Source organism: Pseudomonas sp. RL_5y_Pfl2_73, assembly GCF_963970515.1.
GTDB lineage: Bacteria > Pseudomonadota > Gammaproteobacteria > Pseudomonadales > Pseudomonadaceae > Aquipseudomonas.
In genome coordinates this window covers 1-57,671 of sequence record NZ_CAXAPD010000013.1, presented here as the reverse complement: position 1 = coordinate 57,671, position 57,671 = coordinate 1, and the positions used below count along the sequence as shown (strand labels likewise).

The 57,671-nt window shown below is 57.3% G+C and carries 50 protein-coding genes and 2 pseudogenes (1 of these 52 running past the window's edge); 43 read left to right on the top strand and 9 right to left on the bottom strand.

Annotated features, from left to right (window positions below; all coding sequences use genetic code 11):
• On the top strand, nucleotides 1-185 hold the final stretch of the coding sequence (locus AACY42_RS14590; RefSeq protein WP_339480272.1) for a thiolase family protein. It extends 1,000 nt beyond the left edge of the window; 185 of the gene's 1,185 nt are visible here — the last part of the coding sequence; the start codon falls outside the window, past its left edge; it ends in the stop codon at nucleotides 183-185.
• A 117-nt stretch (nucleotides 186-302) separates the two neighbouring features.
• Here AACY42_RS14590 and AACY42_RS14585 read toward each other — a convergent pair whose 3' ends face one another.
• The gene (locus AACY42_RS14585) at nucleotides 303-500 is read right to left on the bottom strand and encodes a DUF6316 family protein (RefSeq protein WP_339480271.1); all 198 of its coding nucleotides are present in this window, start codon (nucleotides 498-500) and stop codon (nucleotides 303-305) included.
• A gap of 189 nt (nucleotides 501-689) precedes the next feature.
• Between AACY42_RS14585 and AACY42_RS14580 the strand changes: the two genes are divergently transcribed.
• Complete coding sequence (locus AACY42_RS14580; protein ID WP_339480269.1) at nucleotides 690-1,640, top strand: DMT family transporter; 951 nt, start codon at nucleotides 690-692, stop codon at nucleotides 1,638-1,640.
• A gap of 108 nt (nucleotides 1,641-1,748) precedes the next feature.
• Here AACY42_RS14580 and AACY42_RS14575 read toward each other — a convergent pair whose 3' ends face one another.
• Nucleotides 1,749-3,143: a class II fumarate hydratase gene (locus AACY42_RS14575; RefSeq protein ID WP_339480266.1), complete on the bottom strand. Its 1,395-nt coding sequence runs from the start codon at nucleotides 3,141-3,143 to the stop codon at nucleotides 1,749-1,751.
• Between the two features lie 191 nt (nucleotides 3,144-3,334).
• Here AACY42_RS14575 and AACY42_RS14570 point away from each other — a divergent pair, with 191 nt between their 5' ends.
• The 7 genes from AACY42_RS14570 to AACY42_RS14540 all read left to right on the top strand — a co-directional run bounded on the left by AACY42_RS14570 (nucleotide 3,335) and on the right by AACY42_RS14540 (nucleotide 11,361).
• Nucleotides 3,335-3,853: a DUF2059 domain-containing protein gene (locus tag AACY42_RS14570; RefSeq protein ID WP_339480263.1), complete on the top strand. Its 519-nt coding sequence runs from the start codon at nucleotides 3,335-3,337 to the stop codon at nucleotides 3,851-3,853.
• A gap of 12 nt (nucleotides 3,854-3,865) precedes the next feature.
• Nucleotides 3,866-4,165, top strand: coding sequence for a BolA family protein (locus AACY42_RS14565; RefSeq protein ID WP_060738604.1), 300 nt, complete (start codon nucleotides 3,866-3,868; stop codon nucleotides 4,163-4,165).
• A gap of 298 nt (nucleotides 4,166-4,463) precedes the next feature.
• Nucleotides 4,464-5,405 (top strand): oxygen-dependent tRNA uridine(34) hydroxylase TrhO, encoded by a 942-nt coding sequence (gene trhO / locus AACY42_RS14560; protein WP_339480261.1) that lies wholly within the window; start codon nucleotides 4,464-4,466, stop codon nucleotides 5,403-5,405.
• Between the two features lie 36 nt (nucleotides 5,406-5,441).
• Entirely contained in the window at nucleotides 5,442-6,044 is a 603-nt protein-coding gene (locus AACY42_RS14555; protein WP_174553541.1) for a DsbA family protein, read from the top strand.
• Nucleotides 6,037-7,863, top strand: a complete 1,827-nt coding sequence (locus tag AACY42_RS14550) for an ABC transporter ATP-binding protein (protein ID WP_339480258.1) — start codon at nucleotides 6,037-6,039, stop codon at nucleotides 7,861-7,863. The genes AACY42_RS14555 and AACY42_RS14550 overlap by 8 nt, the downstream gene beginning before the upstream one ends.
• Before the next feature lie 190 nt (nucleotides 7,864-8,053).
• On the top strand, nucleotides 8,054-10,513 hold the full coding sequence (locus AACY42_RS14545; RefSeq protein WP_339480256.1) for an EAL domain-containing protein: 2,460 nt from the start codon (nucleotides 8,054-8,056) through the stop codon (nucleotides 10,511-10,513).
• 77 nt (nucleotides 10,514-10,590) lie between these two features.
• On the top strand, nucleotides 10,591-11,361 hold the full coding sequence (locus tag AACY42_RS14540; protein WP_445261544.1) for a TenA family transcriptional regulator: 771 nt from the start codon (nucleotides 10,591-10,593) through the stop codon (nucleotides 11,359-11,361).
• Between the two features lie 279 nt (nucleotides 11,362-11,640).
• Here AACY42_RS14540 and AACY42_RS14535 read toward each other — a convergent pair whose 3' ends face one another.
• The 5 genes from AACY42_RS14535 to AACY42_RS14515 form a co-directional block, all read right to left on the bottom strand.
• Nucleotides 11,641-12,567, bottom strand: a complete 927-nt coding sequence (locus tag AACY42_RS14535; RefSeq protein ID WP_339480251.1) for a GGDEF domain-containing protein — start codon at nucleotides 12,565-12,567, stop codon at nucleotides 11,641-11,643.
• A gap of 355 nt (nucleotides 12,568-12,922) precedes the next feature.
• Nucleotides 12,923-13,663, bottom strand: a complete 741-nt coding sequence (locus tag AACY42_RS14530; RefSeq protein WP_014337217.1) for a YciK family oxidoreductase — start codon at nucleotides 13,661-13,663, stop codon at nucleotides 12,923-12,925.
• A gap of 137 nt (nucleotides 13,664-13,800) precedes the next feature.
• The gene (gene mupP, locus AACY42_RS14525) at nucleotides 13,801-14,478 is read right to left on the bottom strand and encodes an N-acetylmuramic acid 6-phosphate phosphatase MupP (RefSeq protein WP_339480247.1); all 678 of its coding nucleotides are present in this window, start codon (nucleotides 14,476-14,478) and stop codon (nucleotides 13,801-13,803) included.
• 4 nt (nucleotides 14,479-14,482) lie between these two features.
• Nucleotides 14,483-15,181 (bottom strand): bifunctional 2-polyprenyl-6-hydroxyphenol methylase/3-demethylubiquinol 3-O-methyltransferase UbiG, encoded by a 699-nt coding sequence (gene ubiG / locus AACY42_RS14520; RefSeq protein WP_339480245.1) that lies wholly within the window; start codon nucleotides 15,179-15,181, stop codon nucleotides 14,483-14,485.
• 61 nt (nucleotides 15,182-15,242) lie between these two features.
• A complete protein-coding gene (locus AACY42_RS14515; RefSeq protein WP_339480242.1) occupies nucleotides 15,243-16,574 on the bottom strand; it encodes a TRZ/ATZ family hydrolase in 1,332 nt (443 codons plus the stop codon).
• Between the two features lie 106 nt (nucleotides 16,575-16,680).
• Here AACY42_RS14515 and mtnA point away from each other — a divergent pair, with 106 nt between their 5' ends.
• From mtnA to AACY42_RS14345, 34 genes and pseudogenes are all read left to right on the top strand, one after another.
• Nucleotides 16,681-17,757: an S-methyl-5-thioribose-1-phosphate isomerase gene (mtnA, locus tag AACY42_RS14510; RefSeq protein WP_339480240.1), complete on the top strand. Its 1,077-nt coding sequence runs from the start codon at nucleotides 16,681-16,683 to the stop codon at nucleotides 17,755-17,757.
• Between the two features lie 446 nt (nucleotides 17,758-18,203).
• Nucleotides 18,204-20,876 carry a DNA gyrase subunit A gene (gene gyrA, locus AACY42_RS14505; protein ID WP_339480238.1) on the top strand — a complete coding sequence of 891 codons (2,673 nt, stop codon included), beginning with the start codon at nucleotides 18,204-18,206 and terminating at the stop codon, nucleotides 20,874-20,876.
• A gap of 280 nt (nucleotides 20,877-21,156) precedes the next feature.
• Entirely contained in the window at nucleotides 21,157-22,242 is a 1,086-nt protein-coding gene (gene serC, locus AACY42_RS14500) for a 3-phosphoserine/phosphohydroxythreonine transaminase (protein WP_339480237.1), read from the top strand.
• Nucleotides 22,242-23,336, top strand: a complete 1,095-nt coding sequence (gene pheA / locus AACY42_RS14495; RefSeq protein WP_003199233.1) for a prephenate dehydratase — start codon at nucleotides 22,242-22,244, stop codon at nucleotides 23,334-23,336. Before serC ends, pheA begins: the two co-directional genes overlap by 1 nt.
• Nucleotides 23,337-23,349: 13 nt before the next feature.
• Entirely contained in the window at nucleotides 23,350-24,462 is a 1,113-nt protein-coding gene (hisC, locus tag AACY42_RS14490; RefSeq protein WP_339480236.1) for a histidinol-phosphate transaminase, read from the top strand.
• 28 nt (nucleotides 24,463-24,490) lie between these two features.
• A complete protein-coding gene (locus AACY42_RS14485; RefSeq protein WP_339480482.1) occupies nucleotides 24,491-26,698 on the top strand; it encodes a bifunctional prephenate dehydrogenase/3-phosphoshikimate 1-carboxyvinyltransferase in 2,208 nt (735 codons plus the stop codon).
• Entirely contained in the window at nucleotides 26,695-27,384 is a 690-nt protein-coding gene (gene cmk, locus AACY42_RS14480) for a (d)CMP kinase (protein ID WP_014337227.1), read from the top strand. Before AACY42_RS14485 ends, cmk begins: the two co-directional genes overlap by 4 nt.
• Before the next feature lie 120 nt (nucleotides 27,385-27,504).
• Complete coding sequence (rpsA, locus tag AACY42_RS14475; protein ID WP_058543229.1) at nucleotides 27,505-29,196, top strand: 30S ribosomal protein S1; 1,692 nt, start codon at nucleotides 27,505-27,507, stop codon at nucleotides 29,194-29,196.
• Nucleotides 29,197-29,411: 215 nt separating this feature from the next.
• Entirely contained in the window at nucleotides 29,412-29,690 is a 279-nt protein-coding gene (locus tag AACY42_RS14470; RefSeq protein WP_339480235.1) for a hypothetical protein, read from the top strand.
• A 136-nt stretch (nucleotides 29,691-29,826) separates the two neighbouring features.
• Nucleotides 29,827-30,123: an integration host factor subunit beta gene (ihfB, locus tag AACY42_RS14465; protein WP_003199243.1), complete on the top strand. Its 297-nt coding sequence runs from the start codon at nucleotides 29,827-29,829 to the stop codon at nucleotides 30,121-30,123.
• Between the two features lie 26 nt (nucleotides 30,124-30,149).
• Nucleotides 30,150-30,374, top strand: a complete 225-nt coding sequence (locus AACY42_RS14460) for a lipopolysaccharide assembly protein LapA domain-containing protein (protein ID WP_339480232.1) — start codon at nucleotides 30,150-30,152, stop codon at nucleotides 30,372-30,374.
• Nucleotides 30,375-30,566: 192 nt separating this feature from the next.
• Nucleotides 30,567-31,610 (top strand): LPS O-antigen chain length determinant protein WzzB, encoded by a 1,044-nt coding sequence (locus AACY42_RS14455; protein ID WP_339480231.1) that lies wholly within the window; start codon nucleotides 30,567-30,569, stop codon nucleotides 31,608-31,610.
• A gap of 552 nt (nucleotides 31,611-32,162) precedes the next feature.
• Complete coding sequence (gene wbpA / locus AACY42_RS14450) at nucleotides 32,163-33,473, top strand: UDP-N-acetyl-D-glucosamine 6-dehydrogenase (protein WP_339480228.1); 1,311 nt, start codon at nucleotides 32,163-32,165, stop codon at nucleotides 33,471-33,473.
• Between the two features lie 72 nt (nucleotides 33,474-33,545).
• The gene (gene wbpB, locus AACY42_RS14445; protein ID WP_339480227.1) at nucleotides 33,546-34,496 is read left to right on the top strand and encodes a UDP-N-acetyl-2-amino-2-deoxy-D-glucuronate oxidase; all 951 of its coding nucleotides are present in this window, start codon (nucleotides 33,546-33,548) and stop codon (nucleotides 34,494-34,496) included.
• A gap of 111 nt (nucleotides 34,497-34,607) precedes the next feature.
• Complete coding sequence (locus tag AACY42_RS14440) at nucleotides 34,608-36,452, top strand: acyltransferase family protein (protein ID WP_339480481.1); 1,845 nt, start codon at nucleotides 34,608-34,610, stop codon at nucleotides 36,450-36,452.
• A complete protein-coding gene (gene wbpD / locus AACY42_RS14435; RefSeq protein WP_339480224.1) occupies nucleotides 36,449-37,024 on the top strand; it encodes a UDP-2-acetamido-3-amino-2,3-dideoxy-D-glucuronate N-acetyltransferase in 576 nt (191 codons plus the stop codon). The genes AACY42_RS14440 and wbpD overlap by 4 nt, the downstream gene beginning before the upstream one ends.
• A gap of 2 nt (nucleotides 37,025-37,026) precedes the next feature.
• Nucleotides 37,027-38,109 (top strand): DegT/DnrJ/EryC1/StrS family aminotransferase, encoded by a 1,083-nt coding sequence (locus AACY42_RS14430; protein ID WP_339480222.1) that lies wholly within the window; start codon nucleotides 37,027-37,029, stop codon nucleotides 38,107-38,109.
• Nucleotides 38,110-38,380: 271 nt separating this feature from the next.
• Nucleotides 38,381-39,616, top strand: coding sequence for a lipopolysaccharide biosynthesis protein (locus AACY42_RS14425; protein WP_339480220.1), 1,236 nt, complete (start codon nucleotides 38,381-38,383; stop codon nucleotides 39,614-39,616).
• Entirely contained in the window at nucleotides 39,613-40,221 is a 609-nt protein-coding gene (gene hisH / locus AACY42_RS14420) for an imidazole glycerol phosphate synthase subunit HisH (protein WP_339480217.1), read from the top strand. Before AACY42_RS14425 ends, hisH begins: the two co-directional genes overlap by 4 nt.
• A complete protein-coding gene (locus tag AACY42_RS14415; RefSeq protein ID WP_305489168.1) occupies nucleotides 40,221-40,976 on the top strand; it encodes an AglZ/HisF2 family acetamidino modification protein in 756 nt (251 codons plus the stop codon). The genes hisH and AACY42_RS14415 overlap by 1 nt, the downstream gene beginning before the upstream one ends.
• A gap of 144 nt (nucleotides 40,977-41,120) precedes the next feature.
• Nucleotides 41,121-42,254, top strand: coding sequence for an N-acetyl sugar amidotransferase (locus tag AACY42_RS14410; protein ID WP_339480208.1), 1,134 nt, complete (start codon nucleotides 41,121-41,123; stop codon nucleotides 42,252-42,254).
• 17 nt (nucleotides 42,255-42,271) lie between these two features.
• Nucleotides 42,272-43,390, top strand: a complete 1,119-nt coding sequence (locus AACY42_RS14405) for a glycosyltransferase family 4 protein (RefSeq protein WP_339480207.1) — start codon at nucleotides 42,272-42,274, stop codon at nucleotides 43,388-43,390.
• Nucleotides 43,391-44,482 carry a non-hydrolyzing UDP-N-acetylglucosamine 2-epimerase gene (wecB, locus tag AACY42_RS14400; RefSeq protein WP_339480206.1) on the top strand — a complete coding sequence of 364 codons (1,092 nt, stop codon included), beginning with the start codon at nucleotides 43,391-43,393 and terminating at the stop codon, nucleotides 44,480-44,482.
• On the top strand, nucleotides 44,479-45,705 hold the full coding sequence (locus tag AACY42_RS14395) for a glycosyltransferase family 4 protein (RefSeq protein ID WP_339480205.1): 1,227 nt from the start codon (nucleotides 44,479-44,481) through the stop codon (nucleotides 45,703-45,705). Before wecB ends, AACY42_RS14395 begins: the two co-directional genes overlap by 4 nt.
• Nucleotides 45,702-46,295, top strand: coding sequence for a sugar transferase (locus tag AACY42_RS14390; protein ID WP_339480203.1), 594 nt, complete (start codon nucleotides 45,702-45,704; stop codon nucleotides 46,293-46,295). Before AACY42_RS14395 ends, AACY42_RS14390 begins: the two co-directional genes overlap by 4 nt.
• Nucleotides 46,292-46,909 (top strand): acetyltransferase, encoded by a 618-nt coding sequence (locus AACY42_RS14385; RefSeq protein WP_339480201.1) that lies wholly within the window; start codon nucleotides 46,292-46,294, stop codon nucleotides 46,907-46,909. Before AACY42_RS14390 ends, AACY42_RS14385 begins: the two co-directional genes overlap by 4 nt.
• An 86-nt stretch (nucleotides 46,910-46,995) precedes the next feature.
• Nucleotides 46,996-48,174, top strand: a complete 1,179-nt coding sequence (locus tag AACY42_RS14380; protein ID WP_339480199.1) for a DegT/DnrJ/EryC1/StrS family aminotransferase — start codon at nucleotides 46,996-46,998, stop codon at nucleotides 48,172-48,174.
• Between the two features lie 146 nt (nucleotides 48,175-48,320).
• Nucleotides 48,321-48,813, top strand: a pseudogene (locus tag AACY42_RS14375) (polysaccharide biosynthesis protein); the annotation flags it as partial.
• A 136-nt stretch (nucleotides 48,814-48,949) separates the two neighbouring features.
• Nucleotides 48,950-50,128 carry an O-antigen ligase domain-containing protein gene (locus AACY42_RS14370; RefSeq protein WP_339480198.1) on the top strand — a complete coding sequence of 393 codons (1,179 nt, stop codon included), beginning with the start codon at nucleotides 48,950-48,952 and terminating at the stop codon, nucleotides 50,126-50,128.
• Nucleotides 50,129-50,325: 197 nt separating this feature from the next.
• Complete coding sequence (locus AACY42_RS14365; RefSeq protein ID WP_339480196.1) at nucleotides 50,326-51,513, top strand: BNR-4 repeat-containing protein; 1,188 nt, start codon at nucleotides 50,326-50,328, stop codon at nucleotides 51,511-51,513.
• A gap of 140 nt (nucleotides 51,514-51,653) precedes the next feature.
• Nucleotides 51,654-51,972, top strand: a pseudogene (locus AACY42_RS14360) (glycosyl transferase); the annotation flags it as partial.
• 114 nt (nucleotides 51,973-52,086) lie between these two features.
• On the top strand, nucleotides 52,087-54,081 hold the full coding sequence (locus tag AACY42_RS14355; protein WP_339480195.1) for a polysaccharide biosynthesis protein: 1,995 nt from the start codon (nucleotides 52,087-52,089) through the stop codon (nucleotides 54,079-54,081).
• A 114-nt stretch (nucleotides 54,082-54,195) separates the two neighbouring features.
• Entirely contained in the window at nucleotides 54,196-54,531 is a 336-nt protein-coding gene (locus AACY42_RS14350; protein WP_339480193.1) for a ComEA family DNA-binding protein, read from the top strand.
• A gap of 159 nt (nucleotides 54,532-54,690) precedes the next feature.
• A complete protein-coding gene (locus AACY42_RS14345) occupies nucleotides 54,691-55,542 on the top strand; it encodes an urea carboxylase-associated family protein (RefSeq protein ID WP_339480191.1) in 852 nt (283 codons plus the stop codon).
• Between the two features lie 153 nt (nucleotides 55,543-55,695).
• Here AACY42_RS14345 and AACY42_RS14340 read toward each other — a convergent pair whose 3' ends face one another.
• Together AACY42_RS14340 and eat are read right to left on the bottom strand one after the other, a co-directional pair.
• The gene (locus tag AACY42_RS14340; protein WP_014337248.1) at nucleotides 55,696-55,863 is read right to left on the bottom strand and encodes a DUF2897 family protein; all 168 of its coding nucleotides are present in this window, start codon (nucleotides 55,861-55,863) and stop codon (nucleotides 55,696-55,698) included.
• Nucleotides 55,864-55,987: 124 nt separating this feature from the next.
• Nucleotides 55,988-57,352, bottom strand: coding sequence for an ethanolamine permease (gene eat, locus AACY42_RS14335; RefSeq protein WP_339480189.1), 1,365 nt, complete (start codon nucleotides 57,350-57,352; stop codon nucleotides 55,988-55,990).
• Nucleotides 57,353-57,671 lie beyond the last annotated feature (319 nt).

The following is a 57,671-nucleotide window of genomic DNA, read 5'->3' as shown; positions in this document are numbered from 1 at the left end:
ATCCCGAGAAATACAACGTCAACGGCGGCTCGATCTCCATCGGCCATCCGTTCGGCATGACCGGCTCGCGGCAAGTGGGGCATCTGGTGCGTGAGCTGCAACGACGCAACCTGCGCTACGGCATCGTGACCATGTGCGTGGGCGGCGGGATGGGGGCTACGGGGTTGTTTGAAGCGGTGAGATAACCGCTGTGTAGGAGCTGCCGAGTGCAACGAGGCTGCGATCTTTCCCAAGACACTTGAATCTCAAGCGAAAGATCAAAAGATCGCAGGCTTCGCCAGCGCCTACAGAGCCCAGCTGCGCTAGCTGGCTTCCTGAGTCAGTTGCAGCACTTGCTGGATATACGCCTCCACCTCCCGCAACGCCTCCTCGCGACTGGCGAACGGCCCTTCCTCGGTGTCTTCCCGGGTGTTGAAGTAGAACTCGCCGTTTATCCGGCAAATCCGGTCACTGGGGAAGACCATCACAGGGGTGACGTCCTGGGCGCGTTTGCCAAGCATGGGAGGCTCCAAAGAAAGCAGGTATCAAGTTGAGTGAAGTTTAGGGGCTGGCGTTGAAGGCTGCTCGGCGAGCCGATAGGCGGCCATGTGCCATGTCCGTGCCTGGATTATTAATCGCCAACTGTTCCTGTGTCGTTCGACGAGAGACGCCTAGAATGGACGTCTTTTGTCTTGGGCTTCGAGGGTTGCATGCACATATCGTCCGGTCGTTGGGTCTACGGTCTGTTCCTCGCCCTGCTGACTGCCCTGCTATGGGGAATCCTGCCGATCAAGCTCAAGCAAGTGCTGCAAGTGATGGACCCGGTCACCGTGACCTGGTTTCGCTTGCTGGTGTCCGGCGGTTTGCTGTTCATCTATTTGGCGGCCTCCCGGCGCCTGCCCAGTCGCAAGGTCCTTGGCCCACGCGGCGGCTGGCTGGTGGCGATGGCGGTGCTTGGGCTGGTGGGCAACTACGTGTTGTACCTGATGGGTCTGAGCCGCTTGAGCCCTGGCACCGCGCAACTGGTGGTGCAGATGGGGCCGATCATGTTGCTGGTCGCCAGCCTGTTCGTGTTCAAGGAGCGCTTCAGCGTGGGGCAGGGCATCGGCCTGCTGGTGTTGCTGATCGGTTTTACGCTGTTTTTCAACCAGCGCCTGGGCGAGTTGCTGACGTCCCTGAGCGACTACACCGCCGGGGTGTTGATGGTGTTGCTGGCGTCGACGGTCTGGACGTTTTATGCCCTGGGCCAAAAGCAATTGTTGACGGTGTGGAATTCGTTGCAGGTGATGATGGTGATCTACCTGTTCTGCGCGTTGCTGCTCACGCCCTGGGTGCATCCGCTGGAGGCGCTGCAGTTGAGCCCGTTGCAAGGCTGGCTGTTGCTCGCGTGCTGTCTCAACACGCTGATTGCCTATGGCGCGTTTGCCGAAGCCTTGGCCCATTGGGAGGCGTCGCGGGTCAGCGCGACCCTGGCGATCACACCACTGGTGACGTTCGCCGCGGTGGCGATGGCGGCCTGGTGGTGGCCCGCCTATGTCCATGCCGAACAGATCAATTTGCTGGGGTATGGCGGGGCGGTGCTGGTGGTGCTGGGGTCGGCGCTGGTTGCCCTGGGCCCGTCGCTGATCGCCGGGCTCAGGGCCCGGCGCGTGGGGCGTTAGCCCCCTGTGGGAGCGAGCCTGCTCGCGATGGCGGCCTGACAGGCAATAGAGATGTCGAGCCTGCCGGCCCCATCGCGAGCAGGCTGCTCGCTCCCACAGGGTAGGGCGTTAACCCTGGCTACCCGCCTCCAGCATATTTTCCGGTCGTACCCAGGCATCGAACTCTTGATCGGTCAGATACCCCAGTTGCAGCGCCGCCTCACGCAGGGTCAGCCCTTCGCCGTAGGCTTTCTTGGCGATTTCGGCTGACTTGTCGTAGCCGATGTGCGGGTTCAGCGCGGTCACCAGCATCAACCCACGCTCCAGGTGTGCGGCCATCTGCTCGGCATCCGGTTCGAGCCCGGCGATGCAGTGCTGCTGGAAGTTGCCGCAGCCATCGGCCAACAGGCGAATCGATTGCAGCAGGTTATGGATGATTACCGGTTTGAACACGTTCAACTGCAAATGCCCCTGGCTGGCGGCAAAACCGATGGTCACGTCGTTGCCCATGACCTGGCAGGCCAGCATCGACAAGGCTTCGCATTGGGTCGGGTTGACCTTGCCGGGCATGATGGAGCTGCCCGGTTCATTGGCCGGCAATTTCACCTCGGCGAAGCCGGCCCGTGGCCCGGAGCCGAGCAGGCGCAGGTCGTTGGCGATCTTCATCAAGGTCACGGCCAGGGTTTTCAGCGCGCCGGACAGGGCGGTCAGGGGCTCATGGCCGGCCAGCGCGGCAAACTTGTTCGGCGCAGTGACGAACGGCAGGCCCGACAGCGCCGCCAGTTCAGCGGCCATCGCCTCGCCGAAACCGTGGGGTGAATTGAGTCCGGTGCCCACCGCCGTGCCGCCCTGGGCCAGTTCGCAGACCGCCGGTAGCGCGGCGCGGATCGTCCGTTCGGCGTAATCGAGCTGGGCAATGAACGCCGACAGTTCCTGGCCAAAGGTGATGGGCGTGGCATCCATCAGGTGAGTGCGACCGGTCTTGACCAGTTTCATGTGGCGCGCGGCCAGTTCCGCCAGGCCGCCGGACAGCTCACTGATGGCCGGGAGCAATTGTTGGTGGACGGCCTGGGCGGCCGCAATATGCATCGCGGTGGGGAAACAGTCATTGGAGCTCTGGGAGCGATTGACGTGGTCGTTGGGGTGCACCGGGCTCTTGCCGCCGCGGGGGTTGCCGGCCAGTTCGTTGGCGCGCCCGGCGATCACCTCGTTTGCGTTCATATTGCTCTGGGTTCCGCTGCCGGTCTGCCAGACCACCAATGGGAACTGGTCGTCATGCTGGCCGGCCAGCACTTCGTCGGCGGCCTGTTCGATCAGGCGAGCGATATCGGCCGGGAGGTCGCCATTGCGATCATTGACCCGCGCGGCGGCTTTCTTGATCAGTGCCAAGGCGTGCAACACCGACAGCGGCATGCGTTCGTTGCCAATGGCAAAGTTGATCATGGAACGCTGCGTCTGGGCGCCCCAGTAGGCGTCGTCCGGGACTTCAACCTGGCCAAGGCTGTCGGTTTCGATACGGCTCATCGGGTCAAACTCCTTAAAGGGCTGAATGCGCAGTTTAGGCCCAGATGGGCGGCTCTGGTTCCCTCAATCTAGGAGCGGCGGGTTCGCCCCGCCAATCGGAGCTGCCAAGCGTCGGGGTTGAGGCCCGGCGTTTTTTAGGCGCAGAATGGTCGCCCTTGGGGTTTAACCTCGCCTGTAATAAAGGAAACTCGATGACCCGTCTTCGTGCCATCTGTACCGCCGTTGCTCTGGTGTGTGCCAGCGGCCCTGTTTTCGCCGATACCGCCAGCCACAGCGCCAGCGCCGAAGCGTTCCTGACCCTGGCACACGCTGACAAATTGGGCACGCCGGTCTACATGCAAGTGCAGCAGATGTTTGCCCAGCGCTTTGAACAGACCAAGGCACCTGAGTCGAAAAAAGCCACCCTGGAAACCTACCAGGCCAAGGCCAATGCCGCGCTGGACCGGGCTATCGGCTGGAACAAGCTCAAGCCGGACATGGTCAAGCTCTACACCAGCAACTTCAGCGAGTCGGAGCTCAAGGATCTGGTCGCTTTCTACCAATCGCCATTAGGCAAGAAAGTCCTCGAGAAAATGCCGCAGTTGACCCAGCAATCGGCTCAACTGACCCAGGCCAAGCTTGAAAGCGCGGTGCCGGTGGTCAACAAGCTGCTGGCGGACATGACGGCCGAGCTCGAGCCAAAAGCTGCCCCAGCCAAGAAAAAGCCGTAAGCGGAGCCCAGTATGAGCATGCAACAACGCATCGAATCAACACTCGGGCTCTTGCAGCCCGAGCACTTGCAAGTGCTGGATGAAAGCCACATGCACAGCCGTGGCCTGCAGACCCACTTCAAGGCCGTGGTGGTCAGCCAGCAGTTCGAAGGGCTCAATCGCGTCAAGCGTCACCAGAAGGTCTACGGCACGCTGGGCGAGCTGATGGGGGAGTTCCATGCGTTGGCGCTGCACACCTACACCCCCGAAGAATGGGCCCGGATCGACGCGGCCCCGGCTTCGCCGACGTGTGCCGGTGGCAGCAAGCACTGATCGATAGGGTGTGAGGCTTTTGTGGCGGGGGCTGTAGGAGCTGTCGAGTGCAACGAGGCTGCGATCTTTTTCCTCACACTTGAATCTCAAGCGAAAGATTAAAAGATCGCCGGCTTCGCCAGCTCCTACAGAGCAGCCGGGAGCAAGCTCCCTCGCCACGATAAGCGCTTCGCTCCAGGGCACTTCGCTCCTAAAGCCACATTGTTTTTGTTAGAATCCGCAACGCGCCGCTTACCCGGCGCGTTTTTTTTCGTATCCGGTTCACCCTTTACGAGGGTAGCCACCTGGAGAAACACCCATGACACAACCCATTGTCGTGGCGGCACTGTATAAGTTCGTCACCCTTGAAGATTACGTCGAGCTGCGTGAGCCCTTGCTCAAGGCCATGCTCGACAACGGCATCAAAGGCACGTTGCTGGTCGCCGAAGAAGGCATCAACGGCACGGTCTCCGGCACTCGCGAAGGCATCGACGGCCTGCTGGCCTGGCTCAAGAACGATCCGCGCATGATCGACATCGATCATAAAGAGTCCTACTGCGATGAGCAGCCGTTCTACCGCACCAAGGTCAAGCTCAAGAAAGAAATCGTCACCCTCGGCGTCGAAGGCGTGGACCCGAACAAGCAGGTCGGTACCTATGTCGAGCCGCAGGACTGGAACGCGCTGATCAGCGATCCGGAAGTGTTGTTGATCGACACCCGTAACGATTACGAAGTGTCCATCGGCACCTTCGAAGGCGCCATCGACCCCAGGACCACCAGCTTTCGTGAGTTCCCTGAGTACATCAAGGCCAACTTCGACCCGGCCAGGCACAAGAAAGTCGCGATGTTCTGCACGGGCGGCATTCGTTGTGAAAAAGCCTCCAGCTACATGCTCGGCCAGGGTTTCGACGAGGTCTATCATCTCAAGGGCGGCATCCTGAAATACCTCGAAGAGGTCCCTCAGGAAGAAACCAAGTGGCGCGGCGACTGCTTCGTGTTCGACAACCGCGTGACCGTTCGCCACGACCTCAGCGAAGGGGACTACGATCAATGTCACGCTTGTCGTACCCCGGTGAGCGTAGAAGACCGAGCCTCGGAGCACTATGTGCCTGGCATCAGTTGCCCGCACTGCTGGGATAAACTGAGCGAGAAGACCCGTCGCAGCGCCATCGACCGGCAAAAGCAGATTGAGTTGGCCAAGGCTCGTAACATGCCGCACCCGATCGGCTACAACTACAAGCAATCATTTTCCGAGGCTTGAACCATGGCGTCACGCCTGCTCTATGTGATGGACCCGATGTGTTCCTGGTGCTGGGGCTTTGCGCCGGTGGCCGAGGCGTTGGTAGAGCAGGCGCAGGCCGCGGGGGTGGAGTTGCACCTGGTGGTGGGCGGTTTGCGCACTGGCAGCGGTTCTGCGCTGGAGCCGACCACCCGGCGCTACATTCTTGAACACTGGCAGGCGGTCACCCAGGCCACCGGCCAGCCCTTCAAGCTCGAAGGCGCGTTGCCGGACGGTTTCGTCTACGACACCGAGCCTGCCTGCCGGGCACTGGTGACGGCTCGCAGCCTGGCCCCGGACCTGGCCTGGAAGTTGGTGAAGCTGATCCAGCAGGCTTTTTATGTGCAAGGCCGCGACGTGACCCACGCCAGTGTGCTGGTGGAGCTGGCCGAACAGGCCGGGCTGCCACGCATCGAATTCGCCGCGGCCTTCGACCGCGCCGACCAGCATGCGGCCACCGCTGCGGATTTCACCTGGGTGCAGGACTTAGGCATTGCCGGGTTCCCCACACTGTTGGCCGAGCGTGATGGCCAGTTGGCCTTGCTGACCAACGGCTACCAACCCCTGAGCCAGCTGTCGCCTTTGCTTGGTCGCTGGCTGGAGCGCGCGGCCTGTGCCTGACCGGCCGCCAGATACATCGGCCTCGCAGCGCATCGACCGGTTGAGTTGGACGGAAATCCGTCGCCTGGCCCTCAAGCATAAAAAAGCCCTGTGGATCGCCAACGGCGTGGCCGTGCTGGCGACGCTGTGCAGCGTACCGATCCCATTGCTGTTGCCATTGCTGGTGGATGAAGTTCTGCTGGGGCATGGCGATGCGGCCCTGAAAGTCATGAACCAGGCGTTGCCCATGGGTTGGCAGCGCGCTGCCGGCTACATCGGGCTGATGTTAATGGTGACCCTGGCCCTGCGCTGTGGCGCATTGCTGTTCAACGTGGTGCAGGCGCGCTTGTTCGCCCGCTTGGCCAAAGACATCGTCTATCGCATTCGCATCCGCTTGATCGAGCGTCTCAAGCGCATTTCCCTGGGCGAATACGAAAGCCTGGGCAGTGGCACGGTGGCGGCTCACCTGGTCACCGACCTGGACACCCTCGACAAATTCATCGGCGAAACCCTCAGCCGTTTCCTGGTGGCGATGCTGACCCTGGTGGGCACCGCTGGGATCCTGGTGTGGATGCACTGGGAACTGGCGCTGCTGATCCTGCTGTTCAACCCGCTGGTGATCTACGCCACGGTGCAGTTGGGCAAGCGGGTCAAGCACCTCAAGAAACTGGAGAACGACAGCACCTCGCGGTTCACCCAGGCCCTGACCGAAACCCTGGATGCCATCCAGGAAGTGCGCGCCGGTAACCGCCAGGGTTACTTCCTTGGCCGCTTGGGAATGCGTGCCAAGGAGGTCCGTGATTACGCCGTGAGTTCGCAGTGGAAAACCGACGCCTCGAACCGCGCCAGTGGTTTGCTCTTCCAGTTCGGCATCGATATTTTTCGCGCAGCGGCCATGCTCACCGTGGTGTTTTCCGACCTGTCCATCGGCCAGATGCTGGCGGTGTTCAGCTACCTCTGGTTCATGATCGGCCCGGTCGAGCAACTGTTGAACTTGCAGTACGCTTTTTACGCCGCCGGCGGCGCCTTGAGCCGGATCAATGAACTGCTGGCCCGCGCCGATGAGCCTCAGTACACGGGCAGCGTCGATCCGTTCAAGGGCCGTGACACCGTGGGTATCGAGATTCAGGGGTTGAGTTTCGGTTACGGTGAAGAGCTGGTGCTCAACCAGTTGAACCTGTGCATCTCGCCGGGCGAGAAAGTCGCCATCGTCGGCGCCAGCGGCGGCGGCAAGAGCACCCTGGTGCAGTTGTTACTGGGGCTGTACACGCCGCAGTCGGGCAGCATCCGTTTCGGTGGCGCCACGCAACAGGAGATCGGCCTGGAAACCATCCGGGAAAATGTTGCAGTGGTGTTGCAACATCCGGCGTTGTTCAACGATACGGTGCGGGCCAACCTCGCCATGGGCCGTGAGTGCAGTGACGACGACTGCTGGCGGGCGCTGGAAATCGCCCAGCTCGATGCTACCGTACGGGCGCTGCCCCAGGGCCTGGATAGCGTAGTGGGGCGTTCCGGGGTGCGGTTGTCAGGCGGGCAGCGTCAACGGTTGGCCATTGCCCGCATGGTATTGGCCGACCCACGGGTAGTGATTCTCGACGAGGCCACCTCGGCACTGGACGCTGCCACTGAGTACAACCTTCACCAGGCACTGGCGCGCTTTTTGAGCGCACGCACCACGCTGATCATCGCCCACCGGCTCTCGGCGGTGAAGCAGGCCGATCGGGTATTGGTGTTCGACGGTGGGCAAATCGCCGAAGACGGCGACCATTTGCAACTGATTGCCGAAGGTGGCCTGTACGCTCGACTCTATGGTCATTTGCAACAGATTCAACAGCCTTGAGTTTCTAGCGCTTTTCTGCGCTTAGTATCGGAAAAAAAGCAGGCAAACACGCCGATTTTTCCGAATTCCACGCAAAGCCTGTCGATCTGTTCAACCATTCATTCGAAGGGTTGAAAACTAGCCTAGGCTATTGAGTCAGGAGTGGAATTCTGGCGGGTGTTCGTTCGGCAATACCTGTGCAAGGGACCTCATGAAGCAAAAGCAGACTCTCGGAACACCACGGCTGCTGGGCATCGTCTGGCCCTTTATCGCCGTCGTGCTATTTCAGGCATTGCTTGGCGGCGTCAGCCTTTACGTGCTGTCCGCTGTTCGCGGCTACGTGGCAGGGGAGAGTCTCTGGTCCAAGGGGCAGAAAGACGCCATCTATTACCTCAACCTCTACGCCGACAGCCGCGACGAAGCGATTTTCCGCAAATACCAGCAAGCCATCGCCGTCCCCGAGGGTGGCCATAAATTGCGGGTGGCGCTGGACCGCGAACCGCCGGATCTCGAAGCCGCGCGGGCCGGGATTCTCCAAGGTGGCAACCATCCTGATGACGTGTCCAGCGTGATCTGGTTGTACCTCAATTTTCGCCATTTCAGTTACCTGGAAGAAGCCATCGATCTTTGGACGGTGGGCGACGGCTACCTGATCGAGCTGGATAACGTCGCCCGGCAGATGCACAGCCGCATTACCGCAGGCCAGGCGTTGGAGGTGGATATCCGCGGCTGGAAGGCCCAGATCTTTGCGATCAACGATTCCGTCACCCCGGCTGCCAAGGCATTCAGCGACGCACTGGGCGAGGGCTCGCGTTTCATTCTGCGACTCTTGCTGGTGACCAACTTCGCCACGGCCCTGGGGCTGATCGTCCTGGCGTTGTTGCGGACCCATAAATTGCTGGCCCAGCGGCAGGTGTTCGCCAATGCGCTGCAGATGGAGAAAGAGCGGGCGCAGATCACCCTGCAATCCATCGGCGACGGGGTCATCACCACCGACGTTGAGGGTGCCATCGCCTACATGAACCCTGCTGCTGAAGCGATGACCCATTGGAAGTCTGAGCACGCCGCGGGCTTGCCCCTGGCCGCGCTTTTCAATTTGCTCGATGACAATGCCCAGACCGAGGGGCTGACCCTGATCGAGCACATCCTCAGCGGCCGGCTCAGCGGCGCCAGCGAACATTCCAAGCTGATCCAGCGCTTGGATGGCAGCACCGTGTCGGTCACCCTGGTGGGCGCGCCAATCCGTCATGCGGGCAAGGTCAGCGGCGCCGTGCTGGTGTTGCATGACATGACCCAGGAACGCCAATACATCGCCAACCTGTCGTGGCAGGCCACCCATGATGCCCTGACTGGCCTGGCGAACCGCCGGGAATTCGAGTATCGCCTCGAGCAGGCCTTGCACAGCCTCACTCGCCAGGTTGGGCGCCATGCCTTGATGTTTCTCGACCTGGACCAGTTCAAGCTGGTCAACGACACCTGCGGCCATGCAGCGGGTGACGAATTGTTGCGTCATATCTGCGCCTTGTTGCAATCAGGGCTGCGGGAAAACGACACCCTGGCGCGGCTGGGCGGGGATGAGTTCGGGATCTTGCTGGAAAACTGTTCACCGGAAGCGGCGGAAAAGATCGCCGAAGGGCTGCGTCAGACCGTGCAGAACCTGCACTTTGTCTGGAAGGGCCGGCCGTTCGTGACCACGGTGAGCATCGGCCTGGTGCATATCGCCCAGACGCCGACGACCCTGGAGGCGTCCTTGCGGGCTGCCGACATGGCCTGCTACATGGCCAAGGAAAAGGGGCGCAACCGGGTCCAGGTCTATCATGCCGACGACTCGGAATTGTCCCTGCGCTTTGGCGAGATGGCCTGGGTCCAGCGCCTGCACATGGCCTTGGAGGAAAACCGCTTTTGCCTCTACGCCCAGGAAATCGCCGCGCTGGGCCCGGGCGACCATGGCGGCGGGCACATTGAAGTCCTGCTGCGCCTGCATGACGAAGCCGGACGGATGATCCTGCCGGACAGCTTCATTCCCGCAGCGGAACGCTACGGGCTCATGACCTCCCTGGACCGTTGGGTGGTGGAGAATGTCTTCAAGATCATCCGCCAGTGCCTGAATGACTCGCGACAGGGGCCCATGGCCATGTGTGCGATCAATCTGTCAGGCACGACTATAGGAGATCAGGCGTTCCTCGACTTCCTGCGTAAACAGTTCGCGGCCTACTCGATTCCGCCAGAAATGATTTGTTTTGAAATTACAGAAACCAGCGCTATTTCGAATTTGGGCAGTGCGATCCGCTTTATCAATGAACTCAAAGGTTTGGGATGCTATTTCTCGCTGGATGATTTTTGCGCCGGAATGTCTTCATTCGCTTACCTGAAACATTTACCTGTAGACTTCCTGAAGATCGACGGGAGTTTCGTAAAGGATATGCTGGACGACCCGATTAACCGTGCAATGGTCGAAGTGATCAATCACATCGGCCACGTCATGGGTAAGCGCACGATTGCCGAGTTTGTTGAAACCGCCCAGATCGAGCAGGCATTGCTGGAAATAGGGGTGGATTATGCTCAGGGGTATGTGATCGAACGCCCGCAATTGTTTACCTGCGACACATTGCAATGTCGGCCGGCCCGGCCCCAGCCGTTGTTATTCAAGGCCCCCGGCACGTTCCGCTGAACCTCTTGTTGATCCGGAAAATCACAATCAAAAGGAGCCCGACAGTGATCGACACATTCAACCGAACAGGCCCGCTCATGGACGCCACGAGCTATCCGAAATGGGCACAGCAGCTCATTACCGATTGCGGCGAGAGCAAGCGCCGGGTTGTCGAACACGAGCTGTACCAGCGCATGCGTGACAACAAGCTCAGCGCCAGGACCATGCGTCACTACCTCATTGGTGGTTGGCCGGTCGTCGAACAGTTCGCTTTATACATGGCACAGAACCTCACCAAGACCCGTTTTGCCCGCCGCCCCGGCGAGGACATGGCGCGTCGCTGGCTGATGCGTAACATTCGTGTCGAACTCAACCATGCCGACTACTGGGTCAACTGGAGCGCCGCCCATGGCGTGACCCTGGAAGACCTGCAAGCGCAGCAGGTGCCGCCTGAGCTGCATGCCTTGAGCCACTGGTGCTGGCATACCAGTTCCTCGGATTCGCTGATCGTGGCCATCGCCGCGACCAACTATGCGATTGAGGGGGCCACGGGGGAGTGGTCGGCGCTGGTGTGTTCCAGTGGTGTCTACGCGGCCGCTTTCGCCGAGGAAGACCGCAAACGGGCCATGAAATGGCTGAAGATGCATGCCCAGTACGACGATGCCCATCCTTGGGAAGCTCTGGAAATCATCTGTACGCTGGCGGGGATGAACCCAAGTAAAGCCCTGCAAACGGAGCTGCGTCAGGCCGTGTGCAAGAGCTATGACTACATGTACCTGTTCCTGGAGCGTTGCATGCAACTGGAACAGTCGGAGACGGTGAGCAAGTCCTCATCCACCCGCGAGCGCCTGGCACTGGCGCAAAGCTGATTTCTACCCCAATAGCCACAACCCATGTGGGAGCGAGCCTGCTCGCGAAGCGTTCTGACAGTCGACGGGGAGGTTGACTGCCAGATCACTATCGCGAGCAGACTCGCTCCCACAGTTGTTTTGGGTGACTGCTGGCTTGTGATCGCCGCAAGGTTTTCTGGGAGCGGGCTTGCTCGCGAAGACTTCGGCGCATTCAGCCTATTAATAGGCTGAGCCACCGCTTTCGCGAGCAAGCCCGCTCCCACAAAAATGCCGGTGTTCTTACTTACTTTCGTCGTTTCAGCCTGCCATTGCCAGTCGATTACGTCCTTCGCGCTTGGCCACGTACAGTGCGCTGTCAGCCCTGCGCAGCAGGCTTTCCGATGATTCCCCCGGTAGCAGGGTGGCGCAACCCAGGCTGACGGTCAGCTCGATCCTTGTGCTTGCGGCGAAATAATCCTGGGCCTGGGCGGCGTAACGCAGCCGTTCACCGACCATGGCCGCAGCATCCCGGCTGGTATTGGCCAGCAGGATCAGAAACTCTTCACCGCCGAACCTGAACACCATGTCCACGTTGCGCAGTTGGTTCTTGATCGATTCGGCCACGGCCTTGAGCACTTCGTCGCCAACGCCGTGACCATGGCTATCGTTGATGCGCTTGAAATGGTCGATGTCGAGCATCAGCACCGACAAGGGCTGCGAATGGCGCTTGGCCATGTCGATCTCACGCATCAGTGTCTGGTCCATGGCGATGCGGTTGCCGGTACCGGTCAACGGATCGCGCAGGGCGCTTTGGGTGGCGGCGCGGTAGAGCAGCGCATTGCGCAGTGGATAGAGCAGCGTCGACATGATGGATTCAAGGTCGCTCTGTTCCGTCTCGGTGAAGCGCTGGTTGCGACGGAATACCAGTTCACCCAGGTGTTCGCCTTCATGGCTGAGGTTATAGCTGAGGGTGTGATGCCCGCGTTGCCCGAACTCCAGGCGCAGGTCACTGGCTTTGTGCTGGTAGGCCAGCGCATCCAGGGGCACCAGTCGTTGGACTTCCCGGAAAAACAGACCAAGGATTCGCTGTGGCTCCAGGCTGGTCTGCAACTGCTGGCTCAGTTGCTGGCGCAATTGCGAAAGATTGACGGCGCGGGTCGCGAGCGGCGATGGCTGGTCAAGGCCCAGACGCTGCAATTTGGCGCTGTCGAAATCAATCGCGTTGATCTGGGTGGGCGTTTTCATATGGCGTTAGCCCCTAAGCTAAAGCTGTCCTGGCAGGTTGGGTGTGGTGGCTTTGGGCTGCGCGTCGTACTGGTCCTTCAGTCCCGTAGGACAATTGAGCTAAGTTTAGTCCGCTTTCCCTGTCAGGCATAAATCTCGTCTCGATCTCCGTTACCCGCCGAACAATGGCGTGTTTGAGGATATTTAGAGCGAAAGTCGTGCCATTCGGTTCACTTAAATAAAAACCCTTTAGGAATCAATGTATTGACGGCAAGTCGCGACATTTGCCGCGACGTGGGTTTGGCGGTTCGCCTGGTTGGGCATCGAATAGAGCCTGCATCGTGACGGTAAGTCGTCGCGACGCAGGCCGAGGCCATTATTGCGCGTTGAACGCCTGGCCATTGACGCCGGTGCTGTCCGGGCCCATGAGGTACAGGTAGACCGGCATGATTTCTTCGGGCGTCGGATTGTTGAGCGGGTTTTCCCCCGGGTAGGCCTGGGCGCGCATGCTGGTGCGGGTGGCGCCGGGGTTGATGCTGTTGGCGCGCACGGCGGCGACGGTGTCGACTTCGTCGGCCAAGGTTTGCATCAGCCCCTCGGTGGCGAATTTGGACACGCCGTAGGCGCCCCAATACGCTCGGCCCTTGCGCCCGACGCTGCTGGAGGTGAACACCACGGAGGCATCCTTGGACAGCTTGAGCAGCGGCAGCAAGGTGCTGGTGAGCATGAACATCGCGTTGACGTTGACGTGCATCACCCGCATGAAGTTCTCACCGGACAACTGTTCCAGCGGGGTACGCGGGCCGATGATCGAGGCGTTGTGCAGCAGGCCGTCGAGATGACCGAACTCGGTTTCGATCATGGCCGCCAGTTCATCGTACTGATGAGGCAGCGCGGTTTCGAGGTTGAACGGGATCACCGCTGGCTGCGGATGACCGGCCGCTTCGATTTCATCATAGACCTGGGTCAGGTTGGCTTCGGTCTTGCCCAGCAGCAGCACGGTGGCACCATGGGCAGCGTAGGCTTTCGCGGCAGCGGCGCCGATCCCACGACCGGCGCCGGTGACCAGAATCACCCGGCCATTGAGCAGGTCGGGGCGGGCGGAATAATCAAACATTAAAAAACCTCAACAAATCAATCTGTTGGCAGAAACTGTAGTGGCGAGGGGATTGATCCCCGCTATGTGGGAGCAGGCTGTGGGAGCAAAGCTTGCTCGCGAAGCAGGCGACTCGATTCTGAAAGACCGCATCGCCTTCAGCGCGGGCAAGCCTTGCTCCCACAATTGAGCACCTCGCGCAGCGCCGATGGGTGATCGATCACCACATCCGCGCCCCAGTGTCTGGGGTTGTCGTCCGGGTGGATGTAGCCATAGGTCACCGCGCAGGTCTTGGTGCCGGCGCTGCGACCGGACTCGATGTCCCGCAGGTCATCACCCACGAACAGCACGCTGGCCGGGTCCAGGTCGAGCAGTTTGCACGCCAGGGTCAGCGGTTCCGGGTCTGGTTTGCTGTTTTTCACGTGGTCAGGGCAGATCAGCACTTTCGAGCGTTCGGCCAGGCCCAGTTGCTGCATGATCGGTTCGGCGAAACGCAGCGGCTTGTTGGTGACCACACCCCAGATCAGGTTGGCCGCTTCGATATCGGCCAGCACCTCGGCCATGCCGTCGAACAAATGGCTGTGCACCGCGCAATCCTTGAGGTAGCGGTCGAGAAACTCCTGGCGCAGCTCCTCGAACCCCGGTGACTCCGGGTCCATGGAAAAGGTCACCGCGACCATCGCCCGGGCACCGCCGGAAATCTCGTCGCGAATGTGCTGCGTGTTCATCGGTGGCAAGCCACGGTCGGCGCGCATGGCCTGGCAGATGGCGATGAAGTCCGGCGCGGTGTCGAGCAGCGTGCCATCCATGTCAAAGAGAACCGCTTTGAGACGCATCGACTTACTCCTCGCGCAGGGTCTGGATCATGTAGTTGACGTCAACGTCGGCGGCCAGCTTGTAATGCTTGGTCAGCGGGTTGTAGGTCAGGCCAATGATGTCCTTGACGGTCAGCCCGGCCACACGGCTCCAGGCGCCCAGTTCGGACGGGCGGATGAATTTCTTGAAATCGTGAGTGCCGCGCGGCAGCAGCTTCATGATGTATTCGGCGCCGATGATGGCGAACAGGTAGGCCTTCGGATTACGGTTGATGGTGGAAAAAAACACCTGGCCGCCCGGCTTGACCATGCGAAAACAGGCGCGGATGACCGACGACGGGTCCGGCACGTGTTCGAGCATTTCGAGGCAGGTGACCACGTCGAATTGGCCGGGCATTTCTTCGGCCAGGCCTTCGGCGGTGATCTGCCGGTATTCCACGCTGACGCCCGACTCCAGTTGATGCAGTTGTGCGACCGCCAGCGGCGCTTCGCCCATGTCGATGCCCATCACCGTCGCGCCGCGCTGGGCCATGGCTTCGCTGAGGATGCCGCCGCCACAACCGACGTCGAGCACCTTCTTGCCAGCCAGGTTGACCCGTTCGTCAATCCAGTTGACCCGCAGCGGGTTGATGTCGTGCAGCGGTTTGAATTCGCTTTCACGGTCCCACCAGCGATGGGCCAGGGCTTCGAATTTGGCGATTTCGGCGTGGTCGACGTTGCTCATGTGCAGATCCTCGAAAAGCTTGAAAAATCAGGTGCCCCGAGCCGTGGCTCAAGGGGCGTGGTTATTCGTCGTGGCCGCTGATGCGGCGACCCCAGGCCTGGGCCGTGGCGATCAGTCTTGATTCGTCCATACGGGTCAGTCGGCCATCTTCCAAGAGGGGCTTGCCGCCCACCCACAGGTGTTTAACGCAATCGCGACCGGTGGCATAGATCAACTGCGACACCGGGTCGTAGATCGGCTGCTGGGCCAGGCCCGACAGATCGAAGGCCACCAGGTCGGCGGCCTTGCCCACTTCCAGCGAGCCGACAGTCGCTTCGATGCCCAGCGCCCGGGCACCATTGAGCGTGGCCATGCGCAGAGCCCGATGGGCATCCAGAGCCGTGGCCGAACCGGCGACGGCCTTGGCCAGCAGGGCAGCGGTGCGGGTTTCGCCGAGCAGATCCAGATCGTTGTTGCTCGCCGCACCGTCGGTGCCGAGGGCAACGTTGACGCCGGCCTGCCACAGGCGTTCCACCGGGCAGAAACCGCTGGCCAGCTTCAGGTTCGATTCCGGGCAGTGGATCACGCTGCAATTGCTTTCTACCAGCAAGGCCTGGTCTTCGTCGCTGATTTGCGTCATGTGTACGGCTTGAAAGCGTGGCCCCAGCAGGCCAAGTCGTCCCAGGCGCGCCAGCGGTCGCTCCGCGGTGTTATCCACTGCCTGCTGCACTTCGAAGGCGGTTTCGTGAACGTGCATATGAATGGCAGCGTCCAGTTCCTCGGCGATCACGCGGATTTTCTCCAGGTTCTCGTCGCCCACGGTGTAGGGCGCGTGCGGGCCGAATGCGACTTTGATCCGTGGATGGTGCTTGAGGTCGCCAAACAACGCGATGCCCTGACGAATGGCTTCGTCGGCGCTGGCGGCACCGGGGATCGGGAAGTCGAGGATCGGAATCGCGATTTGCGCACGAATTCCGCTGTCGTGAACACACTCGCTGGCGATCTTGGGGTAGAAATACATGTCGGAGAAGCAGGTGATGCCGCCCTTGATCTGCTCGGCGATTGCCAGGTCGGTGCCATCGCGCACGAAATCTTCATCGACCCATTTGGCTTCCGCCGGCCAGATGTGCTGTTCGAGCCAGGTCATCAAGGGCAGGTCGTCGGCCAGGCCGCGGAACAGGGTCATGGCGGCGTGGCCATGGGCATTGATCAGGCCGGGGCTGAGCAGCAGGCCGGGCAGTTCACGGACCTGGGTGGCGTCACACTTGAGGGCTTCTGCCCGTGGACCGATGAACACGATAGAGCCATCGCGAATGCCCAGGCCATGGTCCTTGAGCACTACACCGGCGGGTTCGACAGGCACCAACCAGGTCGGCAGCAATAATAAGTCGAGCGCAACGGCAGGCTTGGGCATCGTGGAACGGTTCCATGGGGTATAAAGGATGGCGAAGTATACCCGAGCGTCTTCGCGGAGGGATCGCTATAATCGGCGGCTTTTGTACATGAGTACGGGGTGAGGGATGCGCGATCGACTATTGGCTGCGGAGAAGGTGAAGGCCATCGATTGGCGTGATGGCGTCCTGTACCTGCTGGACTTGCGTGTCTTGCCGTTCGAGGAAAACTGGATCGCCTGCACCCGTGCCGCGGATGTGGCCGAGGCCATTGCCTCGAGGGTGGTGCGCGGCGCGCCGGCCATCGGCATCAGCGCGGCTTATGGTGTCGTGCTGGCGGCGCGGGCCAGGGTGGCCGAGGGCGGTGACTGGCAAGCGGCGCTGGCGGCTGATTTTACCTTGCTGGCCGAGGCTCGGCCGACGGCGGCGAACCTCTTCTGGGCGCTGGATCGGATGCGCGACCGGTTGGGGCGCTTGAAAGAGCACGCCGAGCCGCTGGTGGTCCTTGAGGCCGAAGCCATCGCGATCCACGAGAGTGATCGCGAAGCGAACCTGACCATGGCCCAGCTCGGTGTCGACCTGATCCGCAAGCACCAGGGCAACGCCCAGGCCATCCTTACCCACGGCAACACCGGCGCCCTGGCGACCGGTGGCTTCGGCACGGCCTTGGGCGTTATCCGTGGCGCGTATATCGAAGGCATGGTGGAGCGCGTCTATGCCGACGAAACCCGTCCATCGCTGCAAGGCTCGCGCCTGACCGCGTGGGAGTTGGCCTGTGAGGGCGTCCCGGTGACCCTCAACGCTGATTCCGCCGCGGCTCACATCATGAAGACGAAAGGTGTGACCTGGGTGATCGTCGGCGCCGACTGCATCACCGCCAATGGCGACGTGGCGAACACGATCGGCACCTATCAACTGGCGGTCTGTGCCATGCACCATGGCGTGCGCTTCATGGTCGTGGCACCGAGTTCGACCATCGACATGAGCTTGGCCTGCGGTGATGACATTGCGGTCGAGGAGCGCGACGGGCGCGAACTGCTGGAAGTCGGTGGCAAGAGGCTTGGCGCGGAGGTGGACCCCTTCAGCCCGACGTTTGACGTCACCCCGGCGGACTTGATCGACGTTATCGTCACCGAGAAGGGCATCATCGAGCGCCCGGACACCGCCAAGCTGGCGCAGTTGATGTGCCGCAAGCGGCTGCATTGAAGGCTTTTTGGTGTCTGATCCAGCGCCATCGCGAGCAAGCTCGCTCCCACAGTGGATGGGAGGTGTGTCTGAAATTTCAGGCACAAAAGATCCTTGTGGGAGCGAGCCTGCTCGCGATGAGGCTCTTAAAGGCAACAAATCCCTTGCATTTGGCCCCTGAATCTCCATCCGCAGCGCTTCTAAGCCTCTCTGGTCCCATATCAGCCTGTCACCGGTCAACTAACTATGCACCATGCGCATCTGGGGGATAGGTGCGTGGCGGCTCTTGTGATAACATCCGGCGGTTTCCAAGGCTGCCTCGCGAGGTGGCCTTTACTGCGCAGATCCATGGCATAACTCGTTGATTTGTCGTAAGTCGCTGCACGGCACTTGTTCTGCAGCGGCGAGCTTCGTTCGTCCCATCTGGATGTGACGAGGTTTCACCAGAAAAAGGAATCAGGCTTCTCATGGGCGAACTGGCCAAAGAAATCCTCCCGGTCAATATCGAAGACGAGCTGAAACAGTCCTACCTCGACTACGCAATGAGCGTAATCGTCGGGCGGGCGCTGCCGGATGCGCGCGATGGCTTGAAGCCCGTGCACCGGCGTGTGCTGTTCGCGATGAGCGAGCTGGGCAACGACTTCAACAAGCCGTACAAGAAATCTGCCCGTGTCGTCGGCGACGTGATCGGTAAGTATCACCCCCACGGCGACACTGCCGTGTACGACACCATCGTCCGGATGGCCCAGCCATTCTCCCTGCGCTACCTGCTGGTAGATGGTCAGGGCAACTTCGGCTCCGTGGACGGCGACAACGCCGCGGCCATGCGATACACCGAAGTGCGCATGACCAAGTTGGCCCACGAGCTGCTGGCCGACCTGCACAAGGAAACCGTGGACTGGGTGCCGAACTACGACGGCACCGAAATGATCCCGGCGGTGATGCCGACCCGTATCCCGAACCTGCTCGTCAACGGCTCCAGCGGTATCGCCGTGGGCATGGCGACCAACATCCCGCCGCACAACCTCGGTGAAGTCATCGACGGTTGCCTGGCCCTCATCGACAACCCCGAGCTGACCGTCGATGAGCTGATGCAATACATCCCCGGTCCAGACTTCCCGACCGCCGCGATCATCAACGGTCGTGCCGGCATCATCGAAGCCTACCGCACCGGCCGTGGCCGCATTTACATGCGCGCCCGCTCCACCGTCGAAGACATCGACAAGGTGGGTGGTCGCCAGCAGATCGTCATCACCGAACTGCCGTACCAGTTGAACAAGGCTCGCCTGATCGAGAAGATCGCCGAGCTGGTGAAAGAGAAGAAGCTCGAAGGCATTACCGAGCTGCGTGACGAGTCCGACAAGGACGGCATGCGTGTCGTGATCGAGCTGCGTCGTGGCGAAGTGCCTGAGGTGATCCTCAACAATCTCTACGCCCAGACCCAACTGCAAAGCGTGTTCGGCATCAACATCGTTGCGCTGATCGACGGCCGCCCGCGGATCCTGAACCTCAAGGACCTGCTGGAAGCCTTCGTGCGTCACCGTCGCGAAGTGGTCACCCGCCGTACCGTGTTCGAGCTGCGCAAGGCTCGCGAGCGTGGCCACATTCTCGAAGGCCAGGCCGTTGCCCTGTCGAACATCGACCCGGTCATCGCCCTGATCAAAGCCTCGCCAACGCCGTCGGAAGCCAAGGAAGCGCTGATCAGCACCCCTTGGGAGTCCTCCGCGGTGGTGGCCATGGTCGAGCGCGCTGGCGCCGACTCGTGCCGCCCGGAGAACCTGGACCCGCAATACGGCCTGCGCGAAGGCAAGTACTTCCTGTCCCCGGAACAGGCGCAAGCCATCCTGGAACTGCGCCTGCACCGCCTGACCGGGCTGGAGCACGAGAAGCTGCTGGCCGAATACCAGGAAATCCTCAACCAGATCGGCGAGCTGATCCGCATCCTCAACAGCGCCACGCGCCTGATGGAAGTGATCCGAGAAGAACTGGAAGTGATCCGCGCCGAATACGGCGACGTGCGCCGCACCGAGATTCTCGATGCGCGCCTGGACCTGACCCTGGGTGACATGATCCCGGAAGAAGAGCGCGTGGTGACCATTTCCCACGGTGGCTACGCCAAGACCCAGCCGCTGGCCGCCTATCAGGCCCAGCGTCGCGGCGGCAAAGGCAAGTCGGCAACAGGCGTCAAGGACGAGGACTACATCGCTCACCTGCTGGTCGCCAACAGCCACACCACGCTGCTGCTGTTCTCCAGCAAAGGCAAGGTGTACTGGCTCAAGACCTACGAAATCCCCGAAGCATCCCGTGCCGCCCGTGGCCGTCCGTTGGTCAACCTGTTGCCGCTGGACGAGGGTGAGTACATCACCACCATGCTGCCGGTGGAGGAATACACCGAAGGTCACTACATCTTCATGGCTACCGCCAACGGTACCGTGAAGAAGACCCCGCTGGAATCTTTCAGCCGCCAGCGCAGTGTCGGCCTGATCGCCCTGGAGCTGGACGAAGGTGACGTGCTGATTTCCGCCGCCATCACCGACGGCGAGCGTGAGGTCATGCTGTTCTCCGACGGTGGCAAGGTCACTCGCTTCAAGGAATCCGACGTGCGCGCCATGGGCCGTACCGCCCGCGGTGTGCGCGGCATGCGCCTGCCGGAAGGCCAGAAGCTGATTTCCATGCTGATTCCCGAAGAAGGCAGCCAGATCCTCACTGCCTCGGCGCGTGGTTATGGCAAGCGCACGGCCATCAGCGAGTTCCCTGAGTACAAGCGTGGCGGCCAGGGTGTGATCGCCATGGTCAGCAACGACCGTAACGGTCGTCTGGTCGGCGCTGTCCAGGTGCTCGATGGCGAGGAGATCATGTTGATCTCCGACCAGGGCACCCTGGTGCGCACGCGAGTCGCCGAAGTGTCGAGCCTGGGCCGTAACACCCAGGGCGTGACGCTGATCAAGCTGGCCAGTGATGAAACGCTGGTAGGGCTTGAGCGAGTCCAGGAGCCATCGGAAGTCGAAGACGAGGAGCTGGAAGGCGAGGAAGGTGAGAACGGCGTAGCGTTCGACGGCACCCTGGGTGCCGATGTCGACGACGTGACCGGCGACCAACCACTCGACGCTGCCGCAGACGAAGAAGAACCGCAGGACTAAGCGAACACGCAGGGGGCGAATGAAGATTCGCCCCCTTGTTGTTTGTTCCGTTTGAAAATTTGCGACACTGCACATTCCCCTATGGGGTGATGCTGCTCCCCTGAGGTTTCATGCCTTGAGTGAACGGCCCCCTGTGGGAGCGAGCTTGCTCGCGATGACGGACTGGCATTCAACATCAATGTTGACTGTTGCGCCGCTATCGCGAGCAAGTTCGCTCCCACCGTTAGTGCGGTGCAGACCCAAAGATTTATGTGACCACCAGATCAGAGCGAGATTGGATGTGAGCAAGAGAGCCTATAACTTCTGTGCCGGCCCGGCGGCGCTTCCTGAGGCGGTCCTGAAGCGTGCTCAGGGTGAACTTCTCGACTGGCACGGCAAGGGCCTGTCGGTCATGGAAATGAGCCATCGCAGCGATGAGTTCGTGTCCATTGCCACCAAGGCCGAGCAGGACCTGCGTGATCTGCTGAACATTCCGTCCAATTACAAGGTGCTGTTCCTGCAGGGCGGCGCCAGCCAGCAGTTCGCCCAGATCCCGTTGAACCTGCTGCCGGAAAGTGGCAAGGCCGACTACATCGACACCGGTATCTGGTCGCAGAAAGCCATCGAAGAAGCTTCGCGCTACGGTCACGTCAACGTGGCTGCCACCGCCAAGCCCTACGACTATTTCGCGATCCCAGGCCAGAACGAATGGAGCCTGTCCAAGGACGCGGCCTACGTTCACTACGCGCCGAACGAAACCATCGGTGGCCTGGAATTCAACTGGATCCCGGAAACCGGCGACGTGCCATTGGTGGCCGACATGTCTTCGGACATCCTCTCGCGCCCTGTGGATGTCTCCCGTTTCGGCATGATCTACGCCGGTGCCCAGAAAAACATCGGCCCTAGCGGCATCCTGGTCAGCATCATCCGGGAAGACCTGCTAGGGCGTGCCCGTTCCCTGTGCCCGACCATGCTCAACTACAAGGTCGCGGCCGACAACGGCTCGATGTACAACACCCCGCCGACCCTGGCCTGGTACCTCTCCGGCCTGGTGTTCGAATGGCTGAAGGAGCAGGGCGGTGTCGAGGCGATCGGCAAGCTCAACGAAGTGAAGCAGCGCACGCTGTATGACTTCATCGACGCCAGCGGTCTCTACAGCAACCCGATCAACAAGACCGATCGTTCGTGGATGAACGTGCCGTTCCGCCTGGCCGACGACCGCCTGGACAAGCCGTTCCTGGTCGGTGCCGACGAGCGTGGGCTGTTGAACCTCAAGGGCCACCGTTCGGTCGGTGGCATGCGTGCCTCCATCTACAACGCCGTCGACATCAACGCCGTCAATGCGTTGATCGCCTACATGGCAGAGTTCGAGAAGGAACATGGCTGATGTCTGAGCAAGAACTCAAGGCGCTGCGCCTGCGCATCGATGCCCTGGACGAAAAAGTCCTGGAGCTGATCAGCGAGCGTGCGCGCTGCGCCCAGGAAGTCGCCCGGGTGAAGATGGCCTCCCTGGCTGAAGGCGAAGTGCCGGTGTTCTATCGTCCTGAGCGTGAAGCTCAGGTGCTCAAGCGTGTCATGGAGCGCAACAAGGGGCCGCTGGGCAACGAAGAGATGGCGCGGTTGTTTCGCGAAATCATGTCGTCGTGCCTGGCACTCGAGCAGCCGCTGAAAGTCGCCTACCTGGGCCCGGAAGGCACCTTCACCCAGGCTGCAGCCATGAAGCACTTCGGTCATGCGGTGATCAGCAAGCCAATGGCGGCCATCGACGAAGTCTTCCGTGAAGTCGCCGCTGGCGCGGTGAATTTCGGCGTTGTGCCGGTGGAGAACTCCACCGAAGGCGCGGTCAACCACACGCTGGACAGCTTCCTCGAACATGACATGGTGATCTGCGGCGAAGTCGAGCTGCGTATCCACCATCACCTGCTGGTCGGCGAGAACACCAAGACCGACAGCATCAGCCGGATCTACTCCCACGCCCAGTCGTTGGCCCAGTGCCGCAAGTGGCTGGACGCCCATTACCCGAACGTCGAGCGCGTAGCGGTATCGAGCAACGCCGAAGCGGCCAAGCGGGTCAAGGGTGAGTGGAACTCGGCGGCGATTGCTGGCGATATGGCGGCCGGCCTCTACGGGCTGACTCGCCTGGCCGAGAAAATCGAGGATCGCCCGGACAACTCCACGCGGTTCCTGATGATCGGCAGCCAGGAAGTACCGCCGACCGGCGACGACAAGACCTCGATCATCGTTTCCATGAGCAACAAGCCCGGCGCGCTCCATGAGCTGCTGGTGCCGTTCCACGACAACGGTATCGACCTGACGCGGATCGAGACCCGTCCGTCGCGCAGCGGTAAATGGACCTACGTGTTCTTCATCGATTTCGTCGGCCACCACCGCGATCCGCTGGTAAAAGGTGTGCTGGAGAAAATCAGTCAGGAAGCAGTGGCACTCAAGGTGCTGGGTTCCTACCCCAAGGCAGTTCTTTAAGGGCGGATAGCAAATGAGTGGCAACTTTCTCGCTCTGGCTCAGCCAGGCGTGCAACAACTCTCGCCTTACGTTCCGGGCAAGCCCGTGGACGAACTGGCCCGCGAGCTGGACCTGGATCCGGCCAGCATCGTCAAGTTGGCGAGCAACGAAAACCCGTTGGGCGCGAGCCCCAAGGCACTGGCGGCGATCCGCGACGAACTGGTCGAGCTGACCCGTTACCCCGATGGCAATGGGTTTGCATTGAAAAGCCTGCTGGCCGAGCGCTGTGGTGTCGAGCTGGACCAAGTGACGCTGGGTAACGGCTCCAACGACATTCTTGAGTTGGTGGCGCGCGCGTACCTGGCGCCAGGTCTCAACGCCGTGTTCAGCGAGCACGCGTTTGCGGTCTACCCGATCGCGACCCAGGCCGTCGGGGCCGATGCCCACGTGGTTCCGGCCAAAAACTGGGGGCACGATCTGCCGGCCATGCTGGCCGCCATCGACGCCAACACCCGCGTGGTTTTCATCGCCAACCCAAACAACCCGACCGGCACCTGGTTCGACGCTCAGGCCCTGGACGACTTCCTGCAAGACGTGCCCGCGCACGTGCTCGTGGTGTTGGACGAGGCCTACATCGAATACGCCGAAGGCAGCGATTTGCCCGATGGCCTGGATTTCCTCGCGGCCTACCCGAACCTGCTGGTTTCGCGCACGTTCTCGAAAGCCTACGGCCTGGCCTCGCTGCGGGTTGGCTACGGCTTGTCCACCGCCGTGGTGGCCGATGTGCTGAACCGCGTGCGCCAGCCGTTCAACGTCAACAGCTTCGCCCTGGCCGCCGCCTGCGCCGCCTTGCAGGATGAGGCCTACCTGGCTGAAAGCCGTCGCCTCAACGCGGCCGGCATGCAGCAGTTGGAAGCGGGGTTCCGGGAGCTGGGTCTGGGCTGGATTCCATCCAAAGGCAACTTCATCTGCGTCGACCTGGGGCGTGTCGCCGCGCCGGTGTACCAGGGGTTGTTGTGCGAAGGGGTGATCGTGCGTCCGGTGGCCAATTACGGCATGCCGAACCACCTGCGCATCACCATCGGCCTGCCAGCGGAAAACGGCCGTTTCCTTGAGGCGTTGAGCAAGGTTCTGGCTCGTGGTTGATGTCACCTCGCTGCAACCTGTTGGCCCTATGATCGGTCGCCTGGTGGTGGTCGGTCTGGGGTTGATTGGCGGTTCGTTTGCCAAGGGCTTGCGTGAAAGCGGCCTGTGCCGCGAGGTGGTCGGTGTCGACCTGGATCCGCAGTCGCGCCAGCTGGCCGTGGCGCTGGGGGTGGTCGATCGCTGCGAGGATGACCTGGCGATCGCTTGCCAGGGTGCGGACGTGATCCAATTGGCGGTGCCGATCCTGGCCATGGAAAAACTGCTGGCGCGTCTGGCCACCATGAACCTGGGGCAAGCGATCCTGACCGACGTCGGCAGCGCCAAGGGCAACGTCGTGCGTGCGGCCGCTGAGGCCTTCGGCGGGATGCCGGCGCGCTTCGTGCCTGGTCATCCAATTGCCGGTTCCGAGCAGAGCGGGGTGGAAGCCTCCAACGCCGAGCTGTTTCGTCGCCACAAAGTGATCCTCACGCCGCTGGACCAGACGGATCCAGCCGCGCTGGCGGTGGTGGACCGTTTGTGGCGCGAGCTGGGCGCCGATGTCGAGCACATGCAGGTCGAGCGTCACGATGAAGTGTTGGCGGCCACCAGCCACTTGCCGCACCTGTTGGCGTTCGGCCTGGTGGATTCGTTGGCCAAACGCAATGAAAATCTTGAGATCTTCCGTTACGCTGCCGGCGGTTTCCGCGATTTCACGAGAATCGCTGGAAGCGACCCGGTCATGTGGCACGACATCTTCCTCGCCAACCGCGAAGCTGTCCTGCGCACACTCGATACATTTCGCAGCGACCTCGACGCCTTGCGCGACGCGGTCGATGCAGGGGACGGGCACCAATTGCTGGGCGTTTTCACACGCGCCAGGGTGGCCCGCGAGCATTTCAGTAAAATCCTGGCCCGTCGGGCCTATGTGGACGCTATGAACTCCAACGATCTGATTTTCCTGGCACAACCTGGTGGCTCCCTGAGTGGGCGTATTCGTGTACCAGGCGATAAATCAATTTCCCACCGTTCGATCATGCTCGGCTCCCTGGCCGAAGGCGTGACCGAAGTGGAAGGCTTTCTTGAAGGTGAAGACGCCCTGGCGACGCTGCAAGCGTTCCGCGACATGGGCGTGGTCATCGAAGGCCCGCACCACGGTCGCGTGACCATCCACGGTGTTGGCCTGCACGGTCTCAAGCCGGCCCCGGGCCCGATCTACCTGGGTAACTCCGGGACCTCGATGCGCCTGTTGTCCGGCCTGCTGGCCGCTCAGAGCTTCGACAGCACCCTGACCGGTGACGCTTCGCTGTCCAAGCGGCCGATGAATCGCGTCGCCAACCCCCTGCGGGAAATGGGGGCGGTGATCGAAACGGCGACCGAAGGTCGTCCACCCATGACCATTCGCGGTGGCAACAAGCTCAAGGGCCTGACCTACACCATGCCGATGGCCAGCGCCCAGGTGAAATCCTGTCTGCTGCTGGCGGGTCTCTATGCCGAGGGCAAGACCACCGTCACTGAACCGGCCCCGACCCGCGACCACACCGAGCGCATGCTGCGCGGCTTCGGCTACCCGGTCACGGTCGATGGTGCCACGGCGTCCGTCGAGTCTGGCAACAAGCTGACCGCTACCCATATCGAAGTGCCGGGCGACATCTCGTCATCGGCATTCTTCCTGGTGGCAGCCTCGATCGCCGAAGGCTCTGACCTGGTGCTTGAGCACGTCGGCATTAACCCGACCCGTACCGGCGTGATCGACATCCTGCGCCTGATGGGCGCCGACATCACCTTGGAAAACCAGCGTGAAGTGGGCGGCGAACCCGTGGCAGACCTGCGCGTACGAGCAGCTAAACTCAAGGGTATCGAGATTCCGGAAGCGCTGGTTCCGCTGGCCATCGACGAGTTCCCGGTGTTGTTCGTGGCGGCCGCCTGTGCAGAAGGGCGCACCGTATTGACGGGCGCCGAAGAGCTGCGGGTCAAGGAATCGGATCGCATCCAGGTGATGGCTGATGGCTTGCTTGCCCTGGGCGTCAAGTGCCAGCCAACGCCGGACGGCATCATCATCGACGGCGGCCAGATCGGCGGCGGCGAAGTTCATGGTCACGGTGACCACCGTATCGCCATGGCCTTCAGTGTGGCGTCTTTGCGCGCCAGCGCGCCGATTCGCATCCATGATTGCGCCAACGTCGCGACGTCGTTCCCGAACTTCCTGGCGCTGTGCGCACAGGTCGGCATTCGAGTAGCGCAAGAGGCACAGTCGTGAACATCAAGGCACCGGTCATCACCATCGATGGTCCGAGCGGTTCGGGCAAGGGCACTGTCGCCGGAATCCTGGCCAGGCAGTTGGGTTGGAACCTGCTCGATTCGGGTGCCTTGTACCGTCTGCTGGCCTTCGCCGCCGCCAACCACGGCGTCGACCTGACCAACGAAGAACTGCTCAAGGCGCTGGCCGCTCATCTGGACGTGCAATTCATTGCGGCGACCGACGGTCAGCTCCAGCGCATCATTCTGGAAGGCGATGAGGTCAGCGACGTCATCCGTACCGAAAGCGTGGGTGCCGGGGCGTCCCAGGTCGCCGCGCTGCCAGCGGTGCGCGAAGCCTTGCTGCAACGCCAGCGTGCCTTCCAGGAGCCGCCGGGGCTGGTGGCGGACGGTCGCGACATGGGCACGGTGGTTTTTCCCGATGCGCCGTTGAAGATCTTCCTCACCGCCAGTGCCGAGGAGAGGGCGCGTCGCCGATATTTGCAGTTGAAGGGCAAAGGCGAGGATGTTAGTCTGTCGAGTCTGCTAGATGAGATCCGTGCACGCGATGAGCGTGACACCCAGCGCGCAGTAGCCCCGCTCAAGCCGGCGGCCGACGCGATACAGCTGGATTCCACGGAGTTGTCCATCGATCAGGTGCTGCAACGCATCATGAGCGAGATCGCCATTCGCGATATCGCCGGGTGACCAGGAAGCTTCGCAGGGGACCAGTCATAGTCCTGCGATGCTTCTTTTATATGAAACTAACCCACATCGTCTGGGATGTGGAGGCGGGCGTATTCTTCGCCCTAATCAACAGGAATTAAAATGAGCGAAAGCTTTGCGGAACTCTTTGAAGAAAGCCTGAAAACCCTGAACCTTCAGGCAGGCTCCATCATCACCGGTGTTATCGTTGATATCGATTACCAAGCTCGCTGGGTAACCGTTCACGCTGGTCTGAAGTCTGAAGCACTCATCCCGCTTGAGCAGTTCTACAATGACGCTGGCGAACTGAACATCAACGTCGGTGACGAAGTTCACGTGGCGCTGGACTCGGTTGAAGATGGCTTTGGTGAAACCAAGCTGTCCCGTGAAAAAGCCAAGCGCGCTGAATGCTGGATCGTTCTGGAAGCGGCTTTCGCAGCTGAGGAAGTGGTCAAGGGCGTTATCAACGGTAAGGTTAAAGGCGGCTTCACTGTCGACGTTAACGGCATCCGTGCGTTCCTGCCAGGTTCCCTGGTTGACGTCCGTCCAGTGCGCGATACCACGCACCTGGAAGGCAAAGAGCTGGAATTCAAGGTCATCAAGCTGGACCAGAAGCGCAACAACGTTGTCGTTTCCCGTCGCAGTGTCCTGGAAGCCGAGAACTCCGCCGAGCGTGAAGCTCTGCTGGAATCGCTGCAGGAAGGCCAGCAGGTCAAAGGTATTGTCAAAAACCTCACCGATTACGGCGCATTCGTCGATCTGGGTGGCGTCGATGGCCTGCTGCACATCACCGACATGGCCTGGAAGCGTATCAAGCATCCTTCGGAAATCGTCAACGTTGGCGACGAGATCGATGTCAAGGTTCTGAAGTACGATCGCGAGCGCAATCGTGTTTCCCTGGGCCTCAAGCAACTGGGTGAAGATCCATGGGTCGCTATCAAAGCCCGTTACCCAGAAAGCACCCGCGTCACCGCTCGTGTTACCAACCTCACCGACTACGGCTGCTTCGCTGAGCTGGAAGAAGGCGTTGAAGGCCTGGTACACGTTTCCGAAATGGACTGGACCAACAAGAACATCCACCCTTCGAAAGTCGTGCAAGTCGGCGACGAAGTGGAAGTCATGGTTCTGGACATCGACGAAGAGCGTCGTCGTATCTCCCTCGGCATCAAGCAGTGCAAGTCCAACCCATGGGAAGACTTCTCTGGCCAGTTCAACAAGGGCGATAAAATCTCCGGCACCATCAAGTCGATCACCGATTTCGGTATCTTCATTGGTCTGGATGGCGGCATCGACGGCCTGGTTCACCTGTCCGACATCTCCTGGAACGAAGTGGGCGAAGAAGCCGTACGTCGTTTCAAGAAGGGCGACGAGCTGGACACCGTTATCCTGTCGGTTGACCCAGAGCGCGAACGCATCTCCCTGGGCATCAAGCAACTGGAAAGCGATCCGTTCTCCGAGTACGTTCAAGAGAACGACAAAGGCGCAATCGTTAAGGGCATCGTGAAAGAAGTTGACGCCAAAGGCGCCATCATCACCCTGGCCGACGATATCGAAGCGACTCTGAAAGCCTCCGAAATCAGCCGTGACCGCGTTGAAGACGCGCGCAACGTTCTGAAAGAAGGCGAAGAAGTAGAAGCCAAGATCATCAGCGTTGACCGCAAGAGCCGCGTAATCCAGCTCTCCATCAAGTCGAAAGACGATGCTGAAGAGAAAGAAGCAATCCAGAGCCTGCGCGACAAGCCAGCCGCTGACATTGCTGCTGGTCCTACCACTCTGGGCGACCTGCTGCGTGCACAAATGGAAAAACAGAACTGAGTTCTGTCAGACCATAAAAAAGGGCGACTTCGGTCGCCCTTTTTTGTGGCTGCGATTCCTTGTAGGTGCTGCCGAAGGCTGCGATCTTTTCGGCTTTGCCACGAAACCAACCTTCAAGCCTGGCTGTCTCTTTTGTTAAGCAAATCATCGCTCGTCCAATTCCTGCCCCATACTTGAAGCGCAAACGCCGCAAAGTCCTCAATCAAAGGATGCGAATGAACAAACTCTTCCTGATGCTGGCCCTACTAGCATTAGCCGGCTGCACCACAAGCGCCAAGACCCACGCAGTGCGTGGTGTCAGTGGTATCGAGGTCGACTGCTCGGGGTTGGGTTCCGGCTGGGAGAAGTGCCATAAGAGAGCGGCAAGAGAGTGCAAAGGGGCGGGTTACAAGGTGATTACCCGATCCGACGACGCGAAGGACGAAGATTGGTACCCCTTTGGCTTCAATCCGGCTGGCTATCTGACTCGCACGATGCTGGTCATCTGTCGATAGTATCTCCCTGCTTGCGCGGAAAGAGGCAGTAGGGGAGTCAAGAAGAATGTCAATACTTGGGCTGTTCAAATCCCTCCGGTCATGCTAAAACCTTTTCAAGCGATTTTCCTAGCTGCTTGAAAAAGAAGGGAAAAATATGACGAAGTCGGAGTTGATCGAACGAATTGTCACCCATCAAGGGCTACTCTCATCCAAGGATGTGGAGCTGGCCATCAAGACCATGCTTGAACAAATGTCCCAGTGCCTGGCTACGGGAGATCGTATCGAAATCCGTGGTTTCGGCAGCTTTTCCCTGCATTACCGCGCTCCGCGGGTTGGGCGCAACCCCAAAACGGGTCAGTCCGTCAGCCTTGACGGAAAGTTCGTCCCTCATTTCAAACCAGGCAAAGAGCTTAGGGATCGTGTGAATGAGGAGGAGGGGGATGAGCTCTGACGGAGCCCCAAAACAAAGGAGTTCTCATGCGGAACTTTAAACGCTTGGTCCTTGTCGTACTTGCGCTGCTCGTGGCTTCAGCTATCGTACTGTTCGTGCTTGAAAACAACCAGCCGGTGGCACTCCTGTTTCTAGGTTGGTCGGCTCCGCAGCTTCCTGTCTCGGTTTTCGTGATCCTGGCGCTTCTCGCTGGTATGATGCTGGGGCCGTTGCTCGCCTGGTTCATGGCCGCGCGTCGACGGTTGAAATAAGGATGCGTAAGCCCAGTAGTCTTGGAGTATGGAGCGCTGCCTGAAAATTTTTCTGACTATGGGTGCTTTTTGTTCGAATTAAATTTAGCTCAGTCTATTGTTAGACCCGCTGGTGCCTCTCCCGCCTTACCTTCTAATGCGTCCAGTTTTTCTGCAGGCGCGATGTCAAAAAAAAGGAGGCGAGGCATTTAAATGCAAAATAATCGTGTTGATGCGCGTGCCGCTGATGAAATCGATTTGGTCGAGTTGGCGCGTGGGCTTTGGGCTCAGAAGTGGTTGATCGTCGGCGTTACTTTGTTGGTGGCTATTGGTGCGACTGCCTACGCATTTCTAAGTAAGCCGGTTTATGAGGCCAAGCTTTTTCTCATGCCACCTACTCAGAATGATATTGCTGAGTTGAACTACGGCCGTGGAAAAAGTACTGAGTTGGGTATTTATTCCATTAATTATGTTTACGACGTATTTGCTCGGAATCTTCAGGGTGAATCTCTTCGTCAGAAATTCTTTAATGAAGTTTACCTTCCTTCGCTCGATGAGTTTGAGCGCAAGGGCGCGCTGGATCGTTTATATGATGGTTTTTCTCGAAAACTGGTGATAGATGGGGCCGGCAAAGGCACGCCTAATCGATATTCGATTACCGTTCAAGGTGTAGATCCTCGGCGGGCTACGGAATGGGCGAAGTATTACGTCCAGCTTGCAAGTGAAGCTGCTGAATCTGAATTAACCAAGAACGTCAGCGCCGAAGCCTCGGTTAGGGCGCGTAACCTGGAGCAGCGAATCATAAGCTTGCGCGAAAATGCGCAGCGCGTCCGGGAGGACCGCATCCAACAGTTGCGCGAAGCGTTGAAGGTGGCTGAGGCTATTGGTCTGAAATCACCTGCTATTAACTCTACCGCTGCAGTAGATATCACCGTGGAAACGGGCAATAAGATGGATTACCAGCGGGGTAGTAAGGCACTCGCGGCGGAAATTAATGCGCTGGAGTCCAGGTCTTCCGACGATGCTTTTATTAACGATTTACGCTCGCTTCAAATGAGATACAGTTTTTATCGTAAGTTGAAGATCGATCCTGAAAGTATTGCAGTTTATCGGCAGGATGGCAGTGTTGAGGTGCCGGAGAGTCCGATTAAACCAAGAAAAATGTTGATCTTGTTGTTGGGTGCTATTGCGGGTGGCTTGTTAGGGGTGGGCGCGGCCTTGGTTCGAATTGTTATAAGTCGAAATAAAGAGCAGTGAGTCATAGATGTAAAAAGTGGTTGGTGATAATTATGTATTTCTATTGTGGCGATTGTCGTCGACCAGCTATGTTTTTTGGTTCTTAGTGGAAGCCCGGGAAGCATAGAGATGCCGATTTGAGTGGTGATGTTCGTGTGAGCAAATACATCTAACAAACCGGCTTTCTTATGCGCGATGTTGAACTTTCCTTCCTTTTTGGGAAGGCTGCAGCATCGGAGCTGGCACAGGTAAACGGTGCTTGGCTGGCGGAAGTTCAGCCTTGGGGCTTCAGGATCGAATGATATTGTTTTGATGGCCTTTCGAGCGCATTGTCGCTCTGGAAAACTCTGATGGATCGTCGAAGCCGAACCCCCTATGATTGTGGCCCCTTTCAGTTTTGGCAGCCGCCAGGCAGCCCCAGGCAAAATGAGCGAGCGCCTTTTCTCGATGTCGCGGCGGTTGTGTATTGCCGCGGAATGGATTCACTCGACTGACGAATGAATCGATGAAGGTTCAATTACCCGTTATGCAGTCGTGGAAACGGGCAGGTAAAATCAAGGTGAGTTGGAAAGCATGACAGATATGAATGCGGTGATTGAAAAGTTCAAAAGTCGGCAGGCTTTGATTGGTATCGTTGGCCTCGGTTACGTCGGCTTGCCCCTGATGCTGCGCTACAACGCCATTGGTTTTAATGTCCTGGGTATCGATATCGATCAAGCCAAGGTCGAAAAGCTGAATGTTGGTCAGAGCTACATCGAGCACATCCCGGCTGCCAGCATCGCCAAGGCGCGTGAATCTGGCTTTGAGGCCACCGTCGATTTTAAGCGTGCCAGCGAGTGTGACGCGCTGATTTTGTGTGTGCCGACGCCGCTGAACAAGTATCGCGAGCCGGACATGAGCTTCGTGATCAATACCACCGATGCACTCAAACCGAATCTGCGTGCAGGCCAGGTGGTTTCGCTGGAAAGCACCACCTACCCAGGCACTACCGAAGAAGAGCTGCTGCCACGCGTGCAGGAAGGTGGCTTGGTAGTCGGTGAGAACATCTTCCTGGTCTACTCGCCAGAGCGCGAAGACCCGGGCAATCCGAATTTCGAAACCCGTACCATTCCAAAGGTCATCGGTGGCCACACGCCAAAATGCCTGGAAGTCGGTGTTGCCCTGTACGAGCAAGCCATTGACCAGGTTGTACAGGTCAGCTCCACCAAAGCTGCCGAGATGACCAAGCTGCTGGAAAACATCCACCGCGCGGTGAACATCGGCCTAGTCAACGAAATGAAGATCGTCGCCGACCGCATGGGTATCGATATCTTCGAAGTGGTCGATGCCGCGGCAACCAAACCGTTCGGTTTCACCCCTTACTACCCAGGCCCTGGCCTGGGCGGCCACTGCATTCCAATCGACCCCTTTTACCTGACTTGGAAGGCGCGCGAATACGGCCTGCACACCCGCTTCATCGAGCTGTCTGGCGAAGTCAACCAGGCGATGCCTGAGTATGTGTTGAACAAGCTGATGGATGGCCTGAACGAATCGGGCAAGGCGCTCAAGGGCAGCCGCATCCTGGTATTGGGCATTGCCTACAAGAAAAACGTCGACGACATGCGTGAATCGCCCTCCGTGGAGATCATGGAACTCATCGAGGCCAAGGGCGGAGTGGTCGCGTACAGCGACCCACATGTGCCGCAATTCCCGAAAATGCGCGAGCATCACTTTGAACTGGACAGCGAGCCGTTGACTGCCGAGAACCTGGCAAGCTTCGATGCAGTCGTCCTGGCGACCGACCATGACAAGTTTGACTATGCGTTGATCGAGTCCAAGGCCAAGCTGATCATCGACAGCCGTGGTAAATACCGCATCCCGGCCACGCACATCATCAAAGCCTGATCAGCATCGCTCGCCCGTCGATCCGCCTGTGCCCCAGGACCAGGCGGATTCCTTCGTTTTAAAGGAAGCCTCATGAAAAACTTCGCTCTCATCGGTGCCGCAGGCTATATCGCTCCTCGGCATATGCGCGCCATTAAAGATACCGGTAACCGCCTGGTCTCCGCCTACGATATCAATGACTCGGTAGGCATCATCGACAGCATTTCACCGCAAAGCGAATTCTTTACCGAGTTCGAGTTCTTCCTTGATCACGCCCACAGCCTCAAGCGCGACCCAGCGACCGCCTTGGATTACGTATCAATCTGCTCGCCCAACTACTTGCACCAACCGCACATTGCCGCCGGTCTGCGCCTGGGCTGTGACGTGATCTGCGAAAAACCGCTGGTGCCGACCCCGCAGCAGCTAGACCAATTGGCCCTGATCGAGCAGGAAACCGGAAAGCGCCTGTTCAACATCCTGCAGCTGCGCCATCACCAGGCAATCATTGCCTTGAAGGACAAGGTTGCTCGCGAGAACAACCCGCACAAGTATGAAGTCGACCTGACCTACATTACTTCCCGTGGCAAGTGGTACCTGCAAAGCTGGAAAGGTGACCCACGCAAGTCCTTCGGCGTAGCCACCAACATCGGCGTGCACTTCTACGACATGCTGCATTTCATCTTCGGCAAGCTGCAGCGTAACGTTGTGCACTTCACTTCCGAACACAAGGCGGCCGGTTACCTGGAATACGAGAAAGCACGCGTACGCTGGTTCCTGTCGGTCGACGCCAACGACCTGCCGGAATCGGTGAAGGGCAAGAAGCCGACTTACCGTTCGATTACCGTCAACGGTGAGGAAATGGAGTTCTCCGAAGGCTTCACTGACCTGCACACCACCAGCTACGAGGAAATCCTGGCTGGGCGTGGTTATGGCATCGAGGATGCTCGCCACTGCGTGGAGACGGTAAACACCATTCGCAGCGCGGCCATCGTCGTGGCAGCGGACAACGAAGCGCATCCGTTCGTCCAAGCCCTTTCTCGCTGACCGGCGAGACAACACGGGTGGCTTTGCGCCACCCGTTTTGAAGTTTCCCAAGCAGGATCGCAAACCAGCGTGTCGAACGATAATTCCAACAAGCCAAACGAAGCGGGTGCAATGCGCCACGCGCGCAGTATTCGTCTCGATATTCAGGGCTTGCGTGCAATCGCGGTGCTGGCGGTCATGCTTTATCACGCCAATAGTGGCTGGCTGAAAGCCGGCTATGTTGGCGTCGACATCTTTTTTGTCATCTCTGGCTTCATCATAACGGCATTGTTGACCGAGCGAAGCGACAAGGTCGATCTTGTTTCATTCTATGCCAGCCGCATCAAGCGCATTCTGCCCGCGTATTTCGTCATGCTGGTGGTGGTGTGCGCGCTGTCCGCGCTTCTGTTTCTGCCTGATGACTTTGCATTTTTTCTCGACAGCCTGAAGTCCTCGGCGCTGTTTACCAGCAACCAGTACTTCTCTGGCTTCGGCAGTTATTTCGCGCCGCGGGTCGATGAATTGCCGCTTCTGCATACCTGGTCCTTGGCCATTGAGATGCAGTTCTATCTGTTCTTCCCAGTGCTGGTCATTTGCTTGCCAAAGCAATGGCGTCTCATGGCGTTTGCCTTGCTAGCCGCCAGTCTGTTTGCCTGGAGCGGCTACCGTGGACTGGGCGAATCGCAGGAAGGGATGTACTTTGCCCTGTCGGCACGGATTCCCGAGTTCATGGTCGGTGCCATCGTTGCCTTGCTGATGCGCCAGCGTGAGCTCCCCATGTTGCTGGCAAGCGTGTTCGGTGGGCTGGGCGCAATCCTGCTGGCTTGGGCGGTGCTGGCTATCGATAAGCAACACTTCCCAGGCTTCTGGTCCATCCTGCCTTGTGTTGCGGCAGGGCTGCTCATCGTCGCCCGGCGTGGCCCGGTCAGCGCGTTGCTGGCCACTCGGCCGATGGTCTGGATCGGCGGCATTTCCTATTCGTTGTACCTGTGGCATTGGCCGGTGCTGGCGTTCATTCGCTATTACACGGGGCAGTACGAGCTGACGGCTGCATGGTTGCCGATTTTCGTGGCCAGCTCTGTTCTGCTGGCATGGCTTTCCTATCGCTTGGTCGAAACACCCGCCAGAAACGCTTCCGGCATGCGCCAGATGCCCAAGTGGGCTGCAGTCGGTGTTGTGGTCGTGCTGGTGGTGTGGGGGGGGCAACGTGTCAACGCCTCGCTGGTCGCTCCGTTGCCTGTGGAACTCACCCGTTATGCTGCTCCAGAGCTTATTTGTCACGGCACCCAAGTGGGCGCGTGCAAGCGAGGCAAGGATGCTGAAGTGTCCGTCCTGGTAATTGGCGATAGCCACGCTGCCCAATTGAACTACTTCTTCGACCAGGTGGGCGAAGAGCAGGGCGTCGCTTACCGTGTGCTCACTGCCAGCAGTTGCGTGCCTATCCCCGGCTTCGACTTTGAACGCCTGCCAGTTTGGGCGCAAAAACCTTGCCGCGCGCAGATCGAGGCTGTGGCTCGTGAGTTGCCGAAGGTGGAGCGGGTGATCATCGCAGGCATGTGGCAGTACCAGATGCAGAGCCAAGCATTCGCCAAGGCGTTTGCTGAATTTCTCGTCGATACTGCAGGAGCCCATAAACACATCGTGGTGCTTGCTCAGGTACCAATGTTTGAAACGGACGTGCAGCGGGTAAGGCGCTTTACCGAGCTTGGCCTGCCGGCGCCATTGACATTCAATCACGAGTGGCAGGTTGCCAACCAGCAAGTTCAGGCCATTGTCGACCGCACGCCTGGTGTGCGTTTCCTGGACTTTTCCAATAGCAGCTTCTTTGCCGCTGCGCCTTATCAGCAAGGCTTGCTCATCTACCGTGACAGCCACCACCTCAACGAGGTAGGTGCAAGGCGTTATGGGCACTATGCTGCCGAGCCACTGCAGCGTGCTTTCGATCAACCTCAGTCCAATGTGAGTCTGAAGCCATGAATTACTATCAGCACCCAAGCGCAATCATCGATGAGGGCGCACAGATCGGTGAGAACTCCCGTGTCTGGCACTTTGTCCATGTTTGCGCGGGCGCCCGCATCGGTGTCGGCGTTTCGCTCGGTCAGAATGTGTTTGTGGGCAACAAGGTCGTGATCGGCGACCGCTGTAAGGTCCAGAACAATGTGTCGGTCTACGACAATGTCACGCTGGAAGAGGGCGTGTTTTGTGGCCCCAGCATGGTCTTCACCAATGTCTATAACCCGCGTTCGCTGATCGAGCGCAAGGACCAGTACCTCGATACGCTGGTAAAAAAGGGCGCGACGCTTGGCGCCAATTGCACCATCGTCTGCGGCGTTACCATTGGTGAATATGCCTTCGTCGGTGCTGGCGCGGTCATCAACAAGAATGTACCGGCCTATGCATTGATGGTGGGTGTGCCCGCACGGCAGATTGGCTGGATGAGCGAATTTGGCGAGCAATTGCAGTTGAACGAGCAGGGCGAGGCCTTCTGCTCGCATACGGGAGCGCGCTACGTGCTGAACGGAAAACTTTTGAACAAGACGGATGCCTGAGCATGATTGAATTCATTGACCTGAAAAGCCAGCAAGCACGCATCAAGGACAAGATCGATGCCGGCATCCAGCGCGTCTTGAGCCACGGCCAGTACATTCTCGGCCCAGAGGTAGCGGAACTCGAGGAAAAACTTGCTCAGTTTGTTGGCGCCAAACACTGCATAACTTGCGCCAATGGCACCGATGCCTTGCAGATCGCTCAAATGGCCTTGGGCATAGGCCCTGGCGACGAGGTGATCACTCCGGGCTTCACCTATATAGCCACTGCCGAAACAGTTGCGTTGCTGGGTGCCAAGCCTGTCTACGTAGACATCGACCCACGTACCTACAACCTTGATCCACAATTGTTGGAGGCGGCGATTACGCCGCGCACTAAAGCGATCATCCCGGTCTCGCTGTATGGCCAGTGTGCTGATTACGATGCGATCAACGCCATTGCGGCCAAACATGGCATCCCAGTGATCGAGGACGCTGCGCAGAGCTTTGGTGCCTCGTACAAAGGCAAGCGCTCGTGCAACCTGACGACCGTTTCCTGCACCAGTTTCTTCCCTAGCAAGCCGTTGGGTTGCTATGGCGATGGCGGCGCGATCTTTACCAATGACGAAGCGCTGGCTACTGTCATTCGGCAAATTGCCCGGCATGGCCAGGATCGCCGTTATCACCATATCCGGGTTGGGGTGAACAGCCGACTGGATACCCTGCAAGCGGCCATCCTGTTGCCCAAGCTTGAAATCTTCGAAGAGGAGATTGCGCTGCGTCAGCAAGTGGCGGGTTGGTACGACGTGGCCCTCAAGCAGGCGGGCGTCGACACTACCCCTTTCATCGAGGCAGGCAATATCAGCGCCTACGCGCAATATACCGTGCAAGTGGACGATCGGGATGCTGTCCAGAAACGATTGCAGGCCGCCGGCGTTCCGACTGCCGTGCATTATCCTATCCCACTGAACAAGCAACCTGCAGTGGCGGACGAAGCATCGTCGTTGCCAGTTGGTGACAAGGTTGCCACTCGCGTGATGAGTCTGCCTATGCACCCCTATCTGGACAAAGTTTCCATCGATACCATTTGTGCTGCGTTGACGAGCTGACGGATGTACATACTTGCTCGGGCCGACAGGTCTGTCCCGGTGGATACCGTTTTGGTTTTCGCCTGCTTTGCCGCTGCTCTGTGGGTGAACACTTATTCCATGGTTCTTCTCCATGAGTATATGGGCGCCGCCAACAAGTCTGTCGATGTCGGGCTGTATCTGTTGATTCTGGCGTTTGCCAGTGCGGGGCTGTGTGGCGGAGGGATTCGCAGGCTAGACCATTCTTTGTGCTTATCTCCTTCCCGTTCAAGATATCTTGGAGTGTGAAGCGATGAGCGCAATCTTCATCAAGCGCGTGGCGCGAGTATTGGTGGGCACACTTGGCGCTCAGCTGATTACCATCGGCGTCACCCTGCTGCTGGTTCGTCTGTATTCCCCTGCCGAAATGGGTGATTTTAGTGCGTGGCTTTCGTTCGCTACCATTTTTGCGGTGATGGTCACCGGGCGCTATGAGTTGGCAATCTTCGCCACTAAGGCGGAAAACGATTTTCATGCCGTGATCAAGCTTGTATTGCTACTCACCCTATCAATTACCATTTTAGTGGCTGGCGGTCTTGTATTGGCAGCGCCTTTTATGGACGCACTGCCTGCTGTAGTGGGTGATTATTGGTTGGCCCTGGCAATCGTGTCGTTGGGCTTAGGTGCAAACAAACTGGTCCTGTCCCTCCTAACCTTCCAGCAGTCCTTTAACAGGCTGGGAGGCGCGCGTATCAGCCTTGCTGCCTGCATCGCAGTCGCCCAAGTGTCCGCTGCTTATTTATTAGGCGGTGTCTCGGGTCTTATCTACGGCCAATTGTTCGGCGTCATCATTGCCACGGCGCTGGCGGCTATCTGGGTTGGTAAACCGTTGATCGTAGCCTGTGCTGCGACGCCTTGGCGCGCGGTGCGGCAAAGCGCGGTGAAGTACATAAACTTCCCCAAGTTTTCCTTGCCCGCAGACCTGATCAACACGGTCGCCAGTCAGATTCCGATCGTGCTGTTGGCAACGAAGTTCGGCGGGGAGAGTGCGGGCTGGTTCGCTTTGACACTGAAAATCATGGGCGCTCCTATCTCCTTGCTAGCCGCCTCGGTACTTGATGTCTTCAAGGAGCAAGCTGCCCGTGACTATCGGGAGATGGGAAGCTGCCGCAGCATCTTCATCAAGACCTTCAAGCTACTCGCAGTACTGGCGCTCCCCCCCTTCGTAGCCTTCTGGTTCGTAGGTGAATGGGCGTTCAGTTTCATATTTGGCGACGCCTGGGCTGAATCAGGGCGCTATGCCGTGTTGATGATTCCGCTGTTCTACATGCGGTTCGTCGTCAGCCCCCTGAGTTACACGATCTATATCGCGCAGCGGCAGAATCTGGACTTGGTGTGGCAGCTGACCCTGCTGGCCTTGACGTTTGCCTGCTTCACCCTGCCGGATACCGTGGATTCGGTGTTGTGGTTCTACTCCATGGGCTATGCAATCATGTATTTCATTTATTTCTGGATGTCCTTCTACTGCACCAAGGGAGATGCCAAGTGATCGTTGTTGTGGATTATGGTGTAGGGAACATCGCCTCGGTCTTGAATATGCTGAAGCGAGTGGGCGCCAAAGCCAAGGCATCGAACAGTCGTGAGGATATCGAGCAGGCGGACAAACTCATTCTGCCAGGGGTGGGCGCTTTCGACGCTGGCATGCAGACACTGCGAAAAAGCGGCCTGATCGAGGTGTTGAATGAGCAGGTGCTGGGCAAGCAAAAGCCGGTAATGGGTGTATGCCTCGGCAGCCAGATGCTTGGCAATGGCTCTGAGGAGGGCAGCGAGCCTGGCCTTGGCTGGATCGACATGGACATAGTCCGTTTCGAGAAACGTGAGGGACGCAAGGTGCCGCACATGGGTTGGAACGAAGTTACTCCTCAGTTGCAGCACCCAATTCTGACGGGGCTCAATCAGCTGAGCCGTTTCTATTTTGTCCACAGTTATTACATGTTGCCGCGACATGCGGAGAACACCTTGCTGACCGCTAACTACGATCAACAGTTTACCGCCGCAGTGGTCAGGGACAATATTTTGGGCTTTCAATTCCATCCGGAAAAAAGCCACAAATTTGGTATGCAACTATTCAAGAATTTCGTGGAGTTGGTCTGATGGTCAGGAGGCGCGTAATTCCCTGCTTGTTGCTTAAAGATCGCGGCCTGGTCAAAACCGTGAAATTCAAAGAGCCGAAGTACGTCGGCGATCCCATCAATGCCATCCGGATCTTCAACGAGAAGGAAGTCGATGAGCTGGTGTTGCTCGACATTGAGGCTTCAAAACTCAACCGTGAGCCCAACTACGAATTGATCGCCGAGGTGGCGGGTGAGTGTTTCATGCCCATTTGTTATGGGGGGGGGATCAAAACCCTAGAGCATGCCGAGAAGGTGTTTGCCCTCGGTATCGAGAAAATTTCCATTAATACGGCTGCGCTCGCCGACCTTTCGCTGATCCGTCAAATCGCCGACAAGTTCGGGTCGCAAAGCGTCGTGGGGGCCATGGATTGCCGGAAGGGCTTCTGGGGCGGGTATTCTGTATACTCGGAAAACGGCACAAAAGATACCAAACGCTCCCCGGTCGAATGGGCCCAAGCACTTGAGGCGGCAGGGATTGGCGAAATCTTCCTGAACTCAGTCGATCGTGACGGCACACAGAAGGGTTTCGATACTGCGCTGGTAGAAAGCGTTGTTTCCGAGGTGCACGTACCTGTCATCGCTTGCGGTGGCGCTGCTTCCACGGCAGACCTGATTGAGCTTTTTGACCGTACTGGCATTTCTGCCGTGGCGGCAGGCAGCCTTTTTGTGTTCCACGGCAAGCATCGCGCCGTACTGATCAGCTATCCAGACATCAACAAGTTGAGTGCTGGATAAGAAAAAATGAAATTTCTCAAAGGTAGCGTCTCTTGGAAGCCCTTCGGCTTTACAGGCTCTTCGCTGCCTTGATTGTCATACAAATCGCGCCTGCTGCTGGGTTGTCCAATCAGGCAGGCCGATGAAACGTTTTGGAGGTGGGTAGTGGTGAAGGTCTGTTCGCGCTGTGTCATGGATACATCTGACGCTGAAATCGTGTTCGATGATGCGGGAGTGTGCAATCACTGCCACAAGTTTGACAATGTCCAATCCAAGCAACTGTTCACCGATGCTAGCGGTGAACAGCGCCTCCAGAAGATCGTCGATCAGATCAAAAAAGAGGGGGCCGGCAAAGAGTACGACTGCATCATTGGCCTTAGCGGCGGAGTGGACAGCTCCTACTTAGCCCTGAAGGTCAAGGACTTCGGGTTACGCCCACTCGTGGTGCATGTGGATGCAGGCTGGAATAGCGAGCTGGCTGTCAGTAACATCGAAAAAATCATCAAGTATTGCGGGTATGACCTGCATACCCATGTGATGAACTGGGAAGAAGTTCGCGAGCTGCAATTGTCTTATATGAAGGCTGCCGTTGCCAACCAAGACGTGCCGCAAGATCACGCATATTTTTCTAGTATGTACCGTTTTGCCGTGCAGAATAATATCAAATATATTTTGAGTGGTGGGAATCTCGCGACTGAAGCGGTGTTTCCTGATACCTGGCATGGCAGTGCGATGGATGCGATCAATCTCAAGGCAATTCATAAGAAGTATGGTGAGCGGCCGTTGCAAGATTATAAAACCATCAGTTTCTTGGAGTACTATTTCTGGTATCCGTTTGTCAAAGGTATGCGGACTGTGCGCCCGCTTAACTACATGACTTATGACAAGTCTAAGGCGGAACTGTATTTGCAGGAGACGATTGGCTATCGCTCGTATGCCCATAAGCATGGAGAGTCTATTTTTACGAAGCTATTCCAGAATTATTATCTCCCCAAAAAATTTGGTTATGATAAGCGAAAGTTGCATTACTCCAGCATGATCCTCTCTGGTCAGCTGACTCGTAAAGAGGCCCTTGAGAGATTGGCGCAACCATTGTATGACCTTGATGAGCTGCAGTATGATATTGAGTATTTTTGCAAAAAGATGCGAATTTCCACTTCGGAATTTGAAGCGCTGATGAGTGCGCCCATACATGATTATTCTGATTTTAATAATTGGGATTCGCGTAAGAACTGCATGAAGAAGCTTCAGAACATAGTTCAGCGGATTCTGGGTCGGCGCATAAATGTTTACTCTTGAGTTGAAGGATAAATAACATGGCTAGAATTGCTCATGTGTCATCCGTTCACTCTCGTTACGATGTGCGTATCTTTCAAAAGCAATGCAGAACTCTTGTCGAAGCAGGGCATGAGGTATATTTTCTTGTTGCGGACGGCAAAGGTGATGAGGTCAAGGAAGGCGTTACCTTTATCGATGTTGGGAAGTTGCAGGGTCGCCTAAATAGAATATTTAAGACGACCAAAATCATTCGCAAAAGAGCAGCGGGACTTAATGCTGATGTCTATCATTTGCATGATCCTGAGCTCATCCCCGCCGGGCTGAAATTGAAAGCGCTTGGAAAGAAGGTGATTTTCGACGCGCATGAGGATGTTCCCAAGCAGATATTGGGTAAACCTTATTTAAATAAGGTTTCAAGGGTCCTTATATCGAAAGTTTTCTCTGCTTACGAAACGTGGGCATGTCGAAAGCTTGATGCAGTTTTGGCGGCGACGCCCTACATACGCGATAAATTTTCGGCTATCGGTGTGCGTACGCTTGACATCAATAACTATCCTATTATAGGGGAGCTGTCTGGTGGCAAGGTGGACTGGTCAAATAAAAAAGCGCAAGTCGTTTATATTGGCGGGCTTGGGGAGATTCGCGGTATTCGGGAGATCGTCCAAGCGATAGGGTTAGCCTCGCCCTGTGTATCCCTTTCAATCGGCGGCGTTTTCACTGAATCTGCCTTTGAGTCGGTAGTTAAGACTGAGCCAGGATGGCGCAAGGTTATCCATCTCGGATGGCTGGATCGTCAAGGTGTTAAAGAGATCCTCGATAGTTCAGTGGCGGGCCTCGTGACACTTCATCCTACCCCGAACTATTTGGATGCATTGCCAGTAAAGATGTTCGAGTATATGGCTGTTGGATTACCAGTGATTGCCTCTAATTTTACGCTCTGGCGAAATATCATTCACTCCAGTAAGTGTGGCGTTTGTGTTGACCCATTAAACGCTCAGGAAATAGCCAAGACAATCGACTATCTGGTCGCGCACCCTGCGGAAGCGGAAGAGATGGGGCGGAATGGCCAGCGAGCTGTTCTTGAAAAATATAACTGGGGCGTCGAGGCGAAAAAGCTTTGCCTATTTTATTCCGATTTGTTAGAGGTTAAGCAGTAAATGAAGATTTTGACAATAATTGGAGCGCGCCCCCAATTTATCAAGGCAAGTGTCGTTTCTCATTTCATTTCCACGTTGCCGGGAGTTGAAGAAATCGTCGTTCATACGGGTCAACATTTTGACTTTAATATGTCTGATGTATTCTTCCGTGAGCTGGGTATGAGTGCGCCGGCCTATCATCTAGATGTTCATGGTGGTAGTCACGGTGATATGACTGGGCGGATGCTGATTGAAGTTGAAAAGGTATTGCTTCTCGAGCGCCCTGATATTGTACTTGTGTACGGCGACACCAACTCCACATTAGCGGGAGCGTTGGCTGCCGTGAAGTTGCATATTCCCGTCGCGCATGTGGAAGCCGGACTGCGGTCTTTCAATGTTGCGATGCCTGAGGAAGTGAACCGTATTCTAACCGATAGGGTTTCCCGTTGGATGTTTACCCCTACCGCAACGGCGGCAGAGCATCTAACAAAAGAAGGTGTAAGTAGAGCCAACATAATTCCAGTCGGAGACGTCATGTATGACGTCGCGAAGTTCCATGGCAGACGTGTTGACGCCAGCGGGCGCGTAATGTCTAAACTCGGCCTCAAAGAAGCTGGCTTTGTACTGGCGACAGTTCATCGGGCAGAAAATACCGATGATCCGGCTCGGCTTACCTCGATCGTCGAAGCATTCCGTGACCTGTCTACCGATTTGCCGATCGTGTGGCCAGTGCATCCACGTACCAGAGCAGTTTTGGAGAAACGTGGGCAATTGGATGATATACCTCAGAATCTGCACCTGATCGACCCCGTTGGTTATTTGGATATGGTTCAGCTCGAGAAGCATGCCGCACTCATTGCCACTGACTCCGGCGGAGTTCAGAAAGAGGCATTCTTCTATGGCGTTCCCTGCGTCACGTTACGGGATGAAACTGAGTGGATAGAATTGGTCGAAGCCGGATGGAATCGCTTGGTATCACCGAAGTCGTCGCAAGAAGTTGCAGCAGCTATTCGTGCAGCGGTGGGCACTAAGGGTCAAGCTGTCCAGCCTTACGGTGACGGCAATGCGGCAGAACTGATCGTACGACGCCTTGTAGAGGATCTTTCGGCATGAAGAATGTCTGGATTCTTAACCACTACGCGCAAGAGCCAGGTGGTGCAGGTGGCACGCGTCACTATCAACTGGCGAAGAACTTGCCTGCGCATGGTTGGAAGGCTTCGATTATTGCGGCCAGTGTAGAGCATCAGTCTGGCCGACAGCGTCTTGAAGTTTCTCAAGCCTCCAGACTTGATGAATATGCCGGCATTCCGTTTCTATGGCTAAAAACGTCTGAGTACAAGGGCAATGGTACCGCGCGGATGCGCAACATGCTCGAATACTCTTGGCAGGTTGTTAGGCCTGGCAGGCTTTCCGCACTGAACAAACCTGATGTCATCATTGGATCTAGCGTTCATCCCTTTGCGGCAGCCGCTGGAGCCATGCTTGCTTGGCGATATAAAGTGCCTTTCGTATTCGAAGTGCGGGACCTATGGCCGGAAACGCTGATCGATATGGGGCGGTTAGAGCGCAAAAGTATAATTGCTCGTTCGCTTCGCGTATTGGAAAAGTGGCTCTACAAACGTGCCAAGCGGATTGTCGTATTGCTGCCTAAGGCGCATGAATACATCGTCCCTATGGGAATCGATCCAAAGAAGATTGTTTGGATTCCAAACGGGGTCGATCTTGAAGATTTTCCTCGCCTTGAGGAAAAGGCCGTTGGTGATGAGTTCACGCTGATGTACTTTGGGGCTCATGGCTCAGCCAATGGGCTCGATAATGTGTTGCGCGCGCAAAAAATCATCGAAGCCGATCCTGAAATGTCGCATGTTAAACTGCGAATTATTGGCAACGGGCCGTGCAAGATAGACTTGCTTAACCTGTCCAGTGAGTTGGGCCTTAGGCGTGTAAGTTTCGAAGACCCTGTTCCTAAACGGCAAATTCCGGCATTGGCCGCGCAAGCGGATGCCTTTGTTTTCAATCTAATCAATGCACCAGTGTTCAAGTATGGGATCAGCTCGAACAAATTGTTCGATTTCATGGCGGGCCAGCGTCCAGTTCTTTTTTGCTGCGATGCAGGTAATAACCCCATAGAAGATTCTGGTGCCGGATATACGGTTGAGCCAGGTAATCCCAAGGCGCTGGCTGAGGCGATTGTCAGAGTGTCTAGGCTTTCAAGCGCCGAGCGGGTAAAGATGGGGCGTGCGGGGCGCCACTACGTCGAAATCGAGCATGGTTTCGATAAGCTTGCCAGAAACCTGGCACAGTGCCTCGACGAAGCATGTGAGCCCACCAGATGAAGAGAGTAATTGACTTCCTCGGTGCCCTGGTGGGCTTGATCGTTCTGTCTCCGGTAATAGTTATCGTGGCAATCCTGATCAAGCGCCGGTTAGGGGGGCCAGTGTTATTCCGGCAGGTTCGCCCCGGGCGTGGTGGAAAGCCTTTTGAAATGGTCAAATTCCGTACCATGCGTGATGCATATAGTCGCGATGGTACACCATTGCCTGATGCGCAACGGATGACCCCGTTTGGCAGCTTCCTACGCTCCAGCAGCCTGGATGAATTGCCGGAGCTTTGGAACGTGCTTAAAGGCGAGATGAGTCTAGTAGGGCCTAGGCCGTTGTTGATGGAGTATCTACCGCTCTATAACACGCGCCAGTACCTGCGACACCAGGTCCGGCCAGGCGTTACGGGTTGGGCGCAAATCAATGGGCGTAATGCGCTGGGTTGGCCGGAGAGATTCGAACTAGATGTGTGGTATGTCGAAAATCGCTCCCTTTGGCTAGATTTGAAAATTATCGCTCTGACGATCAAGAAAGTCGTAAAAAAAGATGGTATCAGCGCTAACGGAGAAGCCACCATGTCCAAATTCACGGGCAACCAGGAATGAAGAAACTTGCGATACTTGGCGCAAGTGGTCATGGCAAAGTAGTCGCCGATACTGCGGAATGTTGTGGCTGGTCGGATATTGTTTTCTTTGATGATGCATGGCCTTCACGAACCACCAATGGTCCCTGGGAGGTGGTGGGCACAGGCAGCGAGTTGTTTGAGCGAATCGGTGAATTCGAGGGTGTTGTTGTCGCTATTGGCAATAACAATATTCGCCAACAGAAGCTGATCGCACTCATTCAGCGAGGAGCTGTTTTGGTGACGCTCATTCATCCTGCAGCTCATGTCAGCCGCCACGCCAGTGTGGCTGCGGGTACAGTGATTTTTGCCGGGGCTGTGGTGAATGCCGGCGCCAGCGTGGGTTTGGGCGGGATTTTAAACACCGGATGCAGTGTCGATCACGATTGTGTTCTGGCAGAAGCCGTTCATATCAGCCCAGGTGCTCGGCTTGCCGGCGGGGTCGAGGTGGGTGATCGCGCATGGGTAGGAATAGGCGCCTGCGTAAAGCAATTGGTGACACTCGGCGCTGATGTATTGATTGGCGCGGGGGCGGCAGTCGTGGCTGATGTTGTAGGAGGCTGCGTAGTGGTAGGCGTTCCTGCGCGGGTCTTATAGAATTCCATCCATTTAGTGATGTGGCGGTAGACCGCGTTTTGAAGCCGTTTGCATCCTTGCCAGTTTGACGAATCAGGAATAGTTCAATGCTGAATACCCCCTTTTCTCCGTGGCCATCTTTCTCTGAAGAGGAGGCAAATTGCGCTCGCGACATCATTCTGTCCAACAAGGTAAATTATTGGACTGGGCAGGAGTGCCGCCAATTTGAGCGAGAGTTTGCCGATTGGGCCGAGACTGATCATGCGGTCGCAGTGGCCAATGGTACGGTAGCGCTCGACTTGGCTCTGCAGGCGTTGGGAATTGGTGCTGGTGATGAAGTGATTGTGACTTCCCGAACCTTTTTGGCCTCTGTTTCCAGCATCGTTAATGCTGGCGCCATCCCTGTGTTCGCGGATGTAAATGCGGATTCGCAGAATATTGATGCGTCAACCATCAAGGCAGTCCTGTCTCCTCGTACCAAAGCCATCATCTGTGTTCACCTTGCCGGATGGCCTTGTGATATGGACCCGATCATGGCCCTGGCGACTGAACACGGGATCCGAGTAATTGAAGACTGTGCACAGGCGCATGGCGCCCGATACAAGGGCAAGGCGATCGGGTCGATAGGCCATATTGGTGCTTGGTCGTTCTGTCAGGACAAGATAATGACCACTGCCGGTGAAGGTGGCATGGTTACAACGAATGATCGTGAACTTTGGGCCCAGATGTGGTCGTTCAAGGATCATGGAAAGAGCTGGGAAGCCGTGTATGAGCGACAGCATGCCCCAGGATTCCGTTGGCTGCACGAGAGCTTCGGCACCAACTGGAGGATGCTGGAGGTACAAGGCGGGATTGGCAGGATTCAGCTGAAACGGATGCCCCAGTGGCACCAGTCGCGGCTGGCTAACGCTCGCCGTATCTGGGATTGCGCCAAGGCTTTGCCGGGGATGCGTGTTCCTGAGACTCCCAACGATATCGTGCATGCAGCGTATAAGTGTTACGTCTTCGTAGAATCGGATCAACTCGCAGAAGGGTGGGATCGAGACCGGATCCTTAACGAGATCGGCGCCTGCGGCGTGCCTTGCTTTTCGGGTTCATGTTCAGAGGTCTACCTGGAGAAGGCTTTCGACAATACTCCGTGGCGACCCGAGGAGAGCTTGCCAGTGGCAGCGCGACTCGGAGAAACAAGCCTGATGTTCTTGGTTCATCCAACGCTGACGGACGCCGAAATGGCCAAGACTTGCGAAGTACTGACAAGGGTTATGCACGACGCCACTGGGAAATGAAATCCTGGGTGATAACTAGCGCATGAAAACATGTGATACCACCCAAGTTCGACTTCTTTGGTCAGATTACACCGGCCAGGCAGGACGAATGCATGAAATGCAATTGGAAGGGGGCTGGTTTGGGGCGGAGTCAGGAGAGTAAGTGGATGCCGGATAGGCTTCGTACGGGAATGCTGCGGCTCCCACTCCAAGTAGTGACGGACGGGGTGCTGGTCTGGCTTGCCCTCTGGCTTGCGTTCATCGTACGTCTTGGTGTAGATGAAATCTATGGGCCATTGTCTACTCACTACTGGTTATTCTTGGCAGCCCCCATCATCGCTATACCCATTTTTATTCGTTTCGGCATGTACCGCGCTGTCATGCGCTATTTTGGAAATGATGCGCTTATTGCTATCTGTAAAGCGGTGTCACTGTCATCACTTATATTGGCATTGGTCGTCTATTGGCATAGCAATCATACTGCGTTTTTTCCTCGTTCAATTGTATTTAATTACTGGTGGTTAAGCCTGATGTTGATCGGCGGGCTACGTCTGATAGAGCGTCAGTACTTTCTGGGCGACTGGTTTGCAGCCAGTCTGCATGTACCGTTTACCAGTCGTGACCTTGCCAAAGGTCGCAATTTATGATGCTGGAGCGGCCGTTAGCTAAGGGTATAGAGAACAACTTTGACGCAAGCGTTGTGTGAGGATGGTTCGGGCGCTTGGCCATGACTTAGACTTCGCGCACAGGTATCATTCGCCAGGATATGTTGGATACGAACAGGCATGTATAACTAATGATTATTAAGCTGCCCCTTTTAAAGATTTCACAATATTTGTTTGCCTTGTTGTTTCCAGGTACCATTCTTTATTATGTTGCTGTTACAAGTCATATTATACCTCCTCTTGCGGGTGGGTACTTTGGTGTGATTTGCGTTTTGTCATTGCTCATACTGTTTCCGTTAAGCGTTTGGGACGTGCTGCGAAGGGGTAGAATGGAGCTCGTAGAGTTTTCATATACACTATTTTTATTTTTTTTCACCGCAATTGTCATCTGGAATGGGGTGTTTGGTGGTTCTAGTGTTATGACTTGGCATTTGGTTTCAGTTCTGCAAAGTTTGGCGGTGTTTACATTGTGTAAAAGAGTATTCTCGCATTCGGTAGAAGGCTCTCGCGTTATTTTTCTTTGTTGGTTGGCAGCTTCTATATGTATACTTACATTTACCCTGGATGGCCGATTCATACTCCGTGGAATGGCCGATGACGTTGGTCAGATCCCTAGCTATCAGACGTTTGCGCTTTGCTATTTCATTGCAACAGTATTTATTGTTAGGTCCGCAACAAGTCGACAGCTACGCATGGGTGTTCATATTGTTGCGTTAGCCTGTCTATACATCAACTCCGCCAGAAGTGAGTTTGCCGGATACGTTTTTTTTGCCTTGTTGTTGGAGTTTCTTTCTTGTAGGAAGAAGTTCACGCTGATCATTATTGGCGCAATGGTTATAGGTTTGTCTTCTATTATGCTGACTACTGGTGGTATTAGCATTCCAGAAAGCAGAGTCGCAACCTTGGTTAACTTGCAGGAAGATAATTCGAATAATGAGCGAGATAGAATGGCTCGCGAAGGCATGGAGAAAATATTTAATAGCCCTATAGTTGGCGCGTACGGCGAATACGAAGAGGGCGGATACATCCATAATGTAATGTCGGTATGGCAAGAAACAGGTATCGTTGGTGGGGTATTCTTCGCTCTGTTGGCTTTCCTTCCGTTCATTCAAGGGTGTGTGAATTATAGTTTTAGAGGCTCAACGCACCAATCAAATATTGCTATTTCATTGCTCGCAACATCAATACTGCTTTTGATTGTAGGGAAATATTTTACATATTTGATGCTTCCTGCGGCGTTGGCTATCTACGCATCCTCTAAACCTGTGAATCTCCATGATCAAGCGAGTCTAGACTCTGTACGAAAATAGCTCTCGTGATTACCGCAGAGAGCATGCCAGTTAAATCATCGAAAAGCTATGTCGCGATGGTATGCTACCTGCGGTCCTTGCGGCAGCTATTTTCGTTAAAGGCGAGATCCTAATAGAATGAATTTTCAGTTTCGCAAGTGCATCTATACCAAGTGCCAATGGCATAGAAGGGCTGATGAACAGGGCATGGGCGACCGATGAATCGTAGAGACTTTCTTATTTCTGCAGGAGTGGTCGCCGCTTTTTCGGCGATTCCTTTCATTCGTAGATTAAACCCACCAGCACCACTTACGATTCAGAACGCGTATAGCTTATGGTACAACCGACCTGCAGTAGCAGAGCTTACTGGCGGATTTTGTTTCGGCTATATTACCTCAGGTGGGGAGGTCTCTGTCGCAGAAATAACGGATGACCTATTGGTTCGTAGAGTCAATGTAATGGCCCGTTTCGAAGGCGCGAGTGATCATGGATCGCCTGCCTTGATCAGAATTCCGAGTGGACAATTTGAGGGGCATATACTAGCTTGCTTCAGTAATCACGCTTCTCCATTGTATTGTATGCGAACTAAGCGTCCTGAAGACATTGGTGAGTGGGAAGATATCCGTGTATTGGATACCGGACGATCAACTTATGCGTCTGTAGCGGGGCTACCCGATGGGCGAATAATCCTCATGCATACACTACAAGAGCGCATCGGGAATAGCAGCGCGGGTGAGTGGCGCAGGACGGTTGCAAGATCCAGTGATGATGGCGGAGAGACTTGGTCTACGCCTGTACAGATTGTAGGCTACGGGGCAGGAACCTTTCCATATTCGACCCCTTTGGTATCATCGTCTGATGGGCGCTGCGCGATGTCATATGCCATTTACAGGTCGGAACATAAGCGTCACGAAGGACTGTCGGTAGTCATTTCGGAAGATGCCTTCCTTTCGAAGATTGAGATTCCCATAAACCTGGGTGACGATCAAATTTACGACACCATCCCTTATGAAACGAGGTGGGTAGAAGATAACAATGTCGCAGTGTCATATAGTCAAATGAGCCAAGACGGCACGCGCGGAGTCGGCAAGATTGCTTTTGTCGACGTCGAGAATCGATCAGTTAAGTCAATCGTCACGCTGACCGAGGCAGTTGTCCACACGTACGCAGGCGGTGCCGCACTTGATGGGAGTGGCTCGTTCGCAATCAGCTCGCCTCCCGGTGGTGGCCTGATCATTCAGGACATTCGTAACGGGAATTCGCAAGCCATTATCGAGCGAGGAAGCTTCTCATCACCATGGATTTTCACTTTGCAAGGAAAACCCATGATTTCCGCGCTGAAAAATCCGTCCATAGAGACGACTCGGCGCTTCTCCTCAGAGCTTTTCGTTATGCCCCTGGCATAGCGTGGGGCATCGCTCGGGCGGTCTAGATCTAAGAAATCCTGCGAGCCTCAAGGGTTTCGCCCTCTACCTATCCTGCGCCTTGCCTACCTTCAGGAGCCCATCATCATGATGTGACCCAACACCAGCGTCGAAAGTGTTTGCTCGGCATTGTCCTGGGCTTGTTATTGCTACAGGCAGCTTGGGCGTGTCGATGCAACCGTTACTTTATTACGACGCCTGCTGCGAGGCGAAAAAGTCTACGAGGCTCATCATAGCCATGCTTAAGTTTGCTTCCCGTCAATATGGTCGGTATTTGGCAGTGACGTTAGCAGTGGTGGCGATTAATATGCTCTGGTTGTTGCCGCTGACGGCATGTGTCGTATTGTGGAATGTGGGTGGAATGTTGGCTTTAATCATTGCCTGCGTACCTTTGTACTGCTCGCCGTCAGATTTCATGCTGGCGAGCTTGAGAACGCCTAGTTTAAAGGTGAAAAATCGCGTTTTTGTTTATCGGTTGTCCAACGGTCGATGATGGAACCGCGTTTATCAGGAATGGATGGGGTTTAGGAGTTGACCGAGGTGCGTGAAGGGTTTATGAATAAATTAAAAACAGCGTTGCTGGGACTGCCGCGACGCCACAAGCGCGCGATCCAGGTGGCGATGGACGTCCTTCTCGTATGGCTCGCTTTGTGGCTGGCGTTTGTTGTTCGGCTGGGCGTCGACGCATTGGCTGCCCCGATCGAGACGCACCTTTGGCTTTTCTCATCCGCTCCGATAATTGCAATTCCGATCTTCATCCGCTTCGGGATGTATCGTGCCGTCATGCGTTATTTCGGTAACGACGCGCTGATTACCATCTGTAAGGCCGTCAGCCTTTCGGCCTTGTTACTGGCGCTTGTCGTGTACTGGTACAGCAATCACACCAACGTGGTCCCACGCTCCATCATCTTCAATTACTGGTGGCTCAGCCTGATCATGATTGGCGGGATGCGCCTGATGATGCGGCAATATTTCCTCGGTGACTGGTTCACCGCAGCCCAGCATGTACCCTTCACCAATCGTGACGACGGCTTACCCAAAGTCGCTATTTACGGTGCCGGTGCCGCCGGTAACCAGCTCGTCGCCGCCTTGCGTATGGGGCGGGTGATGCGTCCGGTCGCGTTCATCGATGATGATCGCAGCATCGCAGACCGGGTGATCGCCGGCCTGCAGGTCTACCAGCCTAAACATATTCAAAAGATGATCGATGCGACTGGTGCGCAAGAGATTTTGCTGGCGATCCCGTCTTCGTCACGGGGGCGTCGGCGTGAAATATTGACGTTGCTGGAAGGTTTCCCGCTGCATGTGCGCAGTGTTCCCGGCTTCATGGATCTGGCGAGTGGCCGGGTCAAGGTTGATGACATCCAGGAAGTGGATATTGCGGATCTTCTTGGGCGCGATCCTGTGCCTGCACAAGCAGATTTGCTTGAGCATTGCATCGCCGGACAGTCGGTTTTGGTGACGGGGGCGGGAGGTTCGATTGGTTCTGAGCTTTGTCGACAAATTCTCGCCCTCAAGCCCACTACGCTGCTGCTGTTCGAGCATAGTGAGTTCAATCTCTACAGTATTCTGTCTGAACTTGAGCCGCGAATTGCTCGGGAGTCGTTGTCTGTCCGCTTGCTGCCTATCCTGGGTTCGGTGCGCGATCAGCACAAGTTACTGGACGTGATGAAGACTTGGAATGTCGACACGGTCTATCACGCCGCCGCTTATAAGCATGTGCCCATGGTTGAGCACAATATTGCCGAAGGTGTCTTGAACAACGTAATCGGGACGTTGAACACCGCACAAGCCGCATTGCAGGCGGGCGTATCGAATTTTGTATTGATTTCCACCGACAAAGCCGTGCGCCCCACCAACGTGATGGGCAGCACCAAGCGCCTTGCAGAGCTGACCTTGCAGGCCCTGAGCCGTGAACTGGCGCCAGTGCTGTTTGGCGATACGGCCAATGTCTCACGCGTTAATAAAACCCGCTTCACCATGGTCCGGTTCGGAAATGTACTGGGCTCGTCAGGGTCGGTTATTCCGTTGTTCCATAAGCAGATCAAGTCCGGCGGGCCGTTAACCGTTACGCATCCCAAGATCACGCGTTATTTCATGACCATTCCTGAGGCCGCACAGTTGGTGATTCAGGCCGGCTCCATGGGCTTGGGGGGGGATGTGTTTGTACTGGACATGGGCGAACCGGTGAAGATTGTCGAGCTGGCGGAGAAGATGATTCACCTGTCTGGCTTGAGTGTTCGCTCGGAAAAGAACCCTCATGGCGACATTTCAGTCGAGTTCACGGGGCTGCGTCCTGGCGAGAAGCTTTACGAGGAGTTGCTGATTGGCGATAACGTTGTCGCGACCCCGCATCCGATGATCATGAGCGCCAACGAAGATCACCTACCATGGGATGTGCTCAAGGTCCGGCTGGCGGAGCTGCTGGCTGCCATCGAACACGATGACTACGCCAGAGTCCGTCAATTGCTGCGCGATACCGTCAGTGGCTACGCCCCGGACGGCGAGATCGTCGACTGGATCTACCAGCAACGTCGCCTGGAACCCTGATTGTTACACACCCTGTAACGTACACACTTTTGACAGCCCCCCATCATTGCCTAAGTTTGAGGAGCAGCTTCGGAAAAGCTGCTTCTCTCTTAACGATGTCATGGAGCGTCACTTATGCGTACAGGCTATTTCTACTCTCTGGTTTTTGCCCTTCTGACCAGCGCCTCTATAGCTGTTATCGCTGCGCCCGCGGTCAAGCCCGAGACGACGGCTGCGCCGCAGGCATTGGAACTTTCGGCTAAACCGCAAGGCGCCAAGGTGGATCTGAACGTGGCGGACGCCGCGATGCTGCAACGCGAGCTGGCGGGGATAGGCAAGGCCAAGGCTGAGGCGATTGTTGCGTATCGTGAGAGTAATGGAGCCTTCTCTTCGGTAGAGGAGTTGCTGGAGGTCAAGGGGATTGGCAAGGCGATTCTCGACAGGAATCGTGACAAGCTGGAAGTGAACTGAGGTGTGATGGTGAAAGAGGCCGGTCGAATATGACTGGCCTTTTTGCGTTTTGGTCCAATGCCACCTAAAACGATGATTCGGATGCGTCTTGGTGCAGGTTCGACCATCCCCTTTTGGAGCTTCGTTCCCGGCAATCACCTCAGATCAAGGACCCACCCCATGCACAAAAACTACCCAGCCGCCTACCAGGTCAGCAAAGGCTCAGCCCTGCAAGTGGACGCACCCTTCTACGACCGCATCCGCACCCAGCAGGACAAACGCACCCTGATCGAGCAGTTCGAGGTGCCCATCCGCACCGGTCGCGCTTGGCACGTACCTGCCGGTCATGTGTTCCGTGTCACCACTCCGGTGGGCCCGCAGGTGGGGGACTTCAACGTCTGGAACGCCCATGATCCGCGGGAGCGCTTGTGGGCGGCGCGTACTCGTCAGCTTCAGGGCGCCCATGTCAGCACCCATGATCGGTTGTGGTCGAACCTGCCATTCCTGCGGCCATTGGTGACCATTACCGATGACAGTCTGGCCGGTTATGGCATCGACGAGCATGGTGGACGGTTGCACGATCTGCTGGGTACGCGCTGTGATCCGTACGTGAACAGGATGCTGACCGGCGAGGATTTTCACCATCATTGCCACTCGAACCTGACCCGTGCGGTATTACCCCACGGCCTGACCGAGTTCGATGTGCATGACGTGCTGAATATTTTCCAGTGCACGGGGCTCAATCATGACGACATGTACTTCATGAAGGCCTGTCCGGCGCAGAAGGGCGATTACCTGGAGTTTTTTGCCGAGATCGATCTGTTGTGCGCCCTGTCCACCTGCCCGGGTGGTGACCTTTCGCTGGCGATGTGGGGGCCTGATGCACAGGATCCCCTTAGCGTCTGTCGTCCGCTGGGGGTTGAGATCTATCGGTTGGAGGATTCATTGCTGGAAGGCTGGAGCCAGCCTGAGCGGGCAGCGTACAAGGGGTTGCATGGCTTGCATATCGCCAAGGCGGATTGGGAAAGGTGATGCAGTAGGCGCTGGCTTTGTAGGAGCTGGCGAAGCCTGCGATCTTTTGATCTTCGCTCCAGACTCAATTTATAGGGGAAAGATCGCAGCCTCGTTGCACTCGACAGCTCCTACAGACCCAGCGGGAGCAAGCTCCCTTGCCACACAAGCAGATCAACGATCCTTGGCTTCCTTCGCATCCATTTCCGCATTGCGTTCGGCAACGCGCTTGCGTTGCTCATCGGTCAACTCGACCTTGTGGGCGGTGTCGCGCAGCATCATCAGGCCACCCACGATCGAGCCGATTGCTACGATCAGAATCAACCAGGCATACCAGGGCATAGGGTTCTCCTTGAGGGGGGGGGCGATGGACGGGCGAACGTTTCGCCGATCCATCGCACCTACCACTTATGAGCGAAGGTTGTTCGCAGTGGTTCCATACTACGCCCGTTCGGTTGGCTTCACCTCAAAGCCCGGTCAGCATCGCATCGGCGGGAGCGTCCGCGCGCAGTTGTGCGGTGAGGATGAAGTAGACGAAACCCACCGCCATGAAGCCGAGGAAGATCAGCCCGATCAGCGCGTTGAACCACGCCATCGCCACCAGGCACACCACTGCCAATACCAGGGCGATGCCGGGTACAAGCGGATAGCCCGGCGCGCGAAAGGTGCGCTCCAGGTTGGGTTCGGTTTTACGCAATTTGAACAGGCTGAGCATGCTCATGATGTACATGACGATCGCGCCGAACACGGCCATGGTGATCATGGCGGCGGTCAGGGTCATGCCGCCGAGGTTGATCAGGCCGTCGCTGTAGATCGCCGCGATGCCGATCAGTCCGCCGGCGATGATGGCCCGGTGCGGCGTCTGGAAGCGTGACAGTTTGGCCAGGGAGGCAGGCAGGTAGCCGGCGCGGGCCAGGGCGAAGAATTGCCGCGAGTAGCCGAGGATAATGCCGTGGAAACTCGCCACCAGGCCGAACAGGCCGATCCACACCAGCATGTGCAACCAGCCGGAGCTTTCGCCGACCACGGTTTTCATGGCTTGGGGCAGGGGATCGTTGATGTTCGACAGGGTGCGCCAGTCGCCGACACCGCCGGCCATGAACATGACGCCCATGGCCAGGAACACCAAAGTCAGGATGCCGCTGATGTAGGCCTTGGGAATCGTGCGTTTCGGGTCCTTGGCTTCTTCGGCGGCCATGGCCGCGCCTTCGATGGCCAGGAAGAACCAGATGGCGAAGGGAATCGCGGCAAACATGCCGGCAATGGCCGGTGCGCCAAACACATCGGAACCGGCCCAGCCGTTCAGGGCAAAATTGCTGAAACTGAACGCCGGGGCCACGACGCCCATGAACACCAGCAGTTCGGCCACCGCCAGGACGCAGACGATCAGCTCGAACGTCGCGGCCAGTTTCACCCCGAGGATGTTCAGGCCCATGAACACGATATAGGCCCCGACCGCCGCGTGTTTCGGGTCCAGGGCCGGGAATTGCACGTTCAGGTAGGCGCCGATGGCCAGGGCGATGGCCGGCGGGGCGAAGACGAATTCGATCAGCGTCGCCAGCCCGGCGATCAACCCGCCTTTTTCGCCGAAGGCTCGACGGCTGTAGGCAAACGGCCCGCCGGCGTGGGGAATGGCGGTGGTCAGCTCGGTGAAACTGAAGATGAAGCAGGTGTACATGGCCGCGACCATGAATGACGTCACCAAAAAGCCCAGCGTTCCGGCCACGCCCCAGCCGTAGCTCCAGCCGAAGTACTCGCCGGAGATCACCAGGCCGACGGCAATGCCCCATAAATGCAGGGCGCCCAGGGTGGGTTTGAGTTGTGTGTTCATCGGTGGCTCCCCTCGATCCATAGCAAAAGCGCTGGGGAGGGGCAGTGCAGTGGGCGTGCCAGTGTGGCGAGGGCGGTCGTAATGGGTGAAATCGTGTCGTATCGGGGATGTTCGCTGCCGGATGGCTGGGTTTTGTGCCCCAGTTGAGGGCGAGGTTGCCTGTTTTGGCGTCATCGCGAGCAGGCTCGCTCCCACAGGAGATCTTCTGCGAACACGGATTTTGTATTCACAACAGCGCCATTGTGGGAGCGAGTTGAGGGCGACGTTGCCTGTTCTGGCGTCATAGCGAGCAGGCTCGCTCCCACAGGAGATCTTCTGC

What these genes read in the sequence shown, in the direction of transcription:
- AACY42_RS14585 (WP_339480271.1), bottom strand. Translation starts at nt 500, where the DNA reads ATGCTTGGCAAACGCGCCCAGGACGTCACCCCTGTGATGGTCTTCCCC.
- AACY42_RS14580 (WP_339480269.1), top strand. Translation starts at nt 690, where the DNA reads ATGCACATATCGTCCGGTCGTTGGGTCTACGGTCTGTTCCTCGCCCTG.
- AACY42_RS14575 (WP_339480266.1), bottom strand. Translation starts at nt 3,143, where the DNA reads ATGAGCCGTATCGAAACCGACAGCCTTGGCCAGGTTGAAGTCCCGGAC.
- AACY42_RS14570 (WP_339480263.1), top strand. Translation starts at nt 3,335, where the DNA reads ATGACCCGTCTTCGTGCCATCTGTACCGCCGTTGCTCTGGTGTGTGCC.
- AACY42_RS14565 (WP_060738604.1), top strand. Translation starts at nt 3,866, where the DNA reads ATGAGCATGCAACAACGCATCGAATCAACACTCGGGCTCTTGCAGCCC.
- trhO (WP_339480261.1), top strand. Translation starts at nt 4,464, where the DNA reads ATGACACAACCCATTGTCGTGGCGGCACTGTATAAGTTCGTCACCCTT.
- AACY42_RS14555 (WP_174553541.1), top strand. Translation starts at nt 5,442, where the DNA reads ATGTGTTCCTGGTGCTGGGGCTTTGCGCCGGTGGCCGAGGCGTTGGTA.
- AACY42_RS14545 (WP_339480256.1), top strand. Translation starts at nt 8,054, where the DNA reads ATGAAGCAAAAGCAGACTCTCGGAACACCACGGCTGCTGGGCATCGTC.
- AACY42_RS14540 (WP_445261544.1), top strand. Translation starts at nt 10,591, where the DNA reads ATGGACGCCACGAGCTATCCGAAATGGGCACAGCAGCTCATTACCGAT.
- AACY42_RS14535 (WP_339480251.1), bottom strand. Translation starts at nt 12,567, where the DNA reads ATGAAAACGCCCACCCAGATCAACGCGATTGATTTCGACAGCGCCAAA.
- AACY42_RS14530 (WP_014337217.1), bottom strand. Translation starts at nt 13,663, where the DNA reads ATGTTTGATTATTCCGCCCGCCCCGACCTGCTCAATGGCCGGGTGATT.
- mupP (WP_339480247.1), bottom strand. Translation starts at nt 14,478, where the DNA reads ATGCGTCTCAAAGCGGTTCTCTTTGACATGGATGGCACGCTGCTCGAC.
- ubiG (WP_339480245.1), bottom strand. Translation starts at nt 15,181, where the DNA reads ATGAGCAACGTCGACCACGCCGAAATCGCCAAATTCGAAGCCCTGGCC.
- AACY42_RS14515 (WP_339480242.1), bottom strand. Translation starts at nt 16,574, where the DNA reads ATGCCCAAGCCTGCCGTTGCGCTCGACTTATTATTGCTGCCGACCTGG.
- mtnA (WP_339480240.1), top strand. Translation starts at nt 16,681, where the DNA reads ATGCGCGATCGACTATTGGCTGCGGAGAAGGTGAAGGCCATCGATTGG.
- gyrA (WP_339480238.1), top strand. Translation starts at nt 18,204, where the DNA reads ATGGGCGAACTGGCCAAAGAAATCCTCCCGGTCAATATCGAAGACGAG.
- pheA (WP_003199233.1), top strand. Translation starts at nt 22,242, where the DNA reads ATGTCTGAGCAAGAACTCAAGGCGCTGCGCCTGCGCATCGATGCCCTG.
- hisC (WP_339480236.1), top strand. Translation starts at nt 23,350, where the DNA reads ATGAGTGGCAACTTTCTCGCTCTGGCTCAGCCAGGCGTGCAACAACTC.
- AACY42_RS14485 (WP_339480482.1), top strand. Translation starts at nt 24,491, where the DNA reads ATGATCGGTCGCCTGGTGGTGGTCGGTCTGGGGTTGATTGGCGGTTCG.
- rpsA (WP_058543229.1), top strand. Translation starts at nt 27,505, where the DNA reads ATGAGCGAAAGCTTTGCGGAACTCTTTGAAGAAAGCCTGAAAACCCTG.
- AACY42_RS14470 (WP_339480235.1), top strand. Translation starts at nt 29,412, where the DNA reads ATGAACAAACTCTTCCTGATGCTGGCCCTACTAGCATTAGCCGGCTGC.
- ihfB (WP_003199243.1), top strand. Translation starts at nt 29,827, where the DNA reads ATGACGAAGTCGGAGTTGATCGAACGAATTGTCACCCATCAAGGGCTA.
- AACY42_RS14460 (WP_339480232.1), top strand. Translation starts at nt 30,150, where the DNA reads ATGCGGAACTTTAAACGCTTGGTCCTTGTCGTACTTGCGCTGCTCGTG.
- AACY42_RS14455 (WP_339480231.1), top strand. Translation starts at nt 30,567, where the DNA reads ATGCAAAATAATCGTGTTGATGCGCGTGCCGCTGATGAAATCGATTTG.
- wbpA (WP_339480228.1), top strand. Translation starts at nt 32,163, where the DNA reads ATGACAGATATGAATGCGGTGATTGAAAAGTTCAAAAGTCGGCAGGCT.
- wbpB (WP_339480227.1), top strand. Translation starts at nt 33,546, where the DNA reads ATGAAAAACTTCGCTCTCATCGGTGCCGCAGGCTATATCGCTCCTCGG.
- AACY42_RS14440 (WP_339480481.1), top strand. Translation starts at nt 34,608, where the DNA reads ATGCGCCACGCGCGCAGTATTCGTCTCGATATTCAGGGCTTGCGTGCA.
- wbpD (WP_339480224.1), top strand. Translation starts at nt 36,449, where the DNA reads ATGAATTACTATCAGCACCCAAGCGCAATCATCGATGAGGGCGCACAG.
- AACY42_RS14430 (WP_339480222.1), top strand. Translation starts at nt 37,027, where the DNA reads ATGATTGAATTCATTGACCTGAAAAGCCAGCAAGCACGCATCAAGGAC.
- AACY42_RS14425 (WP_339480220.1), top strand. Translation starts at nt 38,381, where the DNA reads ATGAGCGCAATCTTCATCAAGCGCGTGGCGCGAGTATTGGTGGGCACA.
- AACY42_RS14415 (WP_305489168.1), top strand. Translation starts at nt 40,221, where the DNA reads ATGGTCAGGAGGCGCGTAATTCCCTGCTTGTTGCTTAAAGATCGCGGC.
- AACY42_RS14405 (WP_339480207.1), top strand. Translation starts at nt 42,272, where the DNA reads ATGGCTAGAATTGCTCATGTGTCATCCGTTCACTCTCGTTACGATGTG.
- wecB (WP_339480206.1), top strand. Translation starts at nt 43,391, where the DNA reads ATGAAGATTTTGACAATAATTGGAGCGCGCCCCCAATTTATCAAGGCA.
- AACY42_RS14395 (WP_339480205.1), top strand. Translation starts at nt 44,479, where the DNA reads ATGAAGAATGTCTGGATTCTTAACCACTACGCGCAAGAGCCAGGTGGT.
- AACY42_RS14390 (WP_339480203.1), top strand. Translation starts at nt 45,702, where the DNA reads ATGAAGAGAGTAATTGACTTCCTCGGTGCCCTGGTGGGCTTGATCGTT.
- AACY42_RS14385 (WP_339480201.1), top strand. Translation starts at nt 46,292, where the DNA reads ATGAAGAAACTTGCGATACTTGGCGCAAGTGGTCATGGCAAAGTAGTC.
- AACY42_RS14380 (WP_339480199.1), top strand. Translation starts at nt 46,996, where the DNA reads ATGCTGAATACCCCCTTTTCTCCGTGGCCATCTTTCTCTGAAGAGGAG.
- AACY42_RS14370 (WP_339480198.1), top strand. Translation starts at nt 48,950, where the DNA reads ATGATTATTAAGCTGCCCCTTTTAAAGATTTCACAATATTTGTTTGCC.
- AACY42_RS14365 (WP_339480196.1), top strand. Translation starts at nt 50,326, where the DNA reads ATGAATCGTAGAGACTTTCTTATTTCTGCAGGAGTGGTCGCCGCTTTT.
- AACY42_RS14355 (WP_339480195.1), top strand. Translation starts at nt 52,087, where the DNA reads ATGAATAAATTAAAAACAGCGTTGCTGGGACTGCCGCGACGCCACAAG.
- AACY42_RS14350 (WP_339480193.1), top strand. Translation starts at nt 54,196, where the DNA reads ATGCGTACAGGCTATTTCTACTCTCTGGTTTTTGCCCTTCTGACCAGC.
- AACY42_RS14345 (WP_339480191.1), top strand. Translation starts at nt 54,691, where the DNA reads ATGCACAAAAACTACCCAGCCGCCTACCAGGTCAGCAAAGGCTCAGCC.
- AACY42_RS14340 (WP_014337248.1), bottom strand. Translation starts at nt 55,863, where the DNA reads ATGCCCTGGTATGCCTGGTTGATTCTGATCGTAGCAATCGGCTCGATC.
- eat (WP_339480189.1), bottom strand. Translation starts at nt 57,352, where the DNA reads ATGAACACACAACTCAAACCCACCCTGGGCGCCCTGCATTTATGGGGC.